Origin of the sequence: Hymenobacter psoromatis, assembly GCA_001596155.1 — a bacterium.
GTDB lineage: Bacteria > Bacteroidota > Bacteroidia > Cytophagales > Hymenobacteraceae > Hymenobacter.
On the sequence record CP014771.1, the window covers coordinates 3459279 to 3516949 of the forward strand.

Annotated in this window: 52 protein-coding genes and 1 pseudogene (1 of these 53 only partly in view); 35 read left to right on the forward strand and 18 right to left on the reverse strand. The window is 60.0% G+C overall.

Features of this window, described 5'->3' with window-relative positions; genetic code table 11:
• Both A0257_14735 and A0257_14740 read left to right on the forward strand, forming a co-directional pair.
• A protein-coding gene (locus A0257_14735; GenBank protein AMR29790.1) for an aminotransferase crosses the window boundary here: on the forward strand, nt 1-711 show its 3' portion. 462 nt of this gene lie to the left of the window's left edge; 711 of the gene's 1173 nt are visible here — the last part of the coding sequence; its start codon lies beyond the left edge, outside the window; it ends in the stop codon at nt 709-711.
• 223 nt (nt 712-934) lie between these two features.
• Complete coding sequence (locus A0257_14740; protein AMR28217.1) at nt 935-1729, forward strand: amidohydrolase; 795 nt, start codon at nt 935-937, stop codon at nt 1727-1729.
• A 10-nt stretch (nt 1730-1739) separates the two neighbouring features.
• Here the strand turns inward: A0257_14740 and A0257_14745 are convergent, their stop codons facing one another.
• Entirely contained in the window at nt 1740-3632 is a 1893-nt protein-coding gene (locus A0257_14745) for a transmembrane ion channel (protein AMR28218.1), read from the reverse strand.
• Nucleotides 3633-3909: 277 nt separating this feature from the next.
• Here A0257_14745 and A0257_14750 point away from each other — a divergent pair, with 277 nt between their 5' ends.
• On the forward strand, nt 3910-5439 hold the full coding sequence (locus A0257_14750; GenBank protein ID AMR28219.1) for a hypothetical protein: 1530 nt from the start codon (nt 3910-3912) through the stop codon (nt 5437-5439).
• Nucleotides 5440-5519: 80 nt separating this feature from the next.
• Here the strand turns inward: A0257_14750 and A0257_14755 are convergent, their stop codons facing one another.
• On the reverse strand, nt 5520-6140 hold the full coding sequence (locus A0257_14755; GenBank protein ID AMR28220.1) for a hypothetical protein: 621 nt from the start codon (nt 6138-6140) through the stop codon (nt 5520-5522).
• A gap of 108 nt (nt 6141-6248) precedes the next feature.
• Here A0257_14755 and A0257_14760 point away from each other — a divergent pair, with 108 nt between their 5' ends.
• From A0257_14760 to A0257_14790, 7 genes are all read left to right on the forward strand, one after another.
• Nucleotides 6249-6866: a hexapeptide transferase gene (locus A0257_14760; protein AMR28221.1), complete on the forward strand. Its 618-nt coding sequence runs from the start codon at nt 6249-6251 to the stop codon at nt 6864-6866.
• A 52-nt stretch (nt 6867-6918) separates the two neighbouring features.
• Nucleotides 6919-8220, forward strand: a complete 1302-nt coding sequence (locus A0257_14765; protein ID AMR28222.1) for a UDP-N-acetyl-D-galactosamine dehydrogenase — start codon at nt 6919-6921, stop codon at nt 8218-8220.
• Nucleotides 8221-8303: 83 nt separating this feature from the next.
• The gene (locus A0257_14770; protein AMR28223.1) at nt 8304-9326 is read left to right on the forward strand and encodes a UDP-glucose 4-epimerase; all 1023 of its coding nucleotides are present in this window, start codon (nt 8304-8306) and stop codon (nt 9324-9326) included.
• A 98-nt stretch (nt 9327-9424) separates the two neighbouring features.
• Nucleotides 9425-10480: a dTDP-glucose 4,6-dehydratase gene (locus A0257_14775; protein ID AMR28224.1), complete on the forward strand. Its 1056-nt coding sequence runs from the start codon at nt 9425-9427 to the stop codon at nt 10478-10480.
• A gap of 81 nt (nt 10481-10561) precedes the next feature.
• The gene (locus A0257_14780; GenBank protein ID AMR28225.1) at nt 10562-10882 is read left to right on the forward strand and encodes a hypothetical protein; all 321 of its coding nucleotides are present in this window, start codon (nt 10562-10564) and stop codon (nt 10880-10882) included.
• 61 nt (nt 10883-10943) lie between these two features.
• On the forward strand, nt 10944-11951 hold the full coding sequence (locus A0257_14785) for a Vi polysaccharide biosynthesis protein VipB/TviC (GenBank protein ID AMR28226.1): 1008 nt from the start codon (nt 10944-10946) through the stop codon (nt 11949-11951).
• Nucleotides 11952-12092: 141 nt separating this feature from the next.
• A complete protein-coding gene (locus A0257_14790) occupies nt 12093-12971 on the forward strand; it encodes a glucose-1-phosphate thymidylyltransferase (GenBank protein ID AMR28227.1) in 879 nt (292 codons plus the stop codon).
• A gap of 99 nt (nt 12972-13070) precedes the next feature.
• Here the strand turns inward: A0257_14790 and A0257_14795 are convergent, their stop codons facing one another.
• From A0257_14795 to A0257_14805, 3 genes are all read right to left on the reverse strand, one after another.
• Nucleotides 13071-13895: a short-chain dehydrogenase/reductase gene (locus tag A0257_14795; GenBank protein ID AMR28228.1), complete on the reverse strand. Its 825-nt coding sequence runs from the start codon at nt 13893-13895 to the stop codon at nt 13071-13073.
• An 87-nt stretch (nt 13896-13982) separates the two neighbouring features.
• Nucleotides 13983-14897: a hypothetical protein gene (locus A0257_14800; protein AMR28229.1), complete on the reverse strand. Its 915-nt coding sequence runs from the start codon at nt 14895-14897 to the stop codon at nt 13983-13985.
• Between the two features lie 56 nt (nt 14898-14953).
• Nucleotides 14954-16165 carry a histidine kinase gene (locus A0257_14805; protein ID AMR28230.1) on the reverse strand — a complete coding sequence of 404 codons (1212 nt, stop codon included), beginning with the start codon at nt 16163-16165 and terminating at the stop codon, nt 14954-14956.
• 175 nt (nt 16166-16340) lie between these two features.
• Here A0257_14805 and A0257_14810 point away from each other — a divergent pair, with 175 nt between their 5' ends.
• Nucleotides 16341-17621, forward strand: a complete 1281-nt coding sequence (locus tag A0257_14810; protein AMR28231.1) for a glutamyl-tRNA reductase — start codon at nt 16341-16343, stop codon at nt 17619-17621.
• Nucleotides 17622-17840: 219 nt separating this feature from the next.
• Here the strand turns inward: A0257_14810 and A0257_14815 are convergent, their stop codons facing one another.
• Nucleotides 17841-18161: a transcriptional regulator gene (locus A0257_14815; GenBank protein AMR28232.1), complete on the reverse strand. Its 321-nt coding sequence runs from the start codon at nt 18159-18161 to the stop codon at nt 17841-17843.
• 545 nt (nt 18162-18706) lie between these two features.
• Between A0257_14815 and A0257_14820 the strand changes: the two genes are divergently transcribed.
• The 3 genes from A0257_14820 to A0257_14830 all read left to right on the forward strand — a co-directional run bounded on the left by A0257_14820 (nt 18707) and on the right by A0257_14830 (nt 21821).
• Nucleotides 18707-19819 (forward strand): hypothetical protein, encoded by a 1113-nt coding sequence (locus tag A0257_14820; protein ID AMR28233.1) that lies wholly within the window; start codon nt 18707-18709, stop codon nt 19817-19819.
• 65 nt (nt 19820-19884) lie between these two features.
• Entirely contained in the window at nt 19885-20367 is a 483-nt protein-coding gene (locus A0257_14825) for a GAF domain-containing protein (protein AMR28234.1), read from the forward strand.
• A 59-nt stretch (nt 20368-20426) separates the two neighbouring features.
• Nucleotides 20427-21821 carry a kynurenine 3-monooxygenase gene (locus A0257_14830; protein AMR28235.1) on the forward strand — a complete coding sequence of 465 codons (1395 nt, stop codon included), beginning with the start codon at nt 20427-20429 and terminating at the stop codon, nt 21819-21821.
• 149 nt (nt 21822-21970) lie between these two features.
• Here A0257_14830 and A0257_14835 read toward each other — a convergent pair whose 3' ends face one another.
• Nucleotides 21971-22834 (reverse strand): hypothetical protein, encoded by an 864-nt coding sequence (locus A0257_14835; GenBank protein ID AMR28236.1) that lies wholly within the window; start codon nt 22832-22834, stop codon nt 21971-21973.
• 204 nt (nt 22835-23038) lie between these two features.
• Here A0257_14835 and A0257_14840 point away from each other — a divergent pair, with 204 nt between their 5' ends.
• From A0257_14840 to A0257_14860, 5 genes are all read left to right on the forward strand, one after another.
• Nucleotides 23039-24013 (forward strand): flavonol synthase, encoded by a 975-nt coding sequence (locus A0257_14840; GenBank protein ID AMR28237.1) that lies wholly within the window; start codon nt 23039-23041, stop codon nt 24011-24013.
• 93 nt (nt 24014-24106) lie between these two features.
• Nucleotides 24107-25021, forward strand: coding sequence for a hypothetical protein (locus tag A0257_14845; GenBank protein ID AMR28238.1), 915 nt, complete (start codon nt 24107-24109; stop codon nt 25019-25021).
• 63 nt (nt 25022-25084) lie between these two features.
• Complete coding sequence (locus tag A0257_14850) at nt 25085-25822, forward strand: oxidoreductase (GenBank protein ID AMR28239.1); 738 nt, start codon at nt 25085-25087, stop codon at nt 25820-25822.
• Between the two features lie 145 nt (nt 25823-25967).
• Nucleotides 25968-27185 (forward strand): chromate transporter, encoded by a 1218-nt coding sequence (locus A0257_14855; protein AMR28240.1) that lies wholly within the window; start codon nt 25968-25970, stop codon nt 27183-27185.
• A 68-nt stretch (nt 27186-27253) separates the two neighbouring features.
• The gene (locus A0257_14860) at nt 27254-27712 is read left to right on the forward strand and encodes a hypothetical protein (GenBank protein AMR28241.1); all 459 of its coding nucleotides are present in this window, start codon (nt 27254-27256) and stop codon (nt 27710-27712) included.
• Between the two features lie 17 nt (nt 27713-27729).
• Here the strand turns inward: A0257_14860 and A0257_14865 are convergent, their stop codons facing one another.
• Nucleotides 27730-28803 (reverse strand): hypothetical protein, encoded by a 1074-nt coding sequence (locus A0257_14865; GenBank protein ID AMR28242.1) that lies wholly within the window; start codon nt 28801-28803, stop codon nt 27730-27732.
• A gap of 51 nt (nt 28804-28854) precedes the next feature.
• Entirely contained in the window at nt 28855-29619 is a 765-nt protein-coding gene (locus A0257_14870) for a hypothetical protein (protein ID AMR28243.1), read from the reverse strand.
• A gap of 115 nt (nt 29620-29734) precedes the next feature.
• Here A0257_14870 and A0257_14875 point away from each other — a divergent pair, with 115 nt between their 5' ends.
• The 5 genes from A0257_14875 (at nt 29735) to A0257_14895 (ending at nt 33890) form a co-directional block, all read left to right on the forward strand.
• Complete coding sequence (locus A0257_14875) at nt 29735-31504, forward strand: amino acid transporter (GenBank protein ID AMR28244.1); 1770 nt, start codon at nt 29735-29737, stop codon at nt 31502-31504.
• Nucleotides 31505-31614: 110 nt separating this feature from the next.
• On the forward strand, nt 31615-32199 hold the full coding sequence (locus tag A0257_14880) for a hypothetical protein (protein AMR28245.1): 585 nt from the start codon (nt 31615-31617) through the stop codon (nt 32197-32199).
• Between the two features lie 2 nt (nt 32200-32201).
• Nucleotides 32202-33176, forward strand: coding sequence for a hypothetical protein (locus tag A0257_14885; GenBank protein ID AMR28246.1), 975 nt, complete (start codon nt 32202-32204; stop codon nt 33174-33176).
• 2 nt (nt 33177-33178) lie between these two features.
• Entirely contained in the window at nt 33179-33424 is a 246-nt protein-coding gene (locus A0257_14890; protein ID AMR28247.1) for a hypothetical protein, read from the forward strand.
• 37 nt (nt 33425-33461) lie between these two features.
• Complete coding sequence (locus A0257_14895; GenBank protein AMR28248.1) at nt 33462-33890, forward strand: transposase; 429 nt, start codon at nt 33462-33464, stop codon at nt 33888-33890.
• A 143-nt stretch (nt 33891-34033) separates the two neighbouring features.
• Here A0257_14895 and A0257_14900 read toward each other — a convergent pair whose 3' ends face one another.
• Both A0257_14900 and A0257_14905 read right to left on the reverse strand, forming a co-directional pair.
• The gene (locus tag A0257_14900; GenBank protein ID AMR28249.1) at nt 34034-34591 is read right to left on the reverse strand and encodes a hypothetical protein; all 558 of its coding nucleotides are present in this window, start codon (nt 34589-34591) and stop codon (nt 34034-34036) included.
• A 2-nt stretch (nt 34592-34593) separates the two neighbouring features.
• On the reverse strand, nt 34594-34983 hold the full coding sequence (locus tag A0257_14905; GenBank protein ID AMR28250.1) for a hypothetical protein: 390 nt from the start codon (nt 34981-34983) through the stop codon (nt 34594-34596).
• A gap of 488 nt (nt 34984-35471) precedes the next feature.
• Here A0257_14905 and A0257_14910 point away from each other — a divergent pair, with 488 nt between their 5' ends.
• From A0257_14910 to A0257_14935, 6 genes and pseudogenes are all read left to right on the forward strand, one after another.
• Nucleotides 35472-36800, forward strand: a complete 1329-nt coding sequence (locus tag A0257_14910; protein ID AMR28251.1) for a sulfurtransferase — start codon at nt 35472-35474, stop codon at nt 36798-36800.
• 213 nt (nt 36801-37013) lie between these two features.
• On the forward strand, nt 37014-37811 hold the full coding sequence (locus A0257_14915; GenBank protein ID AMR29791.1) for a restriction endonuclease: 798 nt from the start codon (nt 37014-37016) through the stop codon (nt 37809-37811).
• 21 nt (nt 37812-37832) lie between these two features.
• Nucleotides 37833-38789 (forward strand): hypothetical protein, encoded by a 957-nt coding sequence (locus A0257_14920; protein AMR28252.1) that lies wholly within the window; start codon nt 37833-37835, stop codon nt 38787-38789.
• A 15-nt stretch (nt 38790-38804) separates the two neighbouring features.
• Nucleotides 38805-40375 (forward strand): annotated as a pseudogene (locus tag A0257_14925) (DNA sulfur modification protein DndE).
• A gap of 77 nt (nt 40376-40452) precedes the next feature.
• Entirely contained in the window at nt 40453-40917 is a 465-nt protein-coding gene (locus tag A0257_14930; GenBank protein AMR28253.1) for a hypothetical protein, read from the forward strand.
• Nucleotides 40917-41438, forward strand: coding sequence for a hypothetical protein (locus A0257_14935; protein ID AMR28254.1), 522 nt, complete (start codon nt 40917-40919; stop codon nt 41436-41438). Before A0257_14930 ends, A0257_14935 begins: the two co-directional genes overlap by 1 nt.
• A 510-nt stretch (nt 41439-41948) precedes the next feature.
• Here A0257_14935 and A0257_14940 read toward each other — a convergent pair.
• Entirely contained in the window at nt 41949-42146 is a 198-nt protein-coding gene (locus tag A0257_14940; protein ID AMR28255.1) for a hypothetical protein, read from the reverse strand.
• A 192-nt stretch (nt 42147-42338) separates the two neighbouring features.
• On the opposite strand from A0257_14940, the gene A0257_14945 reads away from it, so the two are divergent.
• Together A0257_14945 and A0257_14950 are read left to right on the forward strand one after the other, a co-directional pair.
• Complete coding sequence (locus tag A0257_14945; GenBank protein AMR28256.1) at nt 42339-43019, forward strand: hypothetical protein; 681 nt, start codon at nt 42339-42341, stop codon at nt 43017-43019.
• A gap of 100 nt (nt 43020-43119) precedes the next feature.
• Complete coding sequence (locus A0257_14950) at nt 43120-44088, forward strand: hypothetical protein (protein AMR28257.1); 969 nt, start codon at nt 43120-43122, stop codon at nt 44086-44088.
• Between the two features lie 312 nt (nt 44089-44400).
• On the opposite strand, the gene A0257_14955 is transcribed toward A0257_14950, so the two are convergent.
• The 3 genes from A0257_14955 to A0257_14965 form a co-directional block, all read right to left on the reverse strand.
• Nucleotides 44401-46224, reverse strand: coding sequence for a hypothetical protein (locus A0257_14955; GenBank protein AMR28258.1), 1824 nt, complete (start codon nt 46222-46224; stop codon nt 44401-44403).
• Nucleotides 46225-46432: 208 nt separating this feature from the next.
• Entirely contained in the window at nt 46433-47581 is a 1149-nt protein-coding gene (locus A0257_14960) for a cysteine desulfurase IscS (protein ID AMR28259.1), read from the reverse strand.
• Between the two features lie 53 nt (nt 47582-47634).
• Nucleotides 47635-49248 carry a peptidase S53 gene (locus A0257_14965; protein ID AMR28260.1) on the reverse strand — a complete coding sequence of 538 codons (1614 nt, stop codon included), beginning with the start codon at nt 49246-49248 and terminating at the stop codon, nt 47635-47637.
• A 312-nt stretch (nt 49249-49560) separates the two neighbouring features.
• Between A0257_14965 and A0257_14970 the strand changes: the two genes are divergently transcribed.
• Nucleotides 49561-50118 (forward strand): hypothetical protein, encoded by a 558-nt coding sequence (locus A0257_14970; GenBank protein AMR28261.1) that lies wholly within the window; start codon nt 49561-49563, stop codon nt 50116-50118.
• A 46-nt stretch (nt 50119-50164) separates the two neighbouring features.
• Nucleotides 50165-51106, forward strand: a complete 942-nt coding sequence (locus A0257_14975; GenBank protein ID AMR28262.1) for a hypothetical protein — start codon at nt 50165-50167, stop codon at nt 51104-51106.
• A gap of 258 nt (nt 51107-51364) precedes the next feature.
• On the opposite strand, the gene A0257_14980 is transcribed toward A0257_14975, so the two are convergent.
• A complete protein-coding gene (locus A0257_14980; protein ID AMR29792.1) occupies nt 51365-52192 on the reverse strand; it encodes a permease in 828 nt (275 codons plus the stop codon).
• Between the two features lie 437 nt (nt 52193-52629).
• Here A0257_14980 and A0257_14985 point away from each other — a divergent pair, with 437 nt between their 5' ends.
• On the forward strand, nt 52630-53382 hold the full coding sequence (locus tag A0257_14985; protein ID AMR28263.1) for a hypothetical protein: 753 nt from the start codon (nt 52630-52632) through the stop codon (nt 53380-53382).
• 28 nt (nt 53383-53410) lie between these two features.
• Here A0257_14985 and A0257_14990 read toward each other — a convergent pair whose 3' ends face one another.
• Nucleotides 53411-55996, reverse strand: a complete 2586-nt coding sequence (locus tag A0257_14990; GenBank protein AMR28264.1) for a hypothetical protein — start codon at nt 55994-55996, stop codon at nt 53411-53413.
• Between the two features lie 232 nt (nt 55997-56228).
• Nucleotides 56229-57563, reverse strand: coding sequence for a glycoside hydrolase family 1 (locus tag A0257_14995; protein AMR28265.1), 1335 nt, complete (start codon nt 57561-57563; stop codon nt 56229-56231).
• Nucleotides 57564-57671: the final 108 nt, after the last annotated feature.

A 57671-nucleotide genomic window follows, 5' to 3' on the forward strand; every position in this document is an offset into this window, starting at 1 on the left:
GCGGCCGTGAGCGCGCGCACCCGGCTCATCCTCGTCAACTCGCCGCACAACCCCAGCGGGGCGGTGTTCAGCGCGGCCGACTGGGATGAGCTGGCGGCCCTCACGGAGGGCACCGACATCCTGGTCCTATCCGATGAAGTGTATGAGCACCTGGTGTTTGACGGCGTGCCGCCGCGGAGCGCGCGCCAGCACCCGGCGCTGCGGGCGCGCAGCTTCGTGCTCTCGTCGTTTGGCAAAACCTACCACGCCACTGGCTGGAAGGTGGGCTACTGCCTGGCCCCGCCGGCCCTCAGCGCCGAGTTGCGCCGGGTGCATCAGTTCGTGACTTTTGCCGTGAGCACGCCTACCCAGCACGCGCTGGCCGACGTGCTCGAAGCCGACCCCACCGATGCCCACGCCCGCGGGCTGGCCGCCTTTTACCAGGCCAAGCGCGACGAGTTCGCGGGCCTGTTGGCGGGCACTGATTGGGAGTTGCTGCCGGTGCCGGGCGGCTACTTTCAGCTGGCTGGCTACGTGGCATTTTCGCAGAAAAATGACCTGGCTTTTGCCGGGGAGCTGGCCCGCCGGTGGGGGGTAGCGGTGGTGCCGGTATCAGCGTTTTACCACGATGGCTACGATGCGGGGCTGGTGCGCTTTTGCTTCGCCAAGGAGTCGGCTACGCTGCGGGCGGCGGCTGGGCGGCTGGCGCAGCCGCCCCCGAAATCAGCCTGAAAAGTAGTGGAGCCGTTTAGAAAGTCGGCAGCCCGTCATTCCGAGCTTGCCGAGGAATCTCGCTCGCATCGTAAAACGACGCCCGAACGATTGCGGGCGAGATTCCTCGGCAAGCTCGGAATGACGTTCTACCGACTTTTCTATTGCGCGAACAGCTTCAACATTACGTATTTATAGTATATATATTTAATATATAACCTGTTTATCCTTTAGAAAGCTTGTGATGAATGACTTAACGGTGTCCTTGGTGCAAACTCCTATTCAGTGGCACGACCCGGTTGGCAACCGCGACCTGCTCACCGACCTGCTGGCCTCGGCCCTGAATGGCCCCGGCCTGACGGACCTGATTGTGCTGCCCGAGATGTTTACGACCGGCTTTAGCATGGAAGCCGCTGCCCAGGCCGAGCCTTACCCCGGCCCTACCCTCGACTGGATGCGCTCCCAGGCTGCCTACTACGACGCCGTGGTGACGGGCAGCGTGCTCACCAAAGCCGGCGACAGCTACTATAACCGCCTGCTGTGGGTGCGGCCCGACGGCACGCACAGCAGCTACGACAAGCGCCACCTGTTTCGGCTGGCCGGCGAGCACGAGGTGTACACGCCCGGCACCTGCCTGCTGCTGGAAGAGTGGCGCGGCTGGCGCATCCGGCCGCTCATCTGCTACGATTTGCGCTTCCCGGTCTGGAGCCGCAACACCCGCGCCGCGCCCTACGACCTGCTGCTGTACGTGGCCAGCTGGCCCCAGGCCCGCACCGAAATCTGGAAGGCCCTGCTGCAGGCGCGCGCCATTGAAAATCAGGCCTATACGGTCGGCGTCAACCGCCTGGGCAGCGATGGGCTGGGCGTGAGCTACGAGGGGCAGTCGGCGCTGCTCGACATGCAGGGCGACTACGTGGCGCAGGCCGGCAACCTGCAAACGGTGCTCACGCACACGCTGCGCGCCGCGCCGCTGCTCCAGCTGCGCGAGCGGATGCCCTTCCTGCTCGACGCCGACGAATTCGCGCTTTCGGGCGGCTAGCCGGCCCCGCCTACCCCCGGCTATCGACCCCAAAGCGGGGCGCTACGTAGCCGGGGGGCAGGTACTGGGGCGGAATAGCGGTCTGGTTGCCGTCGCGGGCGGCGTGGTAGTGCGGCGACATAATCTCGACGCCCGCCGCGTTGAACTGGTCCTGAATGAGCTGGTGCATGCGCGAGTAGATGGCGGCCTGCCGGCTGGCCTCGCGGGTGTAGGCATTGAGCTGGTAGGAGACGTAGAAGTCGTCGAGGCTGGTTTGCAGCACGAAGGGCTTGGGCTCGGCCAGCACGCCTTCGGCCTGGGCGGCAGCGGCCAGCAGCAGCTGATGCACCTGCGGCCAGGGCACGTCGTAGCCGATGGTGACGGTGGTGTGCAGAATTAAACCAAGGGTAGGGGCCGCGTTGCTGTAATTGACGGTGTAGCTGCTCATTATGGAGGAATTCGGAATCGTAATTTCCTCGTTTTTGATGGTGCGGATGCGGGTCACGAGCAGGTTTTTCTCGATAATGTCGCCCGTCACGTCGCCGATTTTTACGCGGTCGCCCAGCTTGTACGAGCGCATGTAGGTGAGCACCAGGCCGGCCACGATATTCGACAAAGAGCCCGCCGACCCAAACGTGAACAAGAAGCCCAGAAACACCGACACGCCCTTGAAAATGGGCGATTCGGAGCCCGGCAAATACGGGAAAATGACCACCAGCAGAAACGCGAACACCAGTATCCGCGCTATCTGATAGGTCGGGTTGGCCCAGTCGGGGTAGAAGCCGTTGAGGGTGAGGTGGCCCTGCCGGATTTCCTCCTTGAGAAAGTACATGCCGCGCAGCACGTAGCGGAACACCGTGACAATGACCACGATAGTTATCAGGCTGGGCAGGTAGTGCCACAGGGCCAGCAGCATCTGGCGCAGCGGCGTGATGACGTAGCCGAGCAGCGTATCGGCCATGCCCTGGGTGCCGGGGAAGATGCTGAACAGCAGCGGCAGCACCAGCGAGATGATGAGAAAGATGGTGACCCAGCGCAGCACGTTTAGTAGCAGCAGGGCGGCGTCGAGGCCGCGGCGGGGCGTCAGCAGCTCGTAGTTGCCCAGCTTCACGCCCCGAAACCAGGTTTGCTCCTTGCCGGTGAAGCGCCGGCTCAGCCAGCCAAACAGCTGATTGACAAAGCGTATTACGAAGTAGAAGGCCACCAGCACCAGCAGCACCAGCCCGGCTTCCTTGAGAATATTATAGAAGCCGTGCGCCTGCTTATACTGAGCCACGGCCGCCACGATGCGCCGCCGGTACTGCCGGGCCAGCGAGTCGCGGGGCACGTTCATCCACAGCGCGTCGTTGTCCGAAATGCTCTGGAGCACCGTGGCGCCGTACATAATATCCACGGTTTGCTCCGAAGGATAGACGCGCAGCGAGTCGGGCGCGAACAGCACATCGTCTTCCAGCCGCTTTATCTTATCGGCGGTGAGGTTGGCGCGCTCGCGGGGCAAAAACGGCCCCAGCTTGGTATAAACGTAGAACAGCGTGTCGCCGTGGGGGCTCACGGGGTAGCCGCGGGCGTGCACCTTGAGCGAGTCGATGTGGCGGCGGGCGTGGGCCAGGCGCAGCGAGTCGGCGGCGCGCAGGGCGGCCAGCTCCTGCTCCAGCTGGCGGCGGCGCGGGTGGTCCTGGTCCTGGTCGCGCAGCGTCAGCAGCTCCTGTTGCAATTGGGCCAGGCGGTCGGTGTTGCGCAGGCGCAGCGAGTCGAGCCGGCGCAGGTAGCGCGTGTCGGTGGTCAGGCTTTGGGTGCGGGCCGAGTCGTGGGGGGGAGTAGGGGCCGCGGCGGGCGGTAGCGCCGGCGTTTGGGCGGCGGCCGGCCCCGCAGTGGCTAGCAAGCTGAAAATCAGCAGCCAACTACGACAAAAATCGATGCGCATTCGTAGCAGAAAAGCGGTTCAAGTAGTTGAAGCTGTTTAGGAAGTCGGCCTTGCGGCGGGCTGCCGGCTTTTTTTGCCGGCTGTCCGCTCGTCGTGTGCGCCATTCGTTCTTTCAGCGAGCGGACAGCCGGCAAAAAAAAGCCAGCAGCCCGCCGCGAATGCTGCATACCTGCACTTCCTAAACAGCTTCGTTAAGACAAAAGTAGTAACTGATATTACGCAACATGCGCGCAATGACAACCGTCTTTTGCGTAAGTCGTAAGAGCGTAGGTTTTAGATGCTACTCGTGCTTTCCACCTGGCCAGCAAAATACTGGCGCTCGGCGCTGCTGCTCGTTTTCGGCTTGATTTACAGCCTGATTTCGCTGGTCAATCAGTGGAACTTCCGCACGGCGGCCCTCGACCTGGGCTTCACGGCGCAGGCCGTGGCCGATTTTGCCCACCTGCGGGCTCCGCGCGTGACGCTGCTGCTCGATGCCCCGCCCACCAGCTTCCTGGCCAACCACTTCAGCCTCACGCCCGCGCTGGCCGCGCCGCTCTACTACCTGGTGGGTGGGGCCTGGGCGCTGCTGCTGCTGCAAATTGGGGCGGTGCTACTGGGGCTGCTGGGCACCTGGCACTACGCCCGCGCCCAGGGGGGTAGCCCCCGCGCCGCCAACTGGGCCCTGGCGCTGCTAGGCTGCCAATGGGGCGTGTATTCCGCGTTTAGCTTTGATTATCACGACAATGTGCTGGGCGCGATGGCCCTGCCCTGGCTGGCGCTGTGGGTGGCGCAGGGCAGGGGGGGTAGGGCGGCGCTGGCTGCGCTGTTCATCCTGGTGAGCAAAGAAAACCTGGCGCTGTGGCTGGTGTGCGTGCTGCTGGGCCTGGCCTGGCAGCACCGGGCGCACCGGGCGCGGGTGGGCTGGCTGGTCCTGGGCGCGGTGGCATCACTGGCTTACTACCAGGTTATTACGCGCTACGTGATGCCGGCTCTTGATACCACGCACCGGCCCTTTACCCAGCTGGTGCGCTATGCCTGGTTGGGGCCGTCGCTGCCGGCGGTGCTGGCCAACGTGCTCACGCACCCGGCGCGGCTGTGGGCGGTGTTGTTTCAAAACACCCTGCCCGATGCCAGCTACGACTACATCAAGCTGGAAACCTGGGGTGCCGTGCTGGTGTCGGGCGGCTGGGCGCTGTGGCGCCGGCCCTGGTACGTGCTCATGCTGCTGCCCATTCTGGCCCAGAAGCTCTTGGCCAACGACTACGGCTTTTGGGGCATTAATGGGCAGTATTCCATCGAGTTCGCGCCCGTGCTCACGCTGGCCGTGGTCGATGCGCTGCGGGGGGGTAGGGCCGCCGGGGCCGGCTTCCGGCGCCGGGCGTGGGTGGCGGCGCTGGCGGGCGCGGCCGTCTTCACGGTGGTCACGCTCTACACCCGCCGCAGCCAGTGGTACGACCGGGCCACCGGCAACTTCCTCATCGGCAGCCACTACCGCAGTCCCTACCCCAACCGCGCTGGCCTATACGCGGCCCTGGCGCGGGTGCCCGCCGGCGTGCCGCTGAGCGCGTCTTCCAGCTTGGTGCCGCACCTGCTCGACCGGCGCGACGTGTTTTTGTTTCCTGTGTTGCGCACGGCCCGGCTGGTGGCCCTGCTGCGCGAGCCCGACGAGCACGCCGCCTGGCCGCTCTCGCAGGCCCAGGCCCGGCAGGCCGTGGCCGCGCTGCGCGCCCGCCCCAGCTATCGCGTGCTCTACGAAGATGCCCAGCTGGTGCTGCTGGCCCGCCCCGCCCCGCCCGCCGATTCGGCCGAAGTGTGGCGGCCCTAGCGCCGGCCCTACCCCCCCAGCCCGAGGCCTTGGTAGAAGTGCGCCAGCAGCAGCGTGGCCCCCACGCTACTCCCGCCGCGCTAAGCCAGCGGCAGCTCCGGCTCGCTGGAAACCAGCGCCACGCCCTCGTACACGGTGGCCAGCGGCAGCTGGCAGTCCAGCGCCTCCAGGTCGAGCACGGCGCTCAGCTCGCGGGTTTCGGTCAGCACCCAGCGGCCGCGCTCGTCCAGTGAGTACAGCTCGGCGTGTACGGCCTGGGAGCTGAGTAGCAGGTAGTGCCGCAGGCTGGGAATTTGCCGATAGAGCATGAATTTCTCGCCCCGGTCCTTGTCCTGGGTAGAAGCCGAAAGTACTTCGGCGATGAATACCGGATTGAGCAGCGATTGCGGCCGACCCTTGTCGGAAAATTCCGGACCACAAGCTACTACTGTATCGGGATATAGGTAGCCAGCTTGGCTTTTGGTTTGTACCCGCTGGTCACCCATGTAGCCTTTGCAGCCGCGGCGGCGCAAGTGCGGCCCTAGTACCTGATTGAAGTTGTAATTAATTTCATTATGCACAGGCTCGGCCCCGGCCATCGCCCGGATTTCGCCGTCGAAATACTCGTGCTTGTACTCCGCCTCGCGCTCCAGGCGCAGGTAGTCGGCGGGCGACACGCGGGCGGGCGCGTCAGATGGGGGTTGGAAAGCGGGCAGTCCCATAAAAGCAGGCGGGCTAAGAGCGAAGAATGCAAGTTATTCAAAAGTACGCCCTACCCCCCAACCCCGTTCAGAGCCTTACCTTTGCGGCTGCCTATCTAGTTTGCTCTCGTGGCCGAACCCGCTGCCGATTTCTACGCCCACCCCACCGCCGTGCTCGACGCGGGCTGCCGCGTGGGGGCCGGCAGCCGCATCTGGCACTTTTGCCACCTGGCGGCGGGCGCGGTGCTGGGCGAAAACTGCTCGCTGGGCCAAAACGTGTTCGTGGCCGACGGCGTGACGCTGGGCCGCAACGTGAAGGTGCAGAACAACGTGAGCCTCTACGAAGGGGTGACGTGCGAAGACGACGTGTTCCTGGGTCCTTCCGTGGTCTTTACCAACGTGCGCAACCCGCGCAGCGCCGTGCCGCGGCGCGGCGAAGGCCACTACCAGCCTACCTACCTGGAGCGCGGCGTCAGCATCGGGGCCAATGCCACGCTGGTGTGCGGGGTGCGCCTGGGGCGCTACGCCTTCGTGGGCGCGGGCAGCGTGGTCACCAAAGACGTGCCGGATTTTGCGCTGGTATATGGCAATCCTGCCCGGCCGCACGGCTGGCTCAGCGCCCACGGCGAGCACCTGCGCTTCGACGCGGCCGGCCGCGCCACCTGCCCCGCCAGCCAGGAAGTGTATCAATTAAGTGCCAATAAAAAATCAGTAGCGGTTATGAATGCTGAAACGAGCGTTGCATAAGTCACTCGTTATCAATTCATAATTCATAATTATCAATTCATAATTAAACGAAGTGTACGACGAACTCCTCCGCAAAGAAGCCAAGCTGGCCGTGATTGGCCTCGGCTACGTGGGCCTGCCCATCGCCCTCGAATTTGCCAAGCAACTCTCGGTTATCGGCTTCGATATCAACGCGGGCCGCGTGGAGATGATGCGCAACCACCAGGACCCCAGCGGCGAGCTGGACAGCGCCGCCTTCGATGGCTGCGACATCGCCTTCACCGACTCGCTCGATGTGCTGCGCGAGGCGCGCTTCTTCATCGTGGCCGTCCCTACCCCCATCGACGAGCACGCCCAGCCCGACCTCAAGCCGCTGCTCAGCGCGTCGATGTCGGTGGGTAAGGTCTTGAAAAAAGGGGATTACGTGGTGTTTGAGAGCACCGTGTATCCCGGCTGCACCGAGGAAGACTGCATCCCGGTGATGGAGAAACAGTCGGGCCTGAGCTTCGCCCACGGCGATTTCAAGGTCGGCTACTCGCCCGAGCGCATCAACCCCGGCGACAAGGAGCACACCCTGCGCCGCATCGTGAAGGTGGTGAGCGGCTGCGACGCCGAAAGCCTCGACACCGTGGCCAAAGTCTATGAGCTGGTGGTGGATGCCGGCGTGCATCGCGCCAGCAGCATCCGGGTGGCCGAGGCCGCCAAGATTATCGAGAACACGCAGCGCGACGTCAACATCGCGCTCATGAACGAGCTGTCGATGATTTTCGACCGCATGAATATCAACACCTACGAGGTGCTGGAAGCGGCCGGCACCAAGTGGAATTTCCTGAAATTCTCGCCCGGCCTGGTGGGCGGCCACTGCATCGGCGTGGACCCGTACTACCTGACTTACAAGGCCAAAGAGCTGGGCTACGACGCGAAAGTCATTCTCTCGGGCCGCACCACCAACGATAACATGGGGGCCTATATCGCCCGCAAAACGGTGCAGATGATGATTAAGCGCGGCAAGGACGTGGCCAAAAGCCGCGTGCTGGTGATGGGCGCTACCTTCAAGGAAAACGTGGAGGACATCCGCAATTCTAAAGTGGCGGACGTGATTCAGGAGCTGAAAAACTTCTCCGTGAACGTGGACATCGTGGACCCGCACGCCAGCTCCGACGAGCTGCACCACGAATACGGCTTCCGCCTCACCGACGCGGACAAGATTCGCGACGACTATGATGCCGTTATCGTGGCCGTGAGCCACAAGCCTTATCTCAACAAAGACGAAGCGTACTTTCAGTCCATCACGGCCAGCAACGCCGTACTGGTCGATATCAAAGGCCTGTACCGCGCCAAGCCGATGGAGGACTTGCACTATTGGAGCTTGTAATCAATGGGTGAGTAAGGAAATGGATGAATAAGCTACCCCTTCGCCCGCGCCCATTCAATTATTCACCCATTCACCCATTGATTATGAAGATTCTCGTTACCGGCGGAGCCGGCTACATTGGCTCCCACACCGTGGTGGAGCTGGTCCAGGCGGGCTACGAGCCCGTGATTGTGGATAATTTCAGCAACTCGGAAACGTCGGTGCTCGACGGGTTGCGGGCCATTTTGGGGCACGATGTGCCTTGCCACCGCATCGACTGCGGCAACGCCGAGGCGCTGCATCAGGTCTTCAAAGCGGAAGGTAACATTCAGGCCGTCATTCACTTCGCGGCTTTCAAGGCGGTGGGCGAGTCGGTGCAGAAGCCGCTGGCGTATTTTGAGAATAATGTGGGCTCGCTGCTGACCTTGCTGGAAGTGATGAAGGACGAGGGGGTAGCAAACCTGGTGTTCTCGTCGTCGTGCACCGTGTATGGCATCCCCGACGCGCTACCCGTGACGGAGGCTACCCCCACCAAGCCGGCCAGCTCGCCCTACGGCCGCACCAAGCAGATGTGCGAGGATATCGTGCACGACGTGTCGGCCGCGGCTGATAATCAGCTGCATACTATTCTGTTGCGCTACTTCAACCCCATCGGGGCGCACGAGTCGGCCAAAATCGGGGAGCTGCCGCTGGGCACGCCCAACAACCTGGTGCCGTTCATCACCCAAACGGCGGCCGGCATCCGCGAGAAGCTCACCATTTTCGGCAACGACTACGACACGCCCGATGGCACCAACGTCCGCGACTACATCCACGTCGTGGATTTGGCCAAAGCGCACATCGCGGCCGTGAAGCGCTTGCTCGACCGCAAAGCCAGCGACGTGGTAGAAACCTTCAACGTGGGCACCGGCCACGGCAACTCGGTGCTCGAAGTCGTGAAAACCTTCGAGGAAGCCAGCGGCCAGAAGCTGAACTACAGCATCGGCCCGCGCCGCCCCGGCGACGTGCCCGCCATCTATGCCGACGCCACCAAGGCCGCCGAGGTGCTGGGCTTCAAAACCACTACTTCCCTGCGCGACTCGCTGGCCAGCGCCTGGAAATGGCAGGTTGCGCTGGACAATAGGTAAATGAGTGAATGGGTGGTTGGGTGAATGAGCTATCGCTTCGCCCGCGCCCAGTCGTTCATTCACCCATTCGCCCATTCACTCATTCACCCATTGCTAATATGAAACTCCTTATCACCGGCGGGGCCGGCTTCATCGGCTCGCACGTGGTGCGCCTGTTCGTGACCAAGTACCCCGACTACCAGATTCTGAACCTCGACGCCCTCACCTACGCCGGCAACCTGGAGAACCTGCGCGACATCGAAAAAGCGCCGAACTACCGGTTTATAAAGGGCGACATTGCCGACCAGGCGTTCGTGGACCAGCTTTTTGCCCACGAGGAGCCCGATGCTGTGATTCACCTCGCCGCCGAAAGCCACGTGGACCGCAGCATCACCGACCCAATGGCGTTTGTGAAAACCAACGTGATTGGCACCGTTAATCTGCTGAACGCGGCTAAGAACCTGTGGAAGCCCAAAGGCTTTGAGAATCACCTGTTCTACCACGTCAGCACGGATGAGGTATATGGCTCACTGGATTTCGGCCCCGAAATGTTTACCGAGGAAACGGCCTACGACCCGCGCTCGCCCTACTCGGCCTCCAAGGCCGCGTCGGACCACTTTGTGCGGGCCTGGCACCACACCTACGGCCTGCCCATTAAGCTCAGCAATTGCTCGAACAACTACGGCCCGAACCACTTCCCCGAAAAGTTGATTCCGCTGGCTATTCACCGCCTGCGCACTGGCCAGAAAGTACCCGTGTATGGCAAAGGTGAGAACGTGCGCGACTGGCTTTTCGTGAAGGACCACGCCACGGCCATCGACGCGGTTTTCCACCAGGGCAAGCTGGGCGATACCTATAACATCGGCGGCGTGAACGAGTGGCAGAACCTCAAGCTCATCGAGCTGCTCTGCGACGTGGTGGACGAAAAAACCGGCCAGCCCGCCGGCACCTCACGCCAGCTCATCACCTTCGTCACGGACCGCGCTGGCCACGATATGCGCTACGCCATCGACAGCAGCAAAATCATGCGCGAGTTGGGCTGGGAGCCCAGCGTCACCTTCGAGCAGGGCCTGAGCCAGACCGTGGACTGGTACCTTGCCAACCAGGAGTGGCTGGACAGCGTGACCAGCGGCGCGTACCAGGACTATAATACCAAGCAGTACGCGGGCCGGTAAAGTTACTTGTCCTTGCGAGCGCAGCCAGGCAAAAACAATGTGGCCAATAGCTGTCAGTCAACACCATAAATTTCCTTTGTAATGACCACAGAAGAAATAACGCTACTGCAACAGCAGCCGGCCTACATTATTAAGATGCGGGCTAAGCCCGGCGCTGGCGACCGGCTGCTTGAATTAGCCACAAGCGGTATGTATAAGTCAGGGGCTTCTAACCGATTCATTATACTGCGGGAAGACGAAGACCCGGACGTGCTGTGGAATATAGAAGTGTTTACCTCAGCGGCAGCGAAGGTGGGGTACGAGAATGGCCCCCTCGCAGATGAGCTTCGGGATGAAATCCTAAACCTGCTGGCGGAGCCGCCAATGCGTATTTCAGCGCATCCTTACGCAGCCGCTCCGTAAAACCCCGTGCTTTTTCTTTAAATACAGTTGCGTTATAAATCTCTTAACACGCATTCAAAAAGTGTACGACCAACCCTTCACCGACCAGCCGCTCACTAACCTTAACTTTCTTGTCACCGGCGGGGCGGGATTCATCGGCTCTAATCTCGTCGAATACCTGCTTAAGCAGGGGGTAGGGAAGGTGCGGGTGCTGGATAATTTCTCCAACGGCTTCCGCAAAAACCTGCGTTTGTTTGCTGATAATTCCGCGCTGGAAGTGATGGAAGGCGACATCCGCGACCGTGAGGCCTGCTCCCGCGCCTGCGAGGGCATCGACATTGTGCTGCATCAGGCGGCGCTGGGCTCGGTGCCGCGCTCCATCAACGACCCCGTGACGACCGACGAGGTGAACGTGGGCGGCTTCGTAAAAATGCTATTTGCGGCCAAGGAAGCGGGCGTGAAGCGCTTCGTGTACGCGGCCAGCAGCTCGACCTACGGCGACCACCCCGGCCTGCCCAAGGTAGAGGACCGCATTGGCAAGCCGCTCTCGCCCTACGCCGTGACGAAATACGCCAACGAGCTATACGCCGACGTGTTTGCCCGCACCTACGGCATGGAGATTATCGGCCTGCGCTACTTCAACATCTTCGGTCCGCGCCAGGACCCCGGCGGGGCCTACGCGGCCGTGATTCCGCTGTTTATCGACGCTATTCTGGAAGATAACGCGCCTATCCTCAACGGCGACGGCGGCCAGACCCGCGACTTCACTTTTGTGGCCAACTGCGTGCAGGCCAACATTCGGGCGGCCCTCACCACCAACCCCGAAGCGCTGGGCCAGGTCTATAATATCGCCGTTGGCGACCGCACCTCGCTGGTGCAGCTATACGACATCCTGCGCGAAGAAGCTCACTCGACCCTGGAACCCAAATTCGGCCCCGACCGCGCGGGCGACATCCGCGACTCGCTGGCCGACATCACCAAAGCCGAATCCCGGCTGGGCTACACGCCGCAAGTGCGCATCCGCGACGGCTTGCAGCAAACGCTGAGCTGGTTTAAAGATAATCAGGCGTTTATTAAAGAGAGAAATTAAAAAGAACGTCGTGCTGAACGCAGTGAAGCATCTCTACCGCGTAAGTAATTTTTAACGATTGAATTACTTACGCGGTAGAGATGCTTCGGCAGGCGGACGCCAGATAAGCATGACGTTCTTTCACCAACAATTAACTATCCTATGAAAGGTATTATTCTCGCCGGCGGCTCCGGCACCCGTTTGCACCCGCTCACGCTCGCTGTCTCGAAGCAGTTGATGCCCGTTTACGACAAGCCGATGATTTACTACCCCCTGTCGATTTTGATGATGGCGGGCATTCGGGAAATTCTCATCATCACTACCCCCCACGACCAGGAGCAATTCAAAAAGCTGCTCGGCGATGGCAAAAACCTGGGCTGCAACTTCCAGTACGTGGTGCAGGAATTGCCCAACGGCCTGGCCCAAGCCTTCGTGCTGGGTGCCGACTTCATCGGCCAGGATAAAGTAGCCTTGGTATTGGGCGACAACATCTTCCACGGCGAAGGCATGGAAGAGCTGCTTAAGGCCAATAACGACCCCGAGGGGGGGGTAGTGTACGCCTACCACGTCCACGACCCCGAGCGCTACGGCGTAGTCGAGTTCGACGAGAACAAGGTGGCCCTCAGCATTGAAGAAAAGCCCACGAGCCCCAAGAGCAACTACGCCGTGCCGGGGCTGTATTTCTATGATAATGACGTGGTTGAAATCGCTAAAAACCTGGAGCCCAGCCCGCGCGGCGAGTACGAAATCACGGACGTAAACCGCGAGTACCTGCGCCGCGGCAAGCTGAAAGTAGGCATCCTGGGCCGCGGCACGGCCTGGCTCGACACCGGCACCTTCGAGAGCCTGATGCAGGCCGGCGAATTCGTGCGGGTGCTGGAGCAGCGCCAGGGCCTCAAGGTCGGCTCCATTGAGGAAGCCGCTTTCCGCCAGGGCTTTATCGACGCCGACCAGCTTCGCACCATTGCCGCACCCCTGCGCAAGAGCGGCTACGGCGACTACTTGCTGAACCTGCCCGACCAACTGGTAATGGGGGGGTAGGGCCTGCTATTTTATAGTTAACACCATGAGGCCCAACAGTCCGCTCCTGCGTGCAGGAGCGGACTGTTGGGCCTCATGGCGTTGATTTCTGCCTCCTGCCTATTCCCCTTCGGTGGAGAGCGCCAGGTCTTTTTGGGCGTCCAGCTCGGCCAGGCGGGCAGTTAGCGCCGCGCGCATATCGGTGTAGGCATCGCGGCCCAGGGCCAGCCGGCGCGGGGCGGGGTTCTGGTCCACTGAGGCTATCATGGCCTGCACCACTTTAGCGGCATCGCCCTTGATGGGAAACGCCCCGGAGGCTATGGCCCGGCGCACGTCGCCGGCGGGCGTGGGCTCGTACTCGTCCATCACGGGCGCGCTGACCATGCCGCTGGCGAAGCTGGTTTTGGTGGCTCCCGGTTCCACGATAGTCACGCCGATGTGGAACGGCGCAACTTCCTGAGCGAGCGTATCGGCGAAGCCTTCGATGCCCCACTTGGTGGCGTGGTAGTAGCTGAAGTTGGGGTAGGTCGTCTGGCCGCCGGCCGAGGAAAGCTGCAAAATCCGGCCGCCGCCCTGCGCCCGCAGGTGGGGTAGCGCCGCCCGAATAACCCGGATGGAACCCAGCAGGTTGGTATCCAGCTGCTGGCGAATCTGCTCGTCGCTGGCTTCTTCGCTCGCGCAGTACAGCGCGTACCCCGCGTTGTTGACGATAACATCCACGCGGCCCAACTCAGCGAAGGCGCTGTCCACTACCCGTTGCACGGCCGCCGCATCGGTCACGTTGAGCCGGGCTACCCAGAGTCGCTCGCCGTACTGCGCCTGTAATTCAGCGAGTGCTTCGGGCTGGCGCAGGGTGGCCGCCACGCGGTCGCCGCGCCGCAAAAGTTGTTCTGTCAGCCCCCGGCCGAGGCCCGCTGAGGTGCCGGTAATAAACCACGTTTTCATGCGGAGTTGCTTTAAAAAAGTACTCCGCAAAGGTCCGAGCCCACGCAGCGGGCTCACTGACGATTTTCCAACCAATACTGACCCGAATCAAACCTGGCGCAGCTGCGAGGGCGTGTGCTGGGTGTGGCGGCGAAAAAACTGCGTGAAGTGCGTCGGCTCCTCGAAGCCTAGGCAGTAGCTGATGTCGGCGATGGGCCAGTCAGTGTGCAGCAGCAGGGCGCGCGCTTCCTGCACCAGGCGCTCGGCCAGCAGCTGGGTGGTCGAACTGCCGGTTTCCGCTTTCAGCGCGCGGCTCAGGTAGTTGACGTGCACCGCCAGCCGGTCGGCAAACGCCTGGGCCGTGCGCAGCTCCACCCGCTGAGCCGATGTAAAAATGGGAAACTGCCGGGACAGTAAGTCCTGAAAGGCGGTAGCCAGCCGGGCGCTGGCCGTAGTGCCGCGTACCGCGGCGGCGGGCATCAGCTTCTGCGCTTCATACACGCAGGTCATCAGGTAGTGAAAGAGCAGCTCGTATTTGTGGGGGTAGGGCGAATCCTGTTCGGCCAGCATTTTGGTGAAGAAAGGCTCAAAATCAACCTTTTGCGCTGCGGTCAGATAAAAGAACGCGGGCTCGTGCGGAGCAAAAACCGGCAGGTCGCCGGGGTGCAGGCGGGTGTGCGTAGGCAGAAAATCGGCGGTAAAGAGGCAGCAGTAACCGTAGGTCGTGGCGCCATTCAGCTCCCAGCTGTAGGGCTGGTGCGTGTCGGTAAAAACCAGGGCAAACTGCCCGGCCGCCAGGTGCCGCTGCTGGTCAGCGTAGTGATAAGTAGCCGGCCCGGTGGCTGCGGCCAAAGTTATTTTGTAAAAATCCTTGCGGCTGAAAACCGCCGACGGCACCGCATCAGCGCAGAAGTCCTCCAGCCGGTACACCGTGAAGTGCCCGCCACTATGCAGGCTGCCCGGTGGCCGCAGCCCTACTTTAGTCGGCGTATAAAAATCTGCCAGGGTCTGTGCGTGAATCATACCAGTCAAACAATCTTCGTCCACAAAATCCGTAAAATCCGCGCCAATCAGTGTCCCTATTGGTTCAGGATTAGCCGAAACGTCGTGCCCTTACCCACCTCGCTACTCTTCACGTAGAGGCGACCCTGGTGGTAGTTTTCGATGATGCGGCGGGCCAGCGCCAGACCCAGCCCCCAGCCACGCTTCTTGGTGGTGTAGCCGGGTAGGAACACGCTTTCGAGCTTGTTTTTGGGAATGCCCTTGCCCGTGTCGGTGATGTCGATGGCTACTTGCGGGGGCGATACGCGGCGCGTCCACCAGCGGCGGCGCGGCTTCACGCGGCGCAGCCGCAGCGTGATGGACCCGCGCCCGTCCATCGCGTCCACGGCGTTTTTACAGATATTTTCCACTACCCAGTCAAACAGCGGCACGTTGATGCAGGCCGGCGTGTCGAGCGGCAGCTCGGTTTCGATGCTGAACTTGACCTTGCGCGACACGCGGGCTTCGAGGTAGGCGATGGCGTTGCGGGTGGTGAGGTAGAAGTTCTCGGCCTTGAGCACCGGCACCGAGCCAATGTTGCTGAAGCGCTCCGTGATAATTTCCAGGCGCTTGATATCCTTGCCCAACTCCTCCACGATGGGCTCGTCGTGAAAGCGCTCACTCTCGCGCAGGTAGCTCTGCCAGCCCACCAGTGAGCTGAGGGGCGTGCCCAGCTGGTGCGCGGTTTCCTTGGCCAAGCCCACCCACACGCGGTTTTGCTCAGCCCGCCGCGAGTAGCTGAACGAGATATAAGCCATCACGGCCAGCGAGGCGATAACCCCAAGCTGCACCAAGGGGTAGGTGCGCAGCTGCCGCAGCAGCAGCGAATCCTGGTAAAAAACGTAGTTGCGACTGCCCCCGGCCAGCTCAATCACGATGGGCGGGTGGCGCCGCTGCATCTCCAGCAGCACGGCGTTCATCTTGCGAACCGAGTCGGCCTCCGGGAGGTTTGTGCCCAGCCCCAGGTTACGGGCGTCAATAATATTTTTTTCGCCATCCGTCAGAATAACCGGAATGGTAGTGTTGGCCTCAATAATCTGCTCCTGCAAAAATTGCAGATTTTTTGTGTCCTCCGTATTGATAAGATAGCGCAGCGTTTTGGCGTACAAATCAATCTGGTGCTGCTCGCGCTCGGAGAGGCGCTGCACGAGGATGTTGGTGTACACGACGGTAGCCCCGGCAATAAGCAGCGCAAACAGCAGCACCAGCAGCTTGATACGGGATTTTTGGTCGTAGAGGGGAGGAAGCATAGAGAACACAAAGGTCGGCCCCGGCGCCCGGAGAGTAATCACCCATCTTTAACGAGTAAAAGAGACACTTCATATACTAGCCGGGCCGGCCGAACCCAATTGAGGCTTCGCCTGTTTTTTAAGGACCATTATTTGTGAAGTAATTTTACTGGCCGACCCTGAGCCGGCCCGTGTTATGTCCCATCCTTTTAAGGCAGTTAGTTTATCCTATCGTAATGCCCCGCTTGCCATTCGCGAGCTGTTGGCCCTGGATGAAACCGCCTGCCGCCGTTTTTTGCAGCAGCTGCGCACCGAGCTGCACCTGAGCGATGTGCTGGTGCTGAGCACCTGCAACCGAACCGAAATTTACTACGCGCACGACGACGACTATTCGGCCGCCATTATTCGGGCGTTGGGCGAGCTCAAGGGCCGGGCCGATGCGCTGAACTTCGCGCCTTATTTCGACCTGTTTGCCGAAGCGGAGGCTGCCATGCGCCATCTGTTTGAAGTAGCGCTGGGCCTCGATGCGCAGGTAGTGGGCGACAGGCAGATTATCAACCAGGTAAAGCACGCCTACCAGTGGACGGCCGATGCCGACGCGGCTGGCCCGTTCCTGCACCGTTTGCTGCACACTATCTTCTTCGCCAATAAGCGCGTGCAGCAGGAAACCAGCTTCCGCGATGGGGCGGCGTCGATGAGCTACGCGGCCCTGGAGCTGGTAGAGGAGCTCACGGCCGACGTGGCCAGCCCGCGCGTGCTGGTAGTGGGCCTGGGCGAAATCGGGAGCGACGTGTGCCGCCATTTGGCCGATAGCAAGTCGTTTGCCAGCGTCACGCTCTGCAACCGCACCCGCGCCCGCGCCGAAGAGCTGGCCGCCGAGTTTGCCCCCGGCTGCCTGCGCATCGCCGACTTCGAGCAGCTGCGCTTGGCCTTGCGCGACGCTGACGTGGTTATCTCATCCATCAACCTCGAAATACCCTTCTTCACCCGCGACCTGGTGGCCAACCTGGACGTGCTGAGCTACAAGTTCTTCATCGACCTGGCTGTGCCGCGCTCCGTGGCCGCCGATGTGGAGCAGGTGCCCGGCGTGCTGGTCTATAATGTCGATGCTATCCAGAGCAAGGCCTCGGCCGCGCTGGAGCAGCGCTTGGCGGCCGTGCCTCTGGTGCAGGCCATCATCGTCGAGAGCCTGCACGACTTCAGCGACTGGAGCCGCGAGATGCTGGTGTCGCCGCTCATTCAGCGCATGAAGGCGGGCCTGGAGCAGCTGCGCCAGCAAGAGCTGGAGCGCTTCCAGAAAAAGGCTACCCCCTCCGAAGTGAAGCTGCTGGATGATGCCACCCGCGCCTTTATGCAGAAAGTGCTGAAGCAGCACGTGCTGAGTCTGAAAGCCGCTTGCCGCCGCGACGAGGCCGAGCAGCTACTGCCGCTGCTGACCGATATTTTTGACCTGGAGCACCAGTCCGTAACGGCTTAGCACCGCGGCCTACCCCCATTAAAAATGCCCCTCTACAGCCCGAAGGCACTAGGGGGGCATTTTTTAATGGGGCAGCGTTTTCTATTCCCTACCCCCACCTCCCAGGCTAAAGCCGGGGTAGTGTAAGTAAGGAAAAAAGATTATATGGCAAGCCAAGCAATTTTCATGAAGGCAACAGCCCTCGGCCACTAAAGCGGCCAGGGGCTGTCCCGGTTGGTTTTAGATGTGGGTGGAGTAATCCTCCAGGGTATCAATGATTTTCATGAGCTGCGGAACCGCGAGCGCGTAATAAATCTTGGTACCTACTTTGCTCGATTTCAGCACGCCACGGTCCTTCAGTGTGATGAGGTGCTGGGAGGCAATGGCCTGAGGAATATCAAGGGCCTGGTAGATTTCAGTCACCGACATCTGGTGCTCTTTGCCTTTGGTCTTGCCGAGCAAGTCAACAATGGCGAGGCGCTTGGGATGCGAAAGCACCTTAAGCATGGCGGCGGCACGTTCCAACTGGTCCGCGTCAACGCGGGAATGCAATGGTTTCATGATAACTCTTAGTTGAGAAATGGTAGAAGAAGAGATAGAAGAGTGAAGCCGCCTCTCTATTCCTAGAGAATTGGTGTCGCAAAGTAAACTATAGAATACCATTGTACACTATTTGAGGGACATAAAATAACGGCACCGTAAAATCGTTAAAACCCTTGTGGAAGTGCAATTTATTGCGCTACAGCGCTGTTTGGCACTTTTTTCATTTTTTTCAGAACCCTTTTGAGGCGAAAAATTTTTTGAAAAATATTCCACGGTAACTGCTTATGAATGAATAGTGAAAGCAAATCTCCTATTGAAGAGCTTCTAATTCACTCCGAATTCACTTCAGATTAGGCTGAACGGTAGAATTCATGACCTGTAGCACCACCAACAGGGGGAAGCGCTTTTCGTAAGTGTAGGCAAACTGGGTATTGTTGTCCTTTTTTGAAGCTGGTGGAGAAGCCGGCCCACAAACCCTGGCCCTGGCGCAAGCCTTGAGCAAGCTGGGTTCCCTACCCCCCCCTGCTGATTTGAAACCTGCCCTACTACTGGCTCCTTAGCGAATGGAATTCCCCCCTTTTCTGCATCGTCAGGTGCTTGGCAATGAGCTGTATGAGTACGTTATTGCCGCCATTATTCTGCTGCTGGGTGCCTTTTTGAACCGGGTGCTGTCGCGGTTGCTGAGTAAAGGAATATTCCGGCTGACCAAGCGCTACACGGCCGGCGTAACCGAAGACGAGCTGCACGACCTGCTGATTCAGCCGCTGGGCGCACTCCTTGCTATGGCTTCTTTTTACCTGGCTTTTAGCGTGTTGCGCTATCCGCTGCCGCCGCTGGCGGTAGTGGGGGTAGAACCCTGGCCCAAGGTGCTGCTGCTGGGCCTGTTTCACCTGGGCGTCATTGGTACCATCGTGTGGGTGATTTTGCGGCTCGTCGATTTTGCGCTGCTGGTGGTGCAGCGTCGGGCCGAGCTGATGGCCGCCAGCGGCGTGCGCCGGCTCGACAGCCAGTTTCTGCCCTTCGCCAAAGACTTGCTGAAAGTATTTATCGTTGTTATCGGGCTGCTGATAGCGCTGGGGCAGGTATTTGGGGTAAATGTGACGGCCCTGATTGGCGGCCTGGGCATTGGCGGCCTGGCGGTGGCGTTCGCGGCTAAGGAAAGCCTGGAAAACCTGCTGGCTTCGTTCACCATCTTCCTCGACCAGCCCTTTGGAGTGGGCGACCTCGTGACGGCGGGCAGCGTGAGCGGCACGGTGGAAAAAATTGGCTTTCGCAGCACGCGCCTGCGCACGGCCGAGAAAAGCTACCTCACGGTGCCTAATAAAAGCATGATTGACAAGCCGTTGGATAACCTGAGCCTGCGCACGGCCCGGCGCGTCGGCTTCACGCTGCTCTTTGACCACAAGACGACCAGTGACCAGCTCCAGGCCATTATTCAGGAGTCGGTGGCGGCGATAGCGGCGCACCCGCTGGTGACCAAAGACGTGCAGATGAAGTTTAGCAGCATCACGCCCAATGGCAAGGAAGTGACGGTGCAGTACTTCGTAGAAACCACGAGCTATGACGAATACCTCGACACCAAGGAGGAGCTTAATTATTGCCTGGTGCAGGCCACCGAGCACCAGGGCGGCCTTTTTGCCACCGCCAATATTTCGCCGGCGGTGCCCGCGGCGTAGCCTGGACCCGCAAGCCCAGACGGCGGCCGGCGGGTACTTTTGCCGCCCTTAGCTGTTACCTACCAATGTCTGAAACGCTTTTCCTGACGCCCGGCCTGAACCGGGCCGCCCACTACGCCGAGCTCTACCCCCAGCTCGCAGCCCTGACGAACGCTGAGCCCGACCAAACGGCCAACCTGGCCAACACCGCCGCCGCGCTACGGCAGGCGTTCGGTTTTTTTTGGGTCGGCTTTTATGTGGTGAAAGGCGATGAGCTAGTGCTCGGGCCGTTTCAGGGGCCGATTGCCTGCACCCGCATCCGGCGGGGGCGCGGGGTGTGCGGCACCAGCTGGGCCGAGGCCCGCACGGTGCTGGTGCCCGACGTGGAGGCCTTTCCGGGCCACATTGCCTGCAGCTCCGACTCAAAATCGGAACTAGTCGTGCCGGTGCTCAAAAATGGCGCGGTAGTGGCCGTGCTGGACGTGGATAGCGACCAGCTGGACGACTTCGACGCCGCCGACCAGGCTGGCTTGGAGCGCCTGATGCAGCTGGCCGCCGCGTGGTTTTAACGCCTTGCCGCGGTAGGAGGGGGGTAGGGAAGTAGTAAACTAAGCATAACCAAAAGATAATGGAAAGCACTGATTTAGTAATCCCTACCCCCCCTCAGGAGTCCCAAGCCGAGCCGCTGGTAGTGATGGGTGGCGGCCTGGTGGGCTCGCTGCTTACACTGTACCTGGCGCGGCGCGGGCACCCGGTGCAGGTGTTCGAGCGCCTGCCCGACCCGCGCCGGCAAGGCCTGGCGGGCGGGCGCTCCATCAACCTGGCGCTGTCGGACCGCGGGTGGCGCGGCCTGGCGGGGGTAGGGGTGGTGGAGGACATCCGGCAGGTGGGGATTCCGATGTACCGGCGCGTGATGCACGACGGGGCGGGCGCGCTCACTTTTCAGCCCTACGGCCAGGAAAACCAGGCCATTTACTCCATCAACCGCGGCAGCCTCAACTGCACCCTGCTCGACCTGGTGGAGCAGGAGCCGCGCGTGCAGGTCACCTTTGGCCAGAAGCTGACGCAGCTTGACCTGCCCGGCCGCCGCCTGCACCTGCAGGATGTAGCCAACCACCGCGAGTACGAGGTAGCCTACGAGCGCCTGTTTGGGGCCGATGGAGCTTTCTCGGCAGTGCGCGGGGCCTTGCAGCGCACCGACCGCACCGACTATTCGCAGCAGTACTTAGAATACGGCTACAAGGAATTGACCATCGCGGCGGGCGAGGGGGGTAGCTGGAAGCTGGAGAAAAACGCGCTGCACATCTGGCCGCGCGGTAATTTTCTGATGATTGCCCTGCCCAACCTCGACGGCTCATTCAACGCCACGCTGTTCTTTCCTTATGAGGGCGATAAGTCCTTCGCAGCGCTGCAAACGCCGGCCGAAGTGGCTGATTTCTTTCAGGTTACCTTTCCCGATGCGATGCCGCTGATGCCGCAGCTCACGGACGAGTTTTTTGACCACCCCACGGGCTCGCTCGTTACTATTCGCTGCTTTCCGTGGGCCTATCACGATACGGTGCTGCTGCTCGGCGACGCGGCGCACGCCATTCTGCCCTTCTATGGCCAGGGCATGAACGCGGGCTTTGAGGACTGCACCGTGCTCAACCAGCTCCTGGAGCAGCACGGCGAGGCTAACTGGGATAAAGTGATGGATGAGTTTGAGCACCAGCGCAAACCCAACACCGACGCGATGGCCGACCTGGCCCTCTACAACTTCGTGGAGATGCGCGACCGCGTGGCCGACCCGCGCTTTTTGTTGCAAAAGCGCCTCGAAAGCAAAATTGCCGCCCAATATCCCGGCCAGTGGGTGCCGCTGTACTCGCGCGTCACGTTCTCACCCGACACCTCGTATGCCGACGCCTGGGCCGCCGGCCAGCGCCAGGAAGCCATCATGGCGCGCCTCATGCCGCTTATTGAGACGGAGGCTGACTACGACAAGCCGGAGACGCAGGAACTGGTGCGGCAGGCCATGACGGCGTAAATAAAATGCCTGTCATTGCGAGCGTAACGAAGTGAAGCGCGGCAATCTTTCCTAATCGTCGGGGTAGTAGCCCTAACGCCAAGGAAAGATTGCCGCGCTTCACTTCGTTACGCTCGCAATGACAAACTGCGCCTGCGCCTACCCCCTGCTTACGGCGCAACCGTAATCGTGCGCGTCACCGAGTTGTACGGCCCCGGAATCATGGTGCCGCTGCTGTCAACCAGTTCCAGCTTGATGGTGGCCTGGCCGGCGGGGAGGCCTTCCATCATGTAGGGCAGCCACTGATCGAGCATGAACTCGGTGCCGTTGATAGTGGCGCGCACCTTGTTGCCATCGGGGGCCAGCGTGGTGTTTACGAGGTAAAAATCGAGCATAATCTTCTGCGCGTCCTTCCCAGAATACGTGTCCTTGGGGCGGCTGTAGAAGAGAGCCGGGGCTTTGGTATCAAAAGCCATCGGGGCGGTGCCGGCGGCGGGCGTGCCCACCGTGATGGTGCGCAGGTCATACGCCCCTTTGTGTTTCAGGCTCTCGTGATACGAGCGCGACAGGAACGACAGGATAACGTGCTGGCCATCGGCAATGGGCTCGGTAAACTTGGTGTCGTAGTGCGCCGTGTAGGGCTGGTCGTCCACGATGAGGTGAATGTGCTGGCCCTTCATCGAGTTAGCCATTTGCATGGCGTGGTCGCTGGCCGTCATGTTGGTCAGCTGGAAGTTGGTGAGGCTATAGGAAAACGCGACCGGGCTGGGCACCGTGGAGCCAGCCACGGGGCTGTTGAGCTGCAATTGAGCCGTCGGAAACTTGGGCGAGTCATCGAAGGGCGTGAGCGTGATGCCGCCCTTCGACTGCACTTGGCCGGCGGGGGTAGTCGAGTTGGTTTGAGCCCCTAGCGAGGAGGTGCGGTTGGCCGGGGCCTTGGTGCTTTCGGCTGGCTGCGAGGTGCTGCAGCTGGCCAGCAGAGCCAGGGCGCTGAATGCCAGCGGGCCAGTAAGCGAAACAATAGGGAGCTTCATGTGAAAGAGAATGAAAGGGCAAGGGTAAGTGCTGAGTACGAATGTAGGCGGCTTTTGGGTTTTGTACTAACTTCGCGGTAGGTAACTACTGGTTGCTGCTGGCTGGCCAGGCCGGCGCTGGGGCCTTGCGCCACCAGCCGCCGGCCCGACCCGCTACCAGTGGTTAACCCTCCATAATCAGCAAGTAACCAACCCCTACTTCGTATGGCTGATAACCTGCCTGACCACATTCCCTCGCTCGACCTGGCCGACTTCCGCTCGGGCGACCCCGCTCGCAAAGCCAAGTTTGTGCAGGAACTGGGCGAAGCCTACCAGAGCATTGGCTTCATCGCCCTCAAAAACCACGGCCTGAACGAGGTGCAAACCAAGGAACTGTATGCCGACGTGCAGCAGTTTTTCCAGCTGCCCGACGCGGCCAAGCAAACCTACGAGAACCCCGCCCTGGCCGGTCAGCGCGGCTACATCAGCAAGGGTAAGGAGCACGCCAAGGGCCGCAACACCGGCGACCTGAAGGAATTTTACCACGTGGGCCAGGAAGTGCGGGATGAAACTGACCCCGTGCGCCACGACTACCCCGCCAACATCTGGCCCGCCGAAGTGCCCCGCTTCGAGGCCAGCACCATGCGCGCCTACCGCACCCTGGAGGCCGCCGGCCAGGACGTGCTGCGCGCCATCGCGCTGTATTTGAAATTGCCCGAAAATTATTTCGATGACAAGGTGAAGAATGGCAACTCCATCCTGCGACCTATCCATTATTTTCCCATCGAAGACCCCGACGCGGTGCCCGCCGATGCCGTGCGCGCCGCCGAGCACGGCGATATCAACCTCATTACCCTGCTGATGGGGGCCAGCGCCGACGGCCTGCAAGTGAAGCGCCGCGACGGCGAGTGGATTGCCATCACGGCCCTCCCCGACCAGATTGTGGTGAACGTGGGCGACATGCTCCAGCGCCTCACCAACGGCGTGCTCCGCAGCACCATTCACCGCGTGGTGAACCCCGCCCGCGAAAAGATGAACACCTCGCGCTACAGCATTCCGTTCTTCATGCACCCGCGCTCTGAGATGAGCCTGGCCGCCCTACCCCACCTCGTGACGGCCGACAACCCCAAGAAGGAAGCCGACATCACGGCCGGCGAGTTTTTGAACGAGCGGCTGATTGAGCTGGGGCTGAAGAAGTAGCTTGCTGCTTTCCTGAGTAAGGACTACCCGGCTGCCCCGTGCGGCCGGGTGTTTTTTTGTCCTGGCTGGCTTGAATGGCATAACTTGCGAGCCATGAATACCAAGGAAAGCCTCGCCGACTATTGCCGATTGGCTGGCCGCCCCTGGCCCGCCGCCAGCCCGATAGCCGCCTACCGCCTGGAGCCGGGCACCAGCCGGGCGGCGGCGTTTCCGCACATCCGGCGCGATTTCTATAAAGTGAAACTGGTGCGCGGGGCGAGTGGTGTGCTGCGCTACGGCGACCAGCAGGTGGCGGTGCGAGGCGACGCGCTGCTGCTGGTGAACCCGCGGCTACCGTATTCCTGGGAGCCGGTCGGCCCGCCCTACGTGGGCTACGTTTGTTTGTTTACCGAGCAGTTTATTACGCCGCACCTCAAAACGGCCGGCGTGGCGCACGCGCCGCTGTTCCGGGCCGGCGCGGTGCCGGTGCTGCCGCTGCTACCGGAAGAAGCCGACCGCCTCGGCCGGCTGTTTGAGCAATTGCTGGCCGAGCTAGATTCGGAGTACGTGGGCCGCTACGAGCTGGCTAGCAGCTACCTGCACGTAATTTTGCACGAGCCGCTGAAGCGGCTGCCTACCCCCGCGCCGCCGCCTGGCACGGCCGCCGCCCGCCTCAGTGCCCGCTTCGCGGAGCTGCTGGAGCGGCAGTTTCCGCTGGCCTCGCCCCACCAGACGCTGGCGCTGCGCCAGGCCGGGGAGTACGCCCGGCAGCTCGGGGTACACGCCAACCACCTGAATAAAGCCCTGAAGCAGACAACCGGCCAAATTACTACTGACTACCTGGCCGCCCGGCTGGCCGATGAGGCGCGGGCGCTGCTGCACCACAGCGACTGGACGCTGGCCGAAATCGGCTATTGCCTGGGCTTCGAGCACCCGACCAATTTTGCCGCTTTTTTCAAAAAGCAGACCGGCCAGCCCCCGCTGGCGTACCGGCGGCAGGGGCGCGTATTGGCAGCAGCAATTGCTTGATTGGCATTCGGCGCGCGGGGCGGGGGTAGCGGACCTTTGCGCCGTTCAATAACCCTTAAAAACATGGATGCTATCACGGGAAAAGTAATTGTCATTACGGGGGCCAGCAGCGGCATTGGCGAGGCCACGGCCCTGCTGCTGGCCGGGCGCGGGGCCAAGGTAATCCTGGGAGCCCGCCGCCAGGAGCGGCTCGAAGCCTTAGTGGCGCGCATCGCGGCGGCGGGCGGCGAAGCGGCCTGCCTGCCCACCGACGTGCGCCAGCGCGCCGACCTGGAAAAGCTGGTAGCCCTGGCCCGCGAGCGGTTTGGCCGGCTCGACGTGTTGGTTAGCAACGCCGGGGTGGGCCTGATTTCGCGGTTTGACGAGCTGCGGGTGGCAGATTGGGAGCAGATGATTGACGTGAACCTGAAAGGGATGCTCTATGGTATCGCGGCCGCGCTGCCGGTATTTCGGCAGCAGGGCACGGGTCACTTCGTCAACGTAATATCTACGGCCGGGCTGCGCATTGTGCCGCAGCAAGGCGTGTATGCCGGCACCAAGAATGCCGTGCGCACCATTGCCGAGGCGCTGCGCCAGGAGGCCGGCCCTACGTTGCGCGTCACCAACGTGTCACCGGGTTTCGTGCGCACCGACTTTGCCGAAGCTACCCCCAATCCCGAGCAGCGAGCCGCCATCCTGGCTAAGCGCGACCAGCTGGCCATCGGCCCCGAGGCCATTGCCCGCGCCATTGCCTTCGCCATCGAGCAGCCCGCCGACGTGGAGGTGGGCGATATCGTGGTGCGGCCCACGGCGCAGGATTGAGCGGAGCGAGCTGTTAAAAGCAACTCGTAGTAGTACTCCTCGCTTTATCTTCGGTGCGCCTACCCCCCGCGCCGTGCCTGACCAGTCCTCGTCCTACCCCGACTTCCCAGCCCTGCTGGCCCCGTTGCGGCGGGCGGGTAGGCGGATGCGCCGGACGCGCAACTTCGTGTTTCTCAAAGACGTGGCGGGGCTAGCATGCACGGCTTTCGGCGGGCCGCAGGCGCACCTGGCCATGATGCTGCGGCTGCTGGTGCGCAAGCGCCAATACCTCACGGCCGAGGAATTGCTGGAATTGCAGGCCCTCTGCGCGTTGCTGCCCGGCCCCACTTCGACCCAAACCATGACGGCCATCGGCTTTCGGCTGGGCGGGCCTAATCTGGCCTACCTCACGCTGCTGGTCTGGTGCTTCCCGTCGGTCGCGCTCATGACTTTAGCGGGGCTGCTGCTCACGCACTTCGACACGGCTTTTACGGGGCGGCTGGTGCAGTTCGTGCAGCCGGTGGCAGTGGGCTTCGTGGCGTTTTCGGCTTATCGCATCGCGGAGAAAGTCATCCATACCAAAACGGCGGTGGCCCTGCTGGTGGCCGCCGCGATGGTGGCCTATTTCTTCCAATTGCCGGGCGTGCTGCCGCTGCTGCTGCTGGCCGGCGGGGCCGTCACCACGCTGCGCTACCGCAAGCACGCCGTGGTGCAAAACAAAAAGCCCATCCGGGTGGAGTGGGCCAACGGCGCGCTGTGGCTGGGTATTTTCCTGCTGGCGGCGCTGCTGGGGCACTACACGCACCTGCTGCCGGTGCGGTTGTTCGAGAATTTTTACCGCAACGGCTCGCTGGTTTTCGGCGGCGGGCAGGTGCTGGCTCCGCTGCTTTTCGCCGAGTTCGTGGAGTACAAGCACTACCTCACGGGTCCCGAATTCCTCTCTGGCCTGGGCTTGGTGCAGGCGTTGCCGGGGCCTAATTTTTCGTTCGCTTCCTACATCGGCGCGCTGGCCATGCGGCCGGCGGGGGGGGTAGGGCCGCAGCTGCTGGGCGCGCTGGTGGGCGCGGTGGGCATCTTCCTGCCGGGCGTGCTGCTGATATTTTTCGTCATCCGCTTCTGGGACGGCCTGCGGCAATACCGCGTGGTGAAAGCCTCCCTGGAAGGCGTGAATGCCGTGAGCGCCGGCCTGGTTTGCGCCGCCGCACTGCTGCTCTACCACCCGCTGCCCGACCGTCTCCTACCCCTGCCCGGCGCACTGGCCGCCTGGCATCTGCCGCTGAATCCGCTACTGGTGGGTGCCACGTTTCTGCTGCTGCTCTGGGAGAGGGTGCCGGGCGTGGCGATAGTGGGGGCGGCGCTGCTGGCGGGGGCATTGGTGCGGTAGGCGCGGGAACGGAACGAGTTGATGAAAAGGAGCCCCGCCACGATTTAACCTTTCCTGCTGTTCAACTTATGTTTAAGTCAATCAGCCTTATTCTCCTGGCAGTAGGAGTTGGTGCCTGCGGAAAGCGGCCAGATAAGGTAGACATGGCAACTGTCTTGGCTCATAAATTAAGCGCTAATAAGCAATTGGCCAGCTTTAGCTTTTGCAATGACGTACCGCTGGTTTGGGATAGTATTCTGGTTGTAAAACCCTACTGCCCGGCCGGAGAGATAAAGAAATTTGGCGTGAAAAACTACGCGAATACCAAAGATTTCGTCAGCAACCAAGGTGTTGATGATGCTAACTGCACGCTCCTCTTCCTGAAAAACCAGACCTGCGTGGGCTACAGCGTAGTCCCGAGAGCCATCGTTGACTTGGCAGACCTGCCTAATGAAAAGGATTCAGGCGTTAGCCTGATAACCAAAGCGAATTGCTTGAAAAAGCTGCGCTTCGATAAAACCCACGAGTTTGTCAAGATGGTTGATTAGAAACTCCTAACCATTACTCACCGATTCGTAATCTCCACATACGCATTGCCCGTCACGGGCTGGCCATTGTGCGTGCCGGTCACCTTGCACATGCCTTCCCAATAGTACATAGTAAAGGCGTGGAAGAAGCGCAGGGCCAATTCTTGCTGCGGTACCAGGGGCTCTACCACGAGGTCGTAGCCCTGGGCGGGCACCTGCACGCGCCACTTGGCGGGGTATTTCTTCCTGGATTTCGGGCTGGTCCAGTACGTGAGGGGCGTCAGCGTGAAGTCGTTGCCGCTGAGGTGGGTGTTCTGATTATCGGCCGAGAAGTAGGAACCGTTGTTGAGCCGCTGGTCGGTTTCGGAATTGCGCAGCGTGTTGAGCATCAGCTCGGCGCGCGGCTCGTTGAGCTGGATGCTGAGCCAGTCCCAGCCCACGCCCTTGCTCACGATGCTGGTGCAGTTCCACTGGCGGTCATACCACAGCTCGCCCGTTACCTGGTGGGTCTGGCCGGCCACCATGAGGGTGCCCGTGGTGGCCAGGCGGGGGTAGGAATAATAGCCCGCCGAGATGCCCTGGCCGTAGTTTTCGTAGCCCGTGCCGCCGTGCAGCAGCACCGGCTTGGTGGGCGTGGTGCGCAGGTTGAGGGCGTAGCCGGCGTTCTTTTTGCCGGTGAAAGCGGCTTGCAGCTGGTAGGTGCCCTCCTGCCCGCCAAACTTCCAGACCTGCCCATCTTTGCGCTCGCGCAGGCGCACGGGCAGCGAGTCGGTGAGCAGGCGCGGCAGCTTGCCGAGCTTGTAGTCGTAGTTGAATTTCTGGCCCTTGGGGTCGGTAATGGCCACGTTCACCATCTGGTAGTCGCTCTTACCATCCTTCAGGTTGAAGTGAAAAAAGACGTACTCGATGCCGAATTCCTCGCCCGTGGTCTGGTCGCGCAGGTGGCCGGTGAGGTACCACCATTCCAGCGAGTTCTTGGGGTGCACGGCCTCGTCGCGGGGCAATTCGGCGCGGGTGGCGGTGGGGTTGAAGCGGGTAGTCGGAACCGGCTTGAAGGTGGAGCAGGCCGAAACGAGCAGCGTCAGCAGCAGGGCCAGGGGTAGTCGCGTCATACCCCGGCACAAGGGTTTTGGGGCGCGAAAAGTTTGGTGAAAACGCCGCTACTAGCCAAACCAGCGCAAAGCCCGCAGTTTTGGGAAGAAGCCGCCGTAGGGCTTGGCCGGGACGATTATTCGGCCAAGCGTAGTGTGGCTAGGTCTAAGCAGGAATTTCACCTTTTCACTTTTCCTCTTACCCCCAATAATCTTAATCACGGTTTCGTACCCGACGTAAACCGCTATCAGCTCCAGGCGTTGACCGTTAGGCAATACCGTTAGCTCAAACTTCCCGTCTTTATCAGAAAAGGCCCCTAGCTGCGTGCCCTTTATCGTCACCATAACATAGGGCACTGGCTGATGAGTTTCGGTATCTACTGCCACGCCGCGTATCCGAATGGAGTCGGCCGCCGGGCGTTTCGCCAGCGGGCCGGCTGACCCCGCAGCCGTTTGGAAGCGCAGTTTATCCAACGAACCTGGCAGCTTAGCATGCGTCGTAGCCGAAGCCACCGGCACCCGCGCCGCCGCTTTCGGAAGCAGCAGGGCGCTTAGGCTGCTGGCCGTTAGCAGGGCGCTTAGCCAGCCCCGCCAGCGGGGGCGGGCAGCGGCCGGGGGTAGGGCTGGGGCGAGCTGCGCCGTTCGCAAGCGGCCGCAAATGGCCCGGCCGTTTGCCTGGTGCAGATAGGCCAGGATTTCGGCCGGCGATTGCTGGGTGAAGTCCACTACTTCCGTCTGGCACTGGGCGCAGTGGCGGCCAGCGCTGGTAGGCATCATGGCTTCCCAGCTCGCCGGGCAGGGGGTAGGGAGGTGAACGACGGTGGGGCGCTGATTCATAAAGCGAAAGTTAAGAGCTGCTGTCCCTGCCGATGCCGCACCGCGCTCAATTGCACACGGCCCGGCCGTATCTTGGCCGTTTACTAGTTTGCGCGCCCAATCTTTCCCTGGCCGAATGCCCCCCACCACAAACTCGCTCTTTCGCCGCAAAACCATTGCGTCTATCCTGGCCAACCCACCCGCCGATGCCGAGGGCCACGGCGGCACCGGCGGCGGCCTGGCCCGCCACCTCACCGTGCGCGACCTCACTGGCCTCGGCATCGCGGCCATCATCGGGGCCGGCATCTTTTCCACCATCGGCCAGGCCAGTCTGAATGGTGGGCCGGCCGTGTCGCTGCTGTTCGTGTTCACGGCCATTGCCTGCGCGTTCTCGGCCTTGTGCTACGCGCAGTTCGCGGCCACCATTCCGGTCAGCGGCTCGGCCTATACTTACGCCTACACCTCGTTTGGCGAGCTGGCGGCCTGGATTATCGGCTGGGCGCTCATCATGGAATATGCGGTGGGCAACATCGTGGTGGCCATTTCGTGGAGTGACTACTTCACCGGCCTGCTCGACAGCGTGGGCCTGCACATTCCGCGCTGGCTCACGATGGGCACCCAAAGCGCCCACGCCGGCTACGAGGCCGTGCTGGCCCTCATGCAAGCCGGCAAGCCGCTGGCCGCCGCCACGCCCGCCCAGCTCGATGCCTACTATGCCTGGACCAACGCCCCGGAGCTGTTCGACGGCCTGCGGCTGGCCGTCGATTTGCCGGCCTTCGGCATCACGGTCGCCATCACGGCGCTCGTCTATGTAGGCATCAAGGAGAGCAAAAACGCGTCTAACTTCCTGGTATTGCTGAAGCTGACCGTGGTGGCGGTGGTTATCGCGGTGGGCGTGTTCTACGTGAAGCCCGAAAACTGGCACCCCTTCGCCCCCAACGGCATGGGCGGCGTGCTCAAGGGCGTGTCGGCCGTTTTCTTCGCCTACATCGGCTTCGATGCCATCTCGACCACCGCCGAGGAGTGCAAAAATCCACAGCGCGACCTGCCCAGGGCCATGATGTGGGCGCTCATTATTTGCACCGTGCTCTACGTTATTATCACGCTGGTGCTCACCGGCATGGTCTCCTATAAAGAGCTGGGGGTAGGCGACCCGCTTTCCTTCGTGTTTGCCAAGGTGGGCCTGCCCCGGTTCTCGGGCCTGGTGGCGGTGAGCGCGGTCTTTGCGATGGCCTCGGTGCTGCTGGTGTTCCAGTTGGGCCAGCCGCGCATCTGGCTCACCATGAGCCGCGACGGTCTCCTACCCCCCGTCTTCGCCCGCATCCACCCCAAGTTCCACACGCCCTCGTTCAGCACCATCGTCACGGGGATTTTCGTGGGCGTGCCGGCCTTGTTTCTGAACATGGATTTGGTGGTCGATTTGACCAGCATCGGCACGCTGTTCGCCTTCGCCCTGGTGTGCGGCGGCATCCTCATCATCGACCCCTACGGCAAGTCCGACGCCCGCTTCACGGTGCCCTACATCAGCGGGCGCTGGCTGATACCGGCGCTGCTGCTGGGGGCCGGCTGGCTGCTGTGGCGCTACGACCACGACACCATCACCACGCTCATCAGCGACGTGGATGGCACCACCGCCCGCCGCACCGGCGCGGGCTACTACGGCATCTTCCGCCACCAGATTCCCTACCTGGTGTTCATCCTCGCCTCGCTGGCCATCATGGTCGTCACGTTCCAAAAGAAGCTCTCGCTGCTGCCGGTGCTGGGCCTGCTCACCAATCTCTATTTAATGACGCAGCTGGGGATTAATAACTGGACGATGTTCCTGATTTGGCTGCTGATTGGACTGGCGATTTACTTCACGTATGGCTACAAGCACTCGCGGCTGAACCGGGGGGTAGGGGTCTAAATTGTGTGAAGAAGCAATTTTCGTTGCTAGCCAAGATGGCAACTAATGTTCGTCTTGAGTATTAGGGTTGTTATATTGCAGCCTGCTTTGCGAAGCTAGCTAAATAGTTCATGATACCACAATCAACACTGCAAGGAATTCTGCCGCCTTTTATAGGAGGTGACCCAACCTTCCCTGATAACATGTCTCCTTATCGAACGACTATGCAGTCGTTTGTTCAGCGATTTGGAAGTTCGCCAGAAAGACTAGCCATTATTAGGGGGCTGCTTGACTACCGGGCAGCGTTGCTGAAAGCCGGCCTAACAGGTTTCCAATGGCTTAGCGGGAGCTTTGTGGAAGATGTTGAGTCTATTCGGGGACGTCCTCCTAAAGATATAGACGTAGTTTCAGTGATAAACCGACCCTTAGACTTTATAGCAGATGAAAAATGGGTTGAGTTTCTTGATGGTGAGCACGGTACGCTGCTCACAGATGCGGAAGCTATGAAAAAAGCTTATCAATGCGATGCCTATGCTATTGATATGAACGAGCCAGGAATTGACATTGTTAATCTCACGCGTTACTGGTTTGGCCTCTTCTCACATCAGCGAGTCACGTCGGTTTGGAAAGGAATGGTAGTCGTAGCGCTAGATTCGCAACAAGACGAAGAGGCCAGGACTATTCTATTCCTGGCAGCCACCTCAGAAACTTCTTGAATATGTTCACCAGCGATAACTTTCCGCTTTTAGCCGCCGAGCTTGCCGAAGTCGACCGGATGATGGAGGAGCTTAGTCCGGGAGCTATTACGTCTAAGCGCACCTTGCAAAATAGAAAAAAGGTCCTCGAAAGCAGGCTCACGTTATTGGCTGAGCAACCCGAAACGGCAGTTTTTGTGGAGCTGCTATTCACGGGTGCTCCGGTCCTGGACTCTCGGGCTATTGATGTCTCCTTCGCAGCTGAGGCGTTGCAACGCTATCAGGACATTATTGCCAAAGCAACCGCTGTGGCAAAAGGTGGGCTAGGCAGCCGGGGAGTAATTGCGGGGACGGCTACCGAAAGCTCACGTTTTTTCCTTACTGGGGTAGCTAGAGGTTCTTTCGGGTTTACACTAGAAGAAAACACGGGAAAAGGAACCACTTTCTTTGACTCCACCCTAAAAGAAGTTGTCGCGGACGTCTCGAGCAAAATGAGCAATTTCTGCGATACTACCGATGAGGAATACGATACGTTTATACGAGAGATAGACAAGAGGCTGTTCGCTTCTTTTAAAGGGTTTTTCAAATTATTGCATGAGGCGGCGGCCCAACTGAAGATTGTAGGCCGGCATGATTCCAGAAAGTTTGATGCGCATAGCCTCGAAAAGGCTTTTGTTAGAACAGAGACAACGCAAGTTGAGGAGGACGAGCGACGAATTACCGGCGTATTATTGGGCCTAACCCCCCTTGATGGCACTTTTAACTTTTTATCAACTAACCAGACTGCCTTTTCTGGCAAGCTAGCTCCTACCTTCAGTCTGGAGTATCGGAATCAGGTCGATAAAGGTGAGTTTCTTCAGGCTGGTACCCGCTATAGTGCGCACATAGTTAGGCGCACTACTAAAAGGGGCGGGGCAGCCCCTCACGTAGCCTACTTCTTGATTAGCCTATTAGAAGCGGATAATCCTGATAATCCTGATACGTTGGCTTGGCATTGACTGTGAATGCCTTCCGCCACCAGATTCCCTACCTGGTGTTCATCCTGGCCTCGCTGGCCATCATGGTCGTCACGTTCCAGAAGAAGCGCTCGCTGCTGCCGGTGCTGGGCCTGCTTACCAATAGGTACTTAATGACGCAGCTCAGCACTAACAACTGGACGATGTTCCTGATTTGGCTGCTCATTGGGCTGGCGATTTACTTTTCAAGCACGCTAGTTAAAGCTATGCCCTTTAGGGCAAGACTTTAGTTGCTACTCCCTTTTGGCAGTTGGGTAGCTTTGCGGCATGAAGCAGCGCACAGGTAGTCACTCGGTTCATAAGCTAGATGTGCATTTGGTCTGGAGCACGAAGTACCGCTACAAAGTCTTGGTGGGGGAGGTGCAACTGCGTTGTCGGGACTTGTTGCGGCAAACCTGTAATACGTTGGATGTGCAGATTCTCAAAGGGGTGGTGAGCAAAGACCATATTCATCTACATGTGTCGTATCCGCCTTTCTTGAGTGTGAGTGACCTCATGCGCCGGCTAAAAGGACGAAGCGCCAAGCTCCTGTTGCAGGAATTTCCCGAACTCAAGCGTCGGTATTGGGGCGGGCATTTTTGGGGTATTGGCTACGGAGCGTGGAGCGTAGGAAATATCACGGATGACATCTTGGAGGCGTATTTAAACCATCACAAAGACCAGCCCAACGGGGACGAGAATTTCATTCTGGAATAACCTACTTTAGTAGCTGGCTTTCAGTCGGCTTTAGCCGAAACCGCCGAATTTCATTCGCCCTTAAACCTATGGACTTACAGTCCATAGTCTTTTAGTTTTCAAGCACGCTAGTTAAAGCTATGCCCTTTAGAGCGGTTTCCAAATCACTGTACATGATAGCCACAATGGTCAAACCAGTTTTTGGCATCCTGTTCGGTTACCCACTCGGCGGCGGCCCGGATAGCTTCCTCCAGCAGGTCGCGGGTGCGGGCCTGGGCGGTGCGCAGCCACGTCTTGAGTTTGCTAAAAGCTAGTTCAATGGGGTTAAAGTCCGGCGAATAAGGCGGCAGGTAGCGTAGCCGCGCCCCGTAGCTTTTCACGATTTCATCCAAGCCTTCCACCTTATGCACCGACAAATTATCGAGCACCACCACGTCGCCCGGCCGCAGGCTGGGGCCGAGCACCTGGTCGAGGTAGGCGGCAAACACGTCGCCGTTAACGGCCCCGTTGACGCTGAGCAACGCCCCGAGCCCGTCCGGGGTCAGGGCGGCGAGGAGTGTCACGTTCGGGCCGTTGTGCAACGGCACAGCTTGGTCCAGGCGCTGGCCGGCCGGGGCCCGGCCGTAGCGGCGGCAATAAGTAAGGTTGGTGCTCGTCTCGTCCACGAACACGAAACGGGTAACATCCTCTTGCTGAATATCTTCCAAAAATAAGCGACGCAAGGCTACGACGCGTTCGGTGTCGCGCTCGGCAGCGTGGATGCTTTTTTTTTGCGGCCCCAGCCTAGGCTTTCCACTGCCCGCCATGTGCTCGTACGGCTCAGGACGGGGCCGTTGGCGGCGAGCAGGGCGGTGCCCAGTTCGGCCAGTGTCGCGTCGGGCTGCGCCACCAGGCAGGCCTGCAATAGGTCCCGGCCCGTCGGGTCCAGGCGCGGTGCCGCGCCGCCGCTCGCGGGCAGGGCCGCCAGTGAACCGCTCGTGCGCTGGCGGCGCAAAAGCTTGTCCACGAAGGAGATGGAAACGCTGAATTGCGCCGCCACTTGATAAATTCGGGCCTGCGGCACGGCACACGCCGCCGCTACCCGTTCTCGCAAATCAATCGAATACGCTTTCATGCACAAAAGGTACGTGAGATTCTGTACACTGACTTGGAAACCGCTCTAGGGCAAGACTTTAGTTGCTACTCCCTTTCGCCGGCCTTGCTTATGCAAGAACGGTCAATTTTTGATTGTCAGTTAGTTATTGCTCTTTGCCCAACGACTGACGCTAGCGTTTCGCCAGCAGAATTTCATTCTAGAGCGGCCCACTTTCAGTGGCTTCTTTCAGCCGGCTTTAGCCGAAACCGCCGAATTCCATTCGCTTTCAAACCTATGGACTTACAGTCCATAGTCGTTTAGTTCACGTATGGCTACAAGCACTCGCGGCTGAATAGGGGGGTAGGGGCTGCTTAACGCGGAGCCGGGCGGGCAGCCGGTTTTTGGGCTGGCTGTCCGCTCCCGGATTTTAAAATCATTTCCTGGCAGTACCCTGCTGGTAAGCCGGGTAGGCCACGCAAAAAACGCCCGTCGCGTCGGCGCGGCTGGCCACTAGCTACCTTCGTTCAATGGCGCTTATTCTCCCCTTTATCGAATCCGAAATCCAGGACCAATACCAGGCCGAGGACAACAGCCGGCCGTGGATTGTGGGTTTCAGCGGCGGCAAAGACTCGACGATGCTGCTGCAACTGGTGTGGAAGGCCGTGCAGAAGCTGCCCGAACAGCTGCGGTGGCGGCCAGTCCACGTGGTGTGCAACGACACGATGGTGGAAAACCCGCGCATCGTGCGGTTTATTGAAGATACGCTGCACCGGATTGAAGCGGCGGCTACCAAGCAGAGTATGCCGTTTTTCGTGCATCGCACGACGCCCCGGCTGGAAGATTCTTTTTGGACCAACCTGCTCGGCAAAGGTTACCCGGCCCCGTCCAGCACGTTCCGCTGGTGCACCGAGCGGTTGAAAATCAACCCGACCACCCACTTCATCAAAACCAAAATCAGCGACGCGGGCGAGGTTATTATTCTGCTGGGCACCCGCTCGGCGGAAAGCTCGCGCCGCTCGCGCTCAATGGCTAAGCACGCGGTGCATGGGCAGCGCCTGCGCAAGCACGTGTTGCCGAACGCCTACGTGTACGCGCCCATCAAGGACATTGAGACGAATGAGCTGTGGCAATACCTGAGCCAGGTGCCGCCACCGTGGGGCGGCACCCACAAGGAGCTGATAACGCTGTATCGCAACGCCAGCACCGAGGCCGATTGCCCGCTGGTGATTGACGACGAAACGCCTTCCTGCGGCAAAAGCCGCTTCGGCTGCTGGGTCTGCACGGTGGTGGTGAAAGACAAGTCGATGGACGGCCTCATTATGAACGGCGAAACCTGGATGGAGCCGCTCTCGGAACTGCGCGACTACCTGATACTGACCCGCGATAACCCCGAGCAATACCGCCAAAAGCGGCTGCGCAACGGTACTATCCGGGAAGATGCCTGGGGGCCTTATAAGCCGGAGGTACGGGCCGAAATTTTGCGTCGTTTATTGCAGGCCCAAAAGGAAATCCGGCAGGAATACGATGAAACCATGACCTTTATCACGCACCAGGAACTGGTGGCGGTGCAGGTGACGTGGTATCGGGACGGGATTTTTGACTACGACGTAGCTCAGATTTATAATTCGGTTTTCGACACCAAGCTTGACTTGGGATTAGACCGGCGCACCGCTAAAATTCGGGAGGAAGAAACCTTGCTGCGTGAAGTATGTCAGGATAATCCTGGTCATTTTGATTTGATTCAGCAAACGCTAAAAGTCGTTAAAGCTAAATCGTTGCTAGTGCGCAAACGCGGCTTGCACAACGACATTGAGCAGGTGCTCGATAACTACCTGCTGGAGGGAGCAATCGTTTAGTTTTGCCGCATGGACAGCGCCAAAATCCTTGACTATTATCGCTACGCTTTCGCCCACCTGAAGCGCGATAAAAGTAAGGGTGCCGCGCCGCATAAGCCGGTACTGCTGTTGAGCGTACTGCACGAATACGCCGCTGGGCGCATCGACGGAAATCAGGTTTTTATTACGCCGGAATTAACCCGCACGTTTTCTAATTACTGGAACGCACTGGTAATTACCGGCCATGAAAAGCGGTTTGCGCTCCCTTTCTACCACCTTGCCAACGAAAAGGGTGATTGGTGGCGGCTACGACCCGTGGCGGGCTGTGAAATCTGGCTGCAAAATGCGGGTTCGATGCGCACGTTTGCCAACCTGTCGGCGGCCGTAGTCTGCGCAGAACTAGATGCTAGTTTGGCAGCGCTGCTCATGCAGCCGGAGAGTCGGCAGGCGCTGCGCCAGGAACTGCTGGCTACCTGTTTTCCCGGCCAAACCGCGCCGCGCATTGACGACGACAGCGCGGGCTACGTGCAGGGCCTGGAAAACGAAGTCGTGAACGAAAGCCAAGCCGAATACAAAGCGGTAATTGACGGGCTGAAAGCCGAAGCAAAAAGCACCAAGACCAAGCTGGACCCGGAGAAATACGAAATCGAAGTGTACAACCGGGGCAATGTATTTCGGCGCGAAATCATCAAGCTCTACCACGAAACCTGCTGCATTTCGGGGCTGCGCGTGAGCGCTAAATTCAGCATTACAATGGTTGATGCCTGCCACATCAAGCCGTTCGCCGTGGGCTTCGACAATACGCTGACCAACGGTATTGCGCTGTGCCCGAACCTACACCGCGCCTTTGACCGGGGCTTGCTGGCGGTGGATGAAAACTACCGGGTGGTTTTCTCCCCGGCATTTACGGAGAATGCGAGTAGCCCTTTCAGCTTGCGGCAGGTTGAAGGGCTCGAACTGATGCTTCCGGGGCATCATGCGCCCTCATTGGAGGCGTTTGCGTGGCACCGGGCGAATGTGTTTCAGAAATAGTAGCTACTCATTCGGAAGCACTTGGCCATTGATGGCCCGTCATTTCCCGATGATTTTCGGTTGCTGCACGACCTGACCGAATCGGAACGGGCGCAGCTACAGGCCGTGATTGATAACCTGCGGCTGTCGTTTCGGGAGCAATTCAAGCGGCTGCACTTCGAGTACAACCAAACGCGCAATGACCTGGGGCAGATTAAGCGCCGCATTGCCGACGCGGAGTCGCTGTCGGAAGACGCGGTGGTGAAGGCCGACCGGCAGCGCAAAAAGCACGTGGACGATGACCTGGAGCGGTTGGGGGAGTTGGTGGGCGGCCTGGAACACGCCAACACCACGCACCACACGGCTATCGTCAATAAAGAAAAGCAGTTGGACGACTTGCGCAAAAAGCTCAGGGCTTCGGCGCAGGATATGCAAAAGGATGCGCTGACGGAGGTGCTGTCGCGGCGCTTGCGCGACTTTATTATCCTCTACAAGGACCGCAAACGGCACTCGCTGGCCAAGCAGATTCACAAGGGCCTGAAAATGCTGATGCACAAAAAAGGCTTCGTACACGACGTGAAAGTGCATATTATTGGCGGCGACATTGAAATTGAGCTGTACAACAAGCGCGGCGATATTATTTTAAAGGAGGGCTTGTCGAAGGGGGAGCAGCAACTGTACGCCACGGCGCTGCTGTATGGGCTGGTGGAGGAATCGGAATTCAATTTTCCGGTTTTCATCGACTCGCCAATGCAGAAGTTCGACGACCAGCACGCCGAAAATATCGTGCGCCACTTCTACCCCCACATTGCCGACCAAGTAATCCTGTTTCCGCTCATCAACAAGGAGTTATCGGCCCGCGAATACGAGATGCTGCTACCCAACGTGGCCCGCTCCTACCTCATCGTGAACCAGGATGCCGACCAGTCTAGCTTTGAGGAAGTAGCGCCGGACCACCTGTTTCCGCGCTACGCCGCTCTCTACCACTCCTCGAATTAAGCGACCTTATTTACTGTGCTGCTTCATATCAGAACTTCGGAGGCCAACAAAACTATCGTGTCGGAACTGACGCGCCGGATGTTTCCGCAGGGCCAGTCCGAAAATATTATTTCCCGCATTGCGCTGGCCTACTCCATTTCGCGGGGCGAGCGGCTGGACCTGGCCAAAATACTCGATACCAGGGGCAAAGAATACAAGGAAGAAACCTTGTTTGGGAGCAACAAGCCGTACTACGTGGTGCTCATCTGCCAGCACTATGGCATCCACAAGGAAAGCCTCGACCTGCCGCGCTACCTGAAAATGCACATTGACGACGGCTTGACGCGGCTCAACAAGATTTTTGCCGATAACCGCAGCTATTCGGGCCTCGACTTTCTGATTGAGCACATTGAGCGCGGCTCCGAATCGTTAGAAGAGGTAACGGTGGAGGCCGTGGTGAACAAAAACCAGACGGTAACCAAAGACTACTTTAGCGGGCCGCTTACCTTGCAGTTTGGCCACGCCCTGGACGAAGCCCGTGCCCCCATCCGGGTAGTGCTGAACGACACCACCAAGCGCAACAACGCGCACCTGGCGGTAGCGGGCAATTCGGGCACCGGCAAAACGCAGTTCGCGCTCGACCTGCTGCGCCAGTTTGTGGAGAATTCCAACGGGAGCGTCAACTTCCTCTACCTCGATTTCAAGGGCTTGAAAAAGGACGACGTGCAGGCAATGAAGCCGTTTTTGAGCGCACCCGCACCACCTTCATCGACGCGCCGGACAAGCCGTTTCCGCTCAACCCGCTCACGTTTATCGACAACGTGAACGAGAAGAGCCGCCTCATGGGCATCAGTAAGTTCGTGGACATTATTGCCACCTACGCGCCGCGCATGGGAGCCACCCAAACGCAGCAGCTTAAGGATGCCACCAAAGAAGCCTTCGCCCGCACCAAAGGCGGGGCCTACCCCACGCTGCGCGACATCAGCGACTGCCTGTTTGAAGTGACTGGCGGCAAGGCCGATACGCTCACGCAAATCATGAGCAGCCTGAGCGACTACGAGCTGTTTTCCAACCAGACCAGCGCCAAAACCGACTTCCTCAGTAAAAACTACTACTTCAGCCTGTCCGGCGACCTGGACAAGACTATCCGCTTCACGGCCACTTTCCTGGCGATTAACTACATCTACACCACGTTCATGGGCATGGACAACGCGCCCGTCGTGAACGGGGTGCAGGCCCTGCGCTACGTGCTGCTGATTGACGAAGCCCACGTATTATTCAAGGATAAAAAAGCGCAAGGACTCTTAGAAAGCATATTGCGCGAAATCCGCTCCAAAGGCGTAGCCGTGGTGCTACTGTCCCAAGGCATCGAAGAGTTCAACCAGCCCACCTTCGACTTCTCCAGTATGTGCGCCAACGCCGTGCTGCTGGAAATAAACGACCGCCTGAACCTGAAACCAATGTCCCGCTTCCTCGGCTTCAGCGACGTTGAAACCCGCTTGCTAAGTCAAAGCATGGGCAAGATTCAGAAGGGGCAGGCTGTGTCAAACGTGAAGGAGTTTAAGCGGGGAGAGTTGTTTGAAGTAGAACAGTATTGGTCGAAATAATACAAGTCTTTATGCCAAGCCTTTACTTACCAGTGATTACTAATGCTGATATCTTGCGTGAAAGAGAAAGACGTTGGTTGACATTTTGCGCCGACTATACCATTTGGGAGGCCGATGGTTTGGTGCTGGACAACCCGTTTATCCCAATCTGGTCCGAAGTCAAGTTTGACCGAACAAGCGCTAGCAGCATTCCTTCTGAAATGGGTGTTTATATGTTCATCGTAAAATCGCTGCCAGAAGCTTTGCTTAATTATCAGCATCGTTATATTTTATATGTTGGTCAAGCAGTGAATTTGCGTAAGCGTTTCGGTGAATACTTCCACTACGCTAACTCAAGTAAACCATCGGACCAACTTAAGCGGGTAATGACGGTGGTTTGGGAAGATAAACTGTATTTTAATTACTTTCCAACTGATGGATTCTCAAGAGCAGACCTAACAAGTGTAGAATTTGACCTGATTGATAAGATTGTGCCTCCAATGAATAAGCTCTTTAGAGCAGAAGTATTAAAACAGTACATCAGCCTTTACGCCGCTCGCTAATGAAACCATTACTGCTTCCAGCTCTTACCGGTGAATTTGGCCACTGGCGCTACTACCAAGTTATTATGCGGGTGAGTGATATTGTCGAGGATTTTGGCAATTTTATGCAGCCGAATTACCGCATCAAAACGGTAGAGGAGGTAGAAGAAATCTATTCTCGAAAAGGCGTAAGCTACTTACTACAGCGTGAGTTTGATATCAAGAGGTTAGGGCCAATTAAGACGTACATCGTCTCACAACCTGATAAGTACCTTAATAATCTCACTGTCGCAATTTTTGGCGGCAATCCAGATTGGCAACCTATTGATGTAGAGCCAGCTTTAGCAGCAATGAAAGCTGATGAAGAAACTGCTCAAGCGTTTCAAGACTCTTTCGGTGCTATCCGGCTTACAGGATACGAAACTCTATTTATTCTCGACGGTCAGCATCGGTTAAAGGGACTCCGTGAAGCGATATTGGACAAACCGGAAATAGGTCAGGAGCAGATAGCTATCACTTTAATTATTCACGCTAGGGCGTGAGGACAATAACGCCGGTTAATATATCTTTGTTGTTAATTTCTGATTTATGCGCCGTCACGAAGTTTCCGATGCCACTTGGGCCTTGGTCGCCCCTCACCTTTCCGGCAAAGCCACCGATTGTGGCGTGACGGCTACAGATAATCGCTTGTTTTTCAACGCTGTACTCTGGATTGCGCGTACCGGCTGTCCGTGGGCCGACTTGCCTGAACGCTTTGGCAAGACCAATTCCGTTTGCAAACGCTTTCGCCGATTAGCCCAAAAAGGGGTCTGGCTCCGCTTATTTGAGGCCGTCAAAACGCCGGATTTGGACTGGGTCATGCTCGATTCGACAGTCGTGCGGGCCCACCAGCATTCGGCTGGCCAAAAAAAAGCGACCCCGTTACCGAGTGCCTGGGCCGCAGCCGGGGCGGCATCGGCACCAAAATCCACGGCTGCGTCGACGCCTTAGGCAACGCCGTGCGCCTGATAGCCACTGAAGGCCAGGCCGGTGATAGCCCGCAGGCCCTGCCACTACTGGCGGACTTGGCACCGGGTAAAGTACTGGCTGACACGGCTTATGATAGCGATGAAACCCGCGCTTATTGCGCCCAACAGGGCATCGAGGCGGTCATTCCGAACCGTCCCAACCGACTGGAGCCAGCCTCGATAGACGAAGAAACCTACCGCGACCGCAACAAAATAGAGCGGTTTTTCGGTCGCCTCAAGCAATACCGACGACTGGCAACGCGCTATGAAAAAACCGTTGTTTCGTTTCTGGCTTTTTGGCATATGGCAGCAGCCATAGATTGGCTTCGATAATTGTCCTCACGCTCTAGCACTGAAGAGGGCCGCAAACGAACCAGACGTTTGTTTTCTACTATTAACCGCCACGCAAAGCCAGTTTCCAAGGGCGAAAACGTGTTGCTTGACGAAGACGATTTGTCAGCAATTATTACCCGAAGTTTAATTGAGGAATATCCGATTTTTAAAGGTAGGCAGGCCATAGCACAAAATAAGACGGCTAACCTTTACCAGAACCAGTACGATGTTGCATTGACCACTGTTTTGGCTATATATAGTATTAATGAAGTGCTACTAAAAGCAGAAAGTATTTACGAAAATCCCAAAGTCAGAATTCGGCCGACAGACCAGGTAATCGAATCTGAAACGGCTAGGATTTTCGCGTTCTGGGATAAATTTTTTGAATTATTCCCGTCCGCTGTAAAATTCCTAAAAGGAAGCAAGGCTGTAGGCTTGGCTAGAAATGACGGAGGCCCTTTTTACTTGCGACCAATTGGTCAAAAAATTGTGGCGGATTTATACCAAGCTCTTGATGAAAGTAACCAACTGCACTTCATGCAGTTTATTGCCGAAGTACCGGTTGATATAAAAGACGAGTTTTGGCGTTTTATTTTATGGAATCCTACAAAAGAAACCGTCCTGCAAAATGAGTCTTTAGCTAGGGCGTATCTTTTTTACCACTTTGGTCTGCATCAGTCTAAGACTGTGTTGGCAGGGATGAATGCAAACTATGCCAAGAATGCGGGAGATATTAAGCTTAGAGTAGGTCCTTCGCTAAATTTAATTAGCAAGAATTCGTAAGAAATTCACACCTTCTTCGACTCTTTTTCTAGTGCAGAAGATGTTATAGCGTATTCGCAAACAGTTAAGCCACTATCAGTTACTTGTCGTATTAGCGTTTATGAACCCGTACTCGCTTGATTTACGTACCCGGGTGGCGGCGGCCTGCCAGGAGCCGGGGGCCAAAAAAGCCGCCGTTGCCCGGCGCTTCGATGTGAGCCGCTCCTTTGTCAAAAGCCTGGTTCGCCAGCAGCAACAAACCGGCTCACTGGCCCCCAAACCGGCCAGTGGCGGCCGGGCCCGCTACCTCGATGCCGCCGCCCAAGCCTGGCTCGTGGCCTACGTGGCGCAACACCCCGATGCTACGCTGGCCGAGCTAAACCAGGCCTGGCAGGCCAGCGGGGGCCGCCCCGTGGGCCAAACCTGCCTCTGGCAAGTGCTGGACGAACACGAGCTGCGGCGAAAAAAAAGCCCCCACGCGGCTGAACGCGACACCGAGCGCGTACGCCAGGCCCGTCAGGACCATGTCGAACAGGTCTGCACCCGCCCCGATGTTGCCCGGTTCCATTTTCTGGATGAGACGGGCTTGCGGCTGGATTACGCCCGCACCCACGGCCGGGCGGTGGGTGGGCAACGCGTCCGGGGGGCCGTGCCGCTGCGTCGGGGCCGCTCCTACACCCTTATTGGTACGCTGTCCGTGCGCGGGCTTGGAGCCCTGCAATTGCTCCATCAGCCCCTCAACAAGCACAGTTTCGCCCTCTACGTAGGCCGGTGCCTGGCCCCCACCCTGCGCCGGGGCGATGTGCTAGTGCTCGACAACCTGCCCGTGCACCACCTCGCGGGCCTGCGCGAGTGGCTGGCCAAGCGGGGCGTGGACGTGGTCTTTCTGCCCCCGTACTCCCCCGATTTTTCCCCCATCGAGCAGGCCTGGAGCAAGCTCAAAACCAAGCTGCGCACCTGCGCCGCCCGTTCCTACGAGGCCCTAAAAGAAGCCGTACGTGAGGCCATCGACTGGATTAGTAGTCAGGACGCCCAAAACTGGTTTGACCATTGTGGCTACCACACCAAACCTGCCCAAAAAGCGGTTTAAGCGTTTGCGAATTCGCTATATCTTCGCTATTAAACCGCTCCAAACTAAACCGCAGGCACGAAAACGCCGTTGTCTCGTCCAACCCCATTGCCAGCAGCACGTGCGACGGGTCTACCGAAGCTGCCGTACCCGCCGAACCATTGGAAACGGCAATGCCAGTCAGGCCCATAATCATTGCGTCAGAGTTGCAGCCTTCGAAGGGCCTCCTAACAAGGGCAAGGTTCAGCAGAGGCAAGCCGTAGCGAACGTGAAGGAGTTTAAGCGCGGCGAGTTGTTTGAATTGGAGCAGTATTGGAAATAGGTGGGTAGGTACTACTTGGTTTGGTAAGCTTGCCTGGTGCTACGTAGTTTGTTCGGGTAGCGCAACTCCAAGAAGCCGTCTTTTACTAAGCGGGGCAAATAGCTATTGCGCAGAGAGTTGGCCTGACGGTTAAGCAGTTCGGCCAACTGGCGAGCAGTTAAGTAGCGTCCCGTGCAAAGGGTTAAGATGATGGCATCAACGGTTGCTTGACGAGGCTGACCACTATGCATAGGTTGGGCAACTTGCATCAGCGTATACCACTCATCTTGTGATATGCTGGTATCGACCCGCGCTACGTCAGCGCCGACTTGTGGTATGTCCAGGCCAGGTTGTGATATGTCAGCGCCGACTTGTGGTATGTCCAGGCCAGGTTGTGATATGTCAGCGCCGACTTGTGGTATGTCCAGGCCAGGTTGTGATATGTCAGCGCCGACTTGTGGTATGTTAGAATTAGCAGAAGAAAATAGCCCTAACTGGGTTAGACTGACTTGATTAATAACTTCTGTTACTGTCGCTTCGCCTTTGCCCAAGCGATAGCTCGTCCAACGGCCGGCCAGCTTTTGCTCTAGCAAACCTGCTTTCACCAAGCGCCCAAGTATTTTGGTTAAGTCGGCGGAATGCAGGTCTATCTGCTTGCTTAAAAAATCGTTCGTAACGGTTTCGTAGTGCCAGGCGCACACTACGGCCCAACGCTCGTTAGCATCGAGTTGCAAGAATTTTTCGCCGTACCGCTTTTGTAGCTCTTGCATTGCTTGCGGCGGAATAAAGCTGGTAACACGCAGTTTCAATTCTACCGCTTCCAGCGTCTCATGGTCGGTTAGGCGAGGTTGAAGCCACGATTGCTCGGCCCATGCCTGGAGAATGGCTGAAAAGCCGGTGCCAGCTTTTTCGGCCGCTCCCACGTGCTGGAACATGGTTTGCAAGCGGCGATTACGGCAGTCACTGGTACCGCCCCGGTATATTTCGTCGGCCGGAATACGGAGCAGGCCGGGATTTCGGAAGTCGAAGCTGCCCGGTGACTTGATGATGCGAATCGGGATACTGCCACTGTAGTCGGCGTGAACCAGCGTGTTGACCAATGCTTCGCGGAGGGCTTTGTGTACGTCGGTTTCATCCACCCGGCGGTCGCCAACCAATTGGAAAGGGACTTTCAGGTCGGCCGTCAGCTTTGGATAGACCCGGCGGTAGAAATCGTAGATGTTGCCCGACCATCCGGCATCCGGAGTTACGCGGTCAACCCAACGGGTGTTGCCGGGCGCTTGCTCTTGGTAGTCGGGGCCGTAATAAGGCACTTGCTGCACAATTATATGCTGTTGACCAAACATCAACAGCCCGGCCAGCGTGAGGCAACTCTCCCCGGTAGCCCGGTCGCGGTACCAGCCGCCAATGCATTCCAGAAACTCATCGTCGGCGTAGCCATTCCACAAGTGGCCTGGGCGGCGCACCGCAAATTCGGTGCGGTACGCCCGCAGGGTGTCCGGGGCCAGGTCTGCCAGCCCATAACCTGGCAGGGGCCGGTCGTCGAGCGTATCATTTTGGGCCTCGCTCAACATCCGCTTCACCACGGCTTCGGGGCAGAGATAATCACCCTCGTGCTGGCGGCGGTAGGTGCCCGTCAGCGGGTTGGTACCCACGTATACCGGCCGGTCCTGACGACGGGCGCGGGGCACCCGCACCAGTACCACAGTGGGTTGATTTTCCAGTATCAGCAGCGATACATCGCTATTCGTCAACAGGTTGTGGTTGATGATTTTTCGGTTGTTCAGCCCATTCCACAGTTCTATTTGTAGCCGCTCCGGCTCCGGTACGCCGCGCACGTCCAGCGGCTTGCCCAATGATTCTTTTACGCCAAGCGCAATAAGGCCGCCTTCGGTATTAGCAAACGCGCTATACGTTTCCCAAAACTCTGGGGCTGCGTGCCCTTGCCGTCGCGTCCGGCAGCCGTTTTAGCTTCAAAATCAAATTGCTCCCGCAGTTCCTGTAGTTCATCAAGTGTCATGCACTACAAAGAAACAAAAGCCAACGGGGATAGCGCCCGCATTCCTACACCGCCGCATACGCCCGCAGCTGCTGCACCACTCCGGCCAATGTCTGCCGCACCTCTGGCAGCTCCGCTACCCCACTAAACCGCCCCAAGCTAAACCGCAGGCACGAAAACGCCGCCGTTTCGTCCAGCCCCATTGCCAGCAGCACGTGCGACGGGTCTACCGAAGCCGCTGTGCAGGCCGAGCCATTTGAAACGGCAATGCCGGTCAGGCCCATAATCAGGGCATCGGAATCGCAGCCCTCGAACAGGATATTGGTGGTGTTGTAAAGGCGGTGCTGTTGGTTGCCATTTACGTGCGTGCCGGGGATGGTGAGCAAGCCCGCTTCCAACTCGTCGCGCAACGCCCCGAGGCGGGCGGCTTCTTCGGTCATGGTTTGGCGGCACAGCTCGGCGGCGTGGCCCAGCCCCACGATGCCGGGCACGTTGAGGGTGCCGCTGCGCCAGCCCCGTTCGTGACCACCGCCGTGCAGCAAGGCGGCCAGCTTCACGCGGCGCGGCTTGCGCTGGCGCACGTAGAGGGCCCCGATGCCTTTGGGGCCGTAGAGCTTATGGCCGGAGCAGGTGAGCAGGTCGATGCCGAGCGCCTCTACGTCAATCGGCAGCTTGCCCACGGCCTGGGTGGCATCGGTCAGGAAGAGCGCCCCGGCGGCGTGGGCCAGCGCCGCAATTTCGCGGATGGGCTGGATAACGCCGGTTTCGTTATTGACCAGCATCACCGATACCAGGATGGTATCGGGCCGGATGGCGGCCTGCACTACGGCTAGGTCGAGCCGGCCATCGGGCTGCACCGGCAGGTAGGATACTTCGCAGCCCTGGGTTTCGAGGTAGCGGCACACGTCCAGCACGGCGGTATGCTCGGTTTGCACCGTCACGATGTGGCGGCCCCGGCTGGCGTAGCTATCGGCCACCCCTTTGATGGCCAGGTTAATGGCCTCCGTCGCGCCCGATGTAAAAATCAGTTCCGTTGGTTCGCAGCTTAACAACTGCGCTACCTGCTGCCGCGCCAGCTTCACGGCTTCATGCGCTCGCAGGCCGAAAGGGTGGGTGCTGGCGGCGTTGGCGTACTCGTCGGTGAGGAAGGGCATCATGGCTGCCAGCACGCGCGGGTCGAGGCGGGTAGTGGCGTTGTTATCGAGATAAATCATGGTGGTGAGCTTATGTTGTAAAGTTACCTTTCCCACCGTTGCCAGATACTACCCTACGCCACGGCCGCCCCCCCTTGCAACGCCGCCAGCAGCTTACCGCCCACCGGGCTGCCCCACCCGGTGCAGGCATCCCAGCCCGGCCCGGCCGCGAAGGCCCCGTTGTTCCCGCTGGTAATGTCGCGCGTCACGCCCTGGCCCGCCAGCGAGCCGTAGAGCAGCGGATTCAGGAAGCCCACTGGCTTCGGCAGCTTTTGGTTGAGCAGCGCCAGCAGGCCGGCCCAGAGAGGGGCCACGGCGCTGGTGCCGCCTATCACCAGGTTCTGGCCATCCACGCGCACCTGGTAGCCGGTGTTGGGGTCGGCGTCGCCGGCCACGTCGGGCAGGCCCCGGCCGGCTTTGGCCCCGGCGGGGGGGGTAGGGAACTTGAGCTGCTGCTGGTAGGCGGGCACCGGGAAGTGGGCGCTGAGGCCGCCGCCGGTGGCGCTGTTGGGGCCTTCGTTCCAAACCACTTCGCTGCTGATGGTGGGGCCGCTGGCCGTCAGCTTGGTGCCGCCGCAGGCCAGGGCGAAGGGGCTGCTGGCCGGGAAGTCGGCGTGGGGCTGGCCGTCGGCCACGCCATCGGCCGAGCCATTGTCGCCGGCCGCCACGCACACCGTCACGCCCAGCATGGCCGCCTCCTGAAAAGCCTGGTCAAACTGGTCCATCGCCTGGCCCGTCCACGTCGATTCGGGGCCGCCCCAGCTGATGGAGATAATGCCGGGGTTGTTCACCTTATCGTGCACGGCCGTAGTTATCGCGTTCAGAAAACCCTGCGAGGTATTGGGCGCGAAATACACCACGAGGTGCGCCCGCGGGGCCACGGCGGCGGCCACCTCAATGTCGAGCAGCACCTCGCCGTCGGCGCTGTTGGCGTTGGTGGGCTGGTTGCGGCCGCCGTTCACGCTCACCACTTTCACGGTAGGCACGGGCAAGTTGAGGCCAGTGAAATACGCTTTCAAATCGGCGGGCTTGAAGCCCCCGCCCAGCTCAATAACAGCGATGGTCTGCCCCGTGCCATCGAGCCCGCCCGGAAAATCATACAGCTGCGCCAGCTGCGGCGGCGTAAACGACTGGCCCGCCGCCCGCGCCACGATGGCACCCGGCGCGGGGGTAGGACCCGGCCGCACCTGAAAGTGCGGCTCGGCCTGCCGCCGGTCATCGAGCCCAAACACGCCCTGCACGATGTCGGCCAGCGGCGCGGGCACCGTCACGGTCCCGGTGCGGCCCCGGTAGGTGCCTTCGGGGGAGCTATATTGGTGTAGCTGCGTGCCGAAGGCCGCCCCAAAATCGGCGGCGGTGCCGGCCAGCAGCACGCTGCGGCGGGCCAGGTCGGTGTGAATCACCACCAGGCCGTGGGCGTGGGCAAAGTCGGCCACGGCCTGGGCATCGTCCTCGCTGGCACCGCACTGGGCGGCCAGCTCCTCGCGGCTGAGGTAGGTGCGCTGGGAGGGCGGCACGTCGGCCATCGCGTGGCTGCTGGCGGCCGCGCTGGCCAGCGCGGCTTTGGGGCGCAGGCGCACCGTCACTTCCAGGCGCTCGGTGGGGGGTAGGGCGTGCTGCGAATGGGCCTTGGGCATGGGCTGCCGCTCGCTGCCGCGAACAACTACCCGGTTTTGGGACTGGGGCATGGGGTAGGGTGGGTATAAAGGAAGAAGTACTACCAGCTTCGTACGCAAACCAGCGCGCCGGGATAACGCTCAAGAGCTGGTTTTCAGCAGCCGCCCGGCCAGGTAAGGGATTACTTATCTTCGTCACCAAAGTCGTTGCGAATCCGAACGTCCTTCCGAGCAGGCGTTGCCCTAAAAGAACGTCCTTCCGAGCTTGCCGAGGAATCTCGCCCGTGCCGTTCGGGTGTCGTTCCACGATGCGGGCGAGATTCCTCGGCAAGCTCGGAAGGACGTTCTTTTTCATCCTCGCTCTGCGAAGAACCTATTCAAGTTATGCCCCTCGGCGAAACCGTTTTGCTCACGCTGCGCCTGCCCGGCACGCTCACCGCCGCCACCACCCGCGCGCTGCAAGCCGACCTGCGCCAGGCCCAGGCGGCCGGCCTCGACCACCGCCGCGCCCAGAAAGCGTTTTTCGTCAAGTTCGACGCGGCCCTCGACCGCGCCAGCCCCGGCCCGTGCTACTTCGAAAACGAACCACTAGCCGAAGCCTTGGCCGGCGAAATCATGATGCTCGAAGAAACCGGCTTCGTGGTGCATGGCTTCGCCATCTTGCCCAACCACGCGCACCTCGTGCTGCACCTGCCCGCCCGCAGCGGCCTGGCCCTCGCCAAAGCCCTCGACCTGCTGCACCAGCGCACGGCCGCCGCCTGCCGCCGCCTCGTGCGCCCCAAGCTGCCGCCCGAAGCTCCATTTTGGCAGCCCGGCTGGCACGACTACCCCGTGGCCGACGCCGCCGAGCTAACGCGCATCCTGGCCTACGTGGGCGGCCAGCCCTGGCAGGCCGGCCTGGCCCAGCGCTACCAGGAGTGGCCGTATGTATTCAGCCGCTGAGCCGGCGGGCTGTTCCGAAGCGGTTAAAAACCCGTAGGTTATGCCAATGGCTCCACTGCTGCTCCTGCTTGCCTGCCTGCCGCTGGCCCCGGCCGATAGCCTGCGCCCCACCAGCCCGGTGCGGCACCTGGCCTACACCTACGCCAACGATTTTTTCTTCGGCACCGATTATTATTTTACCCAGGGAATGACCTTTGACTGGGCGAGCCCGGCGCTGGCCCGCTCGCCCATCAACCGCCTGCTGCCGCGCGGCCCCGCCGGCAGCCTGCGCACCCACGGCGTGGCGCTGCGCTACGATGGCTTCACGCCGCTCAGCATCACCGATGCGCGCATTCGGGTGGGCGACCGGCCCTACGCGGCGTATCTCTACGCTTCGCTGTACCGCATCAACAATCAAGAAGGCAAAAAGCAGCGCCTGACTACGGCCGTCGAAATCGGCTACCTCGGCCCGGCGGCCGGCGGCAAGCTCATCCAGACCAAGCTGCACGAGCTCACCCACAACCCTACCCCCCGCGGCTGGGACCACCAGGTGCGCTCCGACGCCGTGCTGGGCTACCGCGCCAGCCTCGACAAGCAGCTCCTGGCCCTGGGCCGCGCCGCCGAGCTCATTGGCCGCGCCGAGGCCTCGCTGGGCACGCTCTACACCTACGCGGGGGTAGGCGGCCGCCTGCGAGTCGGCAACTTCACGCCCTTTTTTGCCAATGCGAACGCCTCTCGCCCGCCCCGCTGGCAGTGCTACGCCGAGGCCACGCTCAGCGGCCGGCTGGTGGGCTACGATGCCACGCTGCAAGGCGGATTGTTTAATCGAAGCAGCCCGTATATATTGGCTTTCAGCCAACTAAGCCACACGGTGCTGCACAGCACCGGCGGCGTAGTGCTGGCGCACGGCGGCCTCAGCTTCACGGCCACGGCCGTGTACGTGGGGGCTGAGTTTGCGGGCGGCCGCACGCACCGCTGGGGTGTGGTGGGGGTAGGGCGGGATTTTTGATTCAGTTAACAGCTGCTGTTACGCGGTGGTACCGCCCTCCGCGTCAACCTCACCCCCTAGCCCCCTCTCCTGCGGAGAGGGGGAACTAGCTCTAGCTTAGTTTTATAATGCAAATCAATTAGATAAATTAAATATAAAGCTAAAAGATAGTTCCTCCTCTCCGCAGGAGAGGGGGCTAGGGGATGAGGTTGACGCGGAGGGCGACGCTGACCGCGTAATCAGCTGTTAAATGTTAATTGATACCTGTTAACTGAAAAGCTACCGCGCCCGGTGAATGACGAACACGCCGGCCAAAATAACCACCATGCCCGCCGCGTGCCACAGGTTGAAGGCCTCGCCATCGAGCGCGCCCCAGGCCAGCGCCACGATGGGAATGAGGTAGGTGCTCGACGAGGCAAAAAGCGTAGTGGAGCGCTGCAACAGCATGTTAAACAGCAGCGTAGCCACGGCCGTGCTCAGCGTGGCCAGCAGCGCGATGTAGCCAAACGCCGCCCACGCGCCCGGCACCGTGGCCAGCTTGTGCGCGAAGCCCGTGCCCAGCAGCAAATACGCCAGCGCCGGCCCCCCGATAATAAGCAGCAGCAGCGACGTCACGGCCACCGGCGTGAGCGCGTGCAGCCGGTATTTTATCACGTTCACGCTCAGGCCGTAGCCGATGGTGGCCAGCACGATGTAGCCGCCGTACCAGGCGTTGCCCGCGCCGCCGGGGGCAGGGCCATCGGCGGCGCTGCCGCCCAGCAGCATCAGCACCAGCGTGCCCGCCAGGCCCAGCCCGATGCCCAGCACCCGCGCCCCGGTGAGGCGCTGCCCAAAAAACAGCGCACCCATCAGCAGCGCAAACACCGCCGTGAGCGCATTGAGCACGCCCGCCAGCCCCGAGGCCAGCCGCGTTTCGGCGTAGGCAAACAAAAATGCCGGAATCAGCGTGCCCACCGTGCCGCCGAGGGCCAGCCACTTGAGCCGGCTGCGCTCGACGCGCCCGATTTCGCGCAGCGCAAACGGCAGCAGCAGCAGCGCCGCTACGCTCACCCGCGTGGCCCCCAGCTCCACCGCCGAAAACACCACTAAGCCCTTCTTGATCAGGATAAACGACGTGCCCCAGATGAGCGACAGCACCAGCAGCAGCCCCCAGGCCGCCGCCGAGGGCGCTGGGCCCGCCGCCGGCCCCACCTCGGGCGCGGCCGATACGGCGGGGGGCGTCAGCTCGGCGGGCGTGGTGGGGGCGAGGGGGGGTAGGGCGGAGGCAGGCATGGGGCAAAATTACGGCCGGTAGCCGCGCCTGGCCGGTCCGCCGCTGGCGGCACCAGCGGCGCTGCCGTAACATTGCCGCAGATTTTGTACCCGTCACGCAGTGAGTTACTCAATAGAACGTCATTCCGAGCTTGCCGAGGAATCTCGCTCGCATCGTTCGGGCTTCGTGCAACGATGCGAGCGAGATTCCTCGGCAAGCTCGGAATGACGTTCTTTTTTGTTCCCTACTCCGTTAAGGAATATTAACAGCTTACTCGTAGCCCCTACCCCCCATGACTTCGCCCAACGCCCCCGCCCTCTCGCCCCAGGACCAGGAAAAAGCCCAGGCCGCCGCCGCCGCCGTGCGCTGGGTGCGCGATGGCATGGTGCTGGGCCTGGGCACCGGCACCACATCGGCCCACTTCATCACCCAGCTCGGCGAGCGGGTGCGCCAGGGCCTCAAGGTGCAGGGCCTCGCCACCTCGCTGGCCAGCGAGGCGCTGGCGCGGCAGGTGGGCATTCCGCTGCTGGAGCCCCGGCGCGGCCTCACCTTCGACCTGACCGTGGATGGGGCCGATGAGCTCGACCCCGAGCTGCGCCTTATCAAGGGCGGCGGCGGGGCGCTGCTGCGCGAAAAAGTGCTCGAAACGGCCACGCGCTACCTGCTCGTCATTGTCGATTCGAGCAAGCTGGTGCCGCGCCTGGGCCGGTTTCCACTGCCGCTGGAAGTGGTGCCCTTCGCTCTGCCCTGGGTGCTCGATGCGGTCGAAAAGCTCGGCGGCGCGCCCGCCCTGCGCATGGCCAAAGACGACCCCAGCGCCCCCGTATATTCCGACCAGAAAAACCTGCTGGTGGATTGCCACTTCGGGCAAATCGCTGATGCTGAGCACTTGGCCGCGCAACTCAAAACCATTCCCGGCATTGTCGAGCACGGCCTGTTTCTGGGCCTGGCGCGGGCGGCCGTTATCATCCAGGATGGGCAGGCGCGGGTGCTGCGGCCGGGCCAGGCTGCCCGGCCCGCCACCGAGTTCACCGAGCTGCCGTAGGGGGGTAGGGCCGCGCCCTACCCCCTGCTCAGAGCCGGAACTGCGCGCCCAGCTTCACGCCAAAGTTGTGGGCGTTGGGCAGGTCGCGATAGGTGAGGCGGTGAATGAAATCGACGCGTAAGAACTTGAAAATGTTCTCGATACCATAGCCCGCCTCCAGGTAAGGAACGGCGCTGTTCAGGGAATGCAGGCGCACCAGGGGGTTGCCGTTCATGTCGAATGGGGGCAGCAGGTTCTGGTTGGCCTGCGTAAGCCCACCATACAGGCCGTTGGCCGTGGCAACGAGCCGCCAGTTGAAGCGCTTGATAACCGGAATGGCATTCAGAATTACCCCTTCGAAATGATGGTCGAGGCGCAGCGATACCGAGCGGTCGGTCACAAACTCGAAATAACGCATCAGGTTGAACGAGTTGACGTTGAAGAACGGCGTTTCGTTGCCCAGCGGCGTTTTCAGGATGATGTACGGGACGGTATTGGGAATGTAGCTGCCCTCCACCCGGTAGGCCAGGCGGCCGAAGTGCCCGGCCGATACGCTGTGCGTTACCAGGAGGTTGAATTTCTGGTAAATCGGATGGTTGCTGTCATCGAAGAGGTTGCGCGAGCCCAGCGTGTAGCGAAAGGTGAACACCGGCCACTTTTTGAGCCCCACGGCGCGGCGACGGTTTTCGGCCTGCACCAGGTTTTCGTCGGGCGCGTAGCGCGATTCCACCACCACTTCCGACAGGCTCAGGTTGCGGCCCAGGGGCGCGTTGGTGCCTTGGTTGGGCGTGTCGTAGTACGAAAACGGGTGCAGCGGCGCAATGCCCTGGTAGCGCAGGCTCAGCATTTGGGTGAAGCCATGAAACAGGTCGCGCTGCACGCTGGCCACCGCCAGGTTGCGCAGAATAACCCGCCCCTCCGTGAAGCGCCCCCAGCGCGCCGCCGCCACGAAAAGATTATTCTCGGGCAAAAAGTCGTTGTCGAGCAGGGCCACCTGCTCCACATCGTGCCGAAACTCGCCGCCAAACACCGTCCAGTGTCGTCGCTCGGCAATGTAGTTGGCCCGCAGCCCGTACTTCATGCGCCCGTCCCTGGTGCCGTAGGCCACGTAGGGTTGCAGCACCAGGTTGCGGCTGAAAGCCGGGGTAGTGCGAAACCCAAACCGGAAGCGAGCACCCTCGAAGTTATTGTAAGCAAAGGTGTTGATGATGGGCCCTAGCTCAATCTGACTATTGGTGCCGCCCACCCGCTTGTAGCCGTTGATAAACAGGTCAATCCAGTCCAGGGTGTTGCGCACCGACGGCAGCTCGCGGGCCGAGTCGAGCACGGCAAAGGTCTGGCGCTCGCTTAGGCTCAGGGTGTCGGGCCGGTTTTTATCGAAATAGCCCTCGGCCTCGCCTTTCGGCAGTAGCCCGCTCATCAGGCCGCTGGTTTCGCTGTCGGTGCCCGGCTCCATCACCGTTGACACAATGGGCTGGTCGTAGAACGAGCCATCGTGGGACACATTGCGCTGAAAATCAGAATTTACCGTGGTGAAGCGCACGCGCAAAGCCGCCTGCTTCTCGCCGGGCTGAATGGCCACTACCAGGCGGGTGCGGGCGGCCAGGCCCGGCCCCTGGGCGGGCGGCGTCAGCTCCTGAAAAATGCGCAGGTCGGTCACGAAGTTGAGGTTGGCGTGCTCGCTGGCTATCACGTCGATGCGGCGCAGCGCGTAGCCCTGCTTCGTAATCCAGATGGTGCCTGAGAACGCCAAATCGTGCGAGCGCCGGGGCGTCACCCTGATTTTGTAGCACATGTCCTGGCCCACCAGCAGCGAATCCAGCAAATCGTAGTCGTAGGTGAGGCGTCCGCCCGCCGAAATGGGCGAGATAAAATCCTTACCCAGAATATTTTGCCAGTTGGGATAAAAGTCAAAATTCTGGAAGTTAGAGCCCAGCATCTGACTCAGCACCGAGCCCTCGCGGGGGCCAGCGCCGCGCATCTGCTTGTGCTGAATATCCTCGCGGTGGTGCATGGGCGGCCCATATTTCACGTACACCTTCGAGCCCACTTCCGAGGCAAAGAGGGGCAGGGGCGCGTCGGGGTCGGCGGCGGCGGTGGCCCCCTGGCGCACGGCCAGCGCCCGGATGTCCTTCACCACCTTGCGGTTGGCCATCGATTTAGGCAGGTCGGTCAGGCTTACCTCAATGCGGTTGTAGGAAGTGTACTCGGCCGACCGCAGAGCCGTGCGCTCATTCTCGGGCTTATGCTTTTGCACTTCGCGCAGAATGCGAAACGCCGGGTTTTCGGGCTGGCGCGAGCTGATGAATACTTCGCCCAGCGCTACCCCCCCGCCTTTCCTGAGGCGAAATAAAATGGTTTGCTGCGGGGCATCCGTCAGCTTCTTGCGCAGCGTCAGAAACCCCAACGACGAGGCCGCCAGCGAGTCGGGCGTGTCCGCCACGGTCAGCTTAAATCGGCCTTCTATGTCGGCCGTGATGCCGGTGCTGGTGTGGGGCACGAAGATGGACGCGAACGGCACGGGCTCGCCCGAAGCCGCCTCCACCACCTGCCCGCTAAGTGTCATGCGTTGGGCCACTGCCAGCCGCCCTGTCAACAGCAGGCTTAGCAACAGTAGCGAAACGATAAATCTCATATAATTAGGGCAATAGGCGCGGAGTGGGCAAGTAGAAAGTTGCGTCCGCAATTTACGCAAATCACCACGGCGTAGCAACAAATTCCACTGCCGGCAGCCGCGGAAAAACATAACCTAAGCATTCGGTTACCACGCTATTTAGCCCAAATGCCCTACCCCCTGTGTCCCCGGCTAACCGAGGGCGAGGGGATAGGGCACCTATAAACCTTAAAGACAGGCAGTCTGAGCCTTCTTATACCTCCACTTTGAGCGTGGCCGGGCGGTCCGTCACCTCAAACAGCTCGCCGTGGGGCACGATGGTAATCTGCCCGTATTCCTGCAAAAGCATCTTGTAGGCATCGGCCACGGGGCGCGGCTTACGGTCGAGGTCGTAGAGGCCGCAGGCATTCACGGTGCCCTTTTGCTCGGCTAGGCCGGTTTCCCAGTCAATCTGGTCGATGAGTGAATACCACGTAAAGCCCAGCACCGGCACGCCTTCCTTGCGCATCCGCAGGATGTTGACCCACTGTTTCCAGAGCCACAGCGGGGCCTGCTCCGCGTCAAACACGTTGGTTTCGGTGTGCATCACCGGCTTCTTGTAACGCTGGTAGTAGTCGTGGGTAATGGTGTACCAGCCCAGCACGTCCATGCTGGTCTGGATGCTGCCGTCGGGCAGCATTATTTTCTCGTTGCGGCCGTAGTAGTCGTTGCCCATCACCTGGTAGCCGGGCGGTTCGCCGGCCATGAACCAGTCGTATTCGCGCCGGGTCATGCCGTTGTCATATAGGTAGTTAAGCACGTCGCCATCGGGCTGATGCGCGTAGAGCAGGTCCAGCGAGGCGAAGCGCAGCTTGTTCGCCAGCTGCACGACGGGGGTGTGCTCGGCGTGCAGCTCGTGCGTAAACTCTGCCGATTCGCTCTGCACAATCACGCAGTCGGGCCGGTGCTTGGCAATGCGCTGGGTGCCCATAATGCTGGCCGCCACCGTGTGCTTGAGGGCCGTCACGAAGCCTTTGTCCGACTTGAGCTGCTCGTTCCAAACACCGTCCTTGGCGCTCGACTTGGCCGTGACGTAAATCTCGTTCACCGGCGTGTAGTAGCGCACCCAGGGGTAGCGCTTGGCCACTTCCTCGCAGTAGGCCGCGAAATGCACCGGCAGCTCGGGATTCTGGAAATTGCCCAGCCAGTCGGGCACGCCAAAATGCATCAAATCCAGAATAGGCGTAATTTCCAGCCGCTGCATCTCCGCCATTGCCAAGTCCGCAAATTCCCAGTCGTACTTGTCGGGGCTTTGCTGAATATTGTAGTACGGCAGGCCGTAGCGCAACACTTTCAGGCCCAGCTCTTTTACCAAGCCCAGGTCTTCCTTGTAGCGGTTATAGTGGTCGCACTCGGCCAGTTGGTCGCGACGGGTTTTGCCTTGGTTGATAGTAGGGTAGCTGCACTCAATGCCGGTGGCAAACATGAAGTTGTTGGGCAAGCCCGTGGGCAAGCCGTTGCCATTGTGCCCGCGCGCGCCCCCAAACTCATCGCCCTCGTAGTTGCCGCTGCCGAAGTGGTCCTTAATTTCTGTGAGAAAAGATTTCATGGAAAGTAGGGTAGGCGTTAGCCTGCCAGGTAGAAATGTAGGGTAGGCTTTAGCCTACCAGGCCCGAGAATTTGCGGTAAGCTTAAGCTTTCCGTTGAGCCAACTTAT

What these genes read in the sequence shown, in the direction of transcription:
- A0257_14815 (AMR28232.1), bottom strand. Translation starts at nt 18,161, where the DNA reads ATGAAACCATTGCATTCCCGCGTTGACGCGGACCAGTTGGAACGTGCC.
- A0257_14750 (AMR28219.1), top strand. Translation starts at nt 3,910, where the DNA reads ATGCTACTCGTGCTTTCCACCTGGCCAGCAAAATACTGGCGCTCGGCG.
- A0257_14965 (AMR28260.1), bottom strand. Translation starts at nt 49,248, where the DNA reads ATGCCCCAGTCCCAAAACCGGGTAGTTGTTCGCGGCAGCGAGCGGCAG.
- A0257_14850 (AMR28239.1), top strand. Translation starts at nt 25,085, where the DNA reads ATGGATGCTATCACGGGAAAAGTAATTGTCATTACGGGGGCCAGCAGC.
- A0257_14910 (AMR28251.1), top strand. Translation starts at nt 35,472, where the DNA reads ATGGCGCTTATTCTCCCCTTTATCGAATCCGAAATCCAGGACCAATAC.
- A0257_14845 (AMR28238.1), top strand. Translation starts at nt 24,107, where the DNA reads ATGAATACCAAGGAAAGCCTCGCCGACTATTGCCGATTGGCTGGCCGC.
- A0257_14870 (AMR28243.1), bottom strand. Translation starts at nt 29,619, where the DNA reads ATGAATCAGCGCCCCACCGTCGTTCACCTCCCTACCCCCTGCCCGGCG.
- A0257_14780 (AMR28225.1), top strand. Translation starts at nt 10,562, where the DNA reads ATGACCACAGAAGAAATAACGCTACTGCAACAGCAGCCGGCCTACATT.
- A0257_14885 (AMR28246.1), top strand. Translation starts at nt 32,202, where the DNA reads ATGTTCACCAGCGATAACTTTCCGCTTTTAGCCGCCGAGCTTGCCGAA.
- A0257_14950 (AMR28257.1), top strand. Translation starts at nt 43,120, where the DNA reads ATGAACCCGTACTCGCTTGATTTACGTACCCGGGTGGCGGCGGCCTGC.
- A0257_14895 (AMR28248.1), top strand. Translation starts at nt 33,462, where the DNA reads ATGAAGCAGCGCACAGGTAGTCACTCGGTTCATAAGCTAGATGTGCAT.
- A0257_14805 (AMR28230.1), bottom strand. Translation starts at nt 16,165, where the DNA reads ATGCTTCCTCCCCTCTACGACCAAAAATCCCGTATCAAGCTGCTGGTG.
- A0257_14820 (AMR28233.1), top strand. Translation starts at nt 18,707, where the DNA reads ATGGAATTCCCCCCTTTTCTGCATCGTCAGGTGCTTGGCAATGAGCTG.
- A0257_14740 (AMR28217.1), top strand. Translation starts at nt 935, where the DNA reads ATGAATGACTTAACGGTGTCCTTGGTGCAAACTCCTATTCAGTGGCAC.
- A0257_14985 (AMR28263.1), top strand. Translation starts at nt 52,630, where the DNA reads ATGACTTCGCCCAACGCCCCCGCCCTCTCGCCCCAGGACCAGGAAAAA.
- A0257_14830 (AMR28235.1), top strand. Translation starts at nt 20,427, where the DNA reads ATGGAAAGCACTGATTTAGTAATCCCTACCCCCCCTCAGGAGTCCCAA.
- A0257_14810 (AMR28231.1), top strand. Translation starts at nt 16,341, where the DNA reads ATGTCCCATCCTTTTAAGGCAGTTAGTTTATCCTATCGTAATGCCCCG.
- A0257_14935 (AMR28254.1), top strand. Translation starts at nt 40,917, where the DNA reads ATGAAACCATTACTGCTTCCAGCTCTTACCGGTGAATTTGGCCACTGG.
- A0257_14880 (AMR28245.1), top strand. Translation starts at nt 31,615, where the DNA reads ATGATACCACAATCAACACTGCAAGGAATTCTGCCGCCTTTTATAGGA.
- A0257_14995 (AMR28265.1), bottom strand. Translation starts at nt 57,563, where the DNA reads ATGAAATCTTTTCTCACAGAAATTAAGGACCACTTCGGCAGCGGCAAC.
- A0257_14905 (AMR28250.1), bottom strand. Translation starts at nt 34,983, where the DNA reads ATGAAAGCGTATTCGATTGATTTGCGAGAACGGGTAGCGGCGGCGTGT.
- A0257_14875 (AMR28244.1), top strand. Translation starts at nt 29,735, where the DNA reads ATGCCCCCCACCACAAACTCGCTCTTTCGCCGCAAAACCATTGCGTCT.
- A0257_14835 (AMR28236.1), bottom strand. Translation starts at nt 22,834, where the DNA reads ATGAAGCTCCCTATTGTTTCGCTTACTGGCCCGCTGGCATTCAGCGCC.
- A0257_14855 (AMR28240.1), top strand. Translation starts at nt 25,968, where the DNA reads ATGCGCCGGACGCGCAACTTCGTGTTTCTCAAAGACGTGGCGGGGCTA.
- A0257_14960 (AMR28259.1), bottom strand. Translation starts at nt 47,581, where the DNA reads ATGATTTATCTCGATAACAACGCCACTACCCGCCTCGACCCGCGCGTG.
- A0257_14745 (AMR28218.1), bottom strand. Translation starts at nt 3,632, where the DNA reads ATGCGCATCGATTTTTGTCGTAGTTGGCTGCTGATTTTCAGCTTGCTA.
- A0257_14800 (AMR28229.1), bottom strand. Translation starts at nt 14,897, where the DNA reads ATGATTCACGCACAGACCCTGGCAGATTTTTATACGCCGACTAAAGTA.
- A0257_14770 (AMR28223.1), top strand. Translation starts at nt 8,304, where the DNA reads ATGAAGATTCTCGTTACCGGCGGAGCCGGCTACATTGGCTCCCACACC.
- A0257_14990 (AMR28264.1), bottom strand. Translation starts at nt 55,996, where the DNA reads ATGAGATTTATCGTTTCGCTACTGTTGCTAAGCCTGCTGTTGACAGGG.
- A0257_14860 (AMR28241.1), top strand. Translation starts at nt 27,254, where the DNA reads ATGTTTAAGTCAATCAGCCTTATTCTCCTGGCAGTAGGAGTTGGTGCC.
- A0257_14755 (AMR28220.1), bottom strand. Translation starts at nt 6,140, where the DNA reads ATGGGACTGCCCGCTTTCCAACCCCCATCTGACGCGCCCGCCCGCGTG.
- A0257_14795 (AMR28228.1), bottom strand. Translation starts at nt 13,895, where the DNA reads ATGAAAACGTGGTTTATTACCGGCACCTCAGCGGGCCTCGGCCGGGGG.
- A0257_14970 (AMR28261.1), top strand. Translation starts at nt 49,561, where the DNA reads ATGCCCCTCGGCGAAACCGTTTTGCTCACGCTGCGCCTGCCCGGCACG.
- A0257_14840 (AMR28237.1), top strand. Translation starts at nt 23,039, where the DNA reads ATGGCTGATAACCTGCCTGACCACATTCCCTCGCTCGACCTGGCCGAC.
- A0257_14975 (AMR28262.1), top strand. Translation starts at nt 50,165, where the DNA reads ATGGCTCCACTGCTGCTCCTGCTTGCCTGCCTGCCGCTGGCCCCGGCC.
- A0257_14775 (AMR28224.1), top strand. Translation starts at nt 9,425, where the DNA reads ATGAAACTCCTTATCACCGGCGGGGCCGGCTTCATCGGCTCGCACGTG.
- A0257_14790 (AMR28227.1), top strand. Translation starts at nt 12,093, where the DNA reads ATGAAAGGTATTATTCTCGCCGGCGGCTCCGGCACCCGTTTGCACCCG.
- A0257_14865 (AMR28242.1), bottom strand. Translation starts at nt 28,803, where the DNA reads ATGACGCGACTACCCCTGGCCCTGCTGCTGACGCTGCTCGTTTCGGCC.
- A0257_14825 (AMR28234.1), top strand. Translation starts at nt 19,885, where the DNA reads ATGTCTGAAACGCTTTTCCTGACGCCCGGCCTGAACCGGGCCGCCCAC.